The sequence below is a fragment of the Comamonas sp. CAH-2 genome (genome assembly GCF_009668305.1).
Taxonomy (GTDB): Bacteria; Pseudomonadota; Gammaproteobacteria; order Burkholderiales; family Burkholderiaceae_C; genus Comamonas; species Comamonas aquatica.
Genome location: NZ_VSWF01000001.1, coordinates 1 through 56162, shown reverse-complemented (window position 1 = coordinate 56162; position 56162 = coordinate 1). Strand labels below are relative to the sequence as shown.

Below are 56162 nucleotides of genomic sequence, written 5' to 3'. Positions count from 1 at the left end.
CGCCGATCAGCGAAGCTTCAGCCTCGTGGGAGTAGCTGGTTTGCTCGACAGGAAAGTCAGCCGGGTTCATGCCTCGCCACCTGCCTTGTCTTCTCGCGCAGCCTCGATGGCACGCTTGGCCTGCAGACCTTCGCTCGACCACTTGGCCTCTCCCTCTGCCTCCGTGAACCAGAGCCTGTACCAACGCGACTTGACCGAGTTGGCAAAGGTGGCCGGCCAGTCGATGTAGCGCTTGGCTTTGCGTGCGCCAATCGTGTGGTCGTCCTTGAAGCACAGCCACGCCACCTGGGCCATTTCGTCGGTGATCCCGCTGTCGACCATGAACTTGCGGATGAAATGGTCATCAGGAATCGGCTTCTCACCTCGAGCCTTGCAGTCATCCAGGTAGGTCTTCAGGGTGATGGTCCGGTCTTGTTTCTTTCCGCCCGAGACAGAGCGCGAGCCTTCGCGCGTTTCTTTCTCTTCTTTATCTTTATCTTTATCTTTATCTTTATCTTTCGTAGTTGCTACGATTTCTACGGTAGTTGTGTGATCTTCTACGGGTAGTGAAGAAACAAACGCAACCGCTTCATCCAAAGTCTGGATGGATCCATCTTTTGTCTTTGAAATCAATTGACTAAGTGCCGATGTGCACTTAAACCACTCGCCGCGCTGATGGCTCAGTGACAACGCGTCATGCAAGGCTTTTTCGCTTCTTGCGTCAGTTTTCAGTGCTCCAAGTAGCTCGTACTGACCTGCAGATCCTGTTTGCAAATCGCGCACTCGAGACCATGGATTTCTACTGGTACCTACTTTGATTGCGTAGTTACTACGGTCGTAAACGTAGTAAACGTAGTTGGAGCCTCTTGGGTTTGCAGATTCAGACCCACCCTCTTCCTTCAACGGCTGACGCCGCTCCCAGCCTGTCAAACGATTGCCATCAACTACGCGGCCTTGCATAGCCGAAATCACGGCTTCTACCACCTCTTCATCTTCATTGAGGGCGCTGGCGATGTCTTCAGCCAGGATTGAAAAAGTCCCCCTTGATTCGTTCTGAGAAGCTGATACAAGCAACTGAACCCAAACAGCTTGAACAACGCTGATGGATTGCTTTGAGTGACGCGCAATCGTTCGCCACTTGGGGTCTGTTGGCATGTCATGCCAAAGTCGTAACCACTGATTAGCCATGCCTTCCCCCTAATCCAGCAGAGACAAAGGCCTGCCAGCATCTGGCGGCAGCAAACCACACGCCTGCGCCTGCAGCCGGAAGTTCTCCACCAACTCTGGATCAGCACTCTGCATCATCTTGTCGACCAGGTGGGCGTACTCAAGCCAGGTCAGCGCCCCTGGGCCATACACGTCGATGACACGTTTTGCAGCCTGGCTGGCCTCGACGAAGTCCACCGTGCGCAACATGTTCCCCAGCTTTTTTGCATGCTCGGGCGGGGCGTACTTGGCCGCCGTGCGCACCAGCTCAGCATGCTCCGGCAAGAAGATTGCCTCAGAGCCTCGACCCAAGATGATGCGCACGATCTTCTCCTGAGCCTCGACGAATTCGGGGTGCCAAGGACTTGGGTGGCTTGGTGTCTTGATCTTGTTGCTCATGCTTCTGCCACCTCAAACTGCTTCATGCGTCCAAAGATTGCCTTGTGCATGTGCTCCGCGGTCACCTGCGTTTCCTTGTCGAGATAGGACATCACCTGTGAGTTCAACGTGGCAATACGCACGCCATAGCAGCGCAGCAACGCCTCTGCGGCCACGTCCCCATCTGCTGCGGCTTCGTCAGCCATGCGCGTGACGGCCTGGGCCAGCTCGCTAATGTCCCAAGTGCATTGCAGTGCAAGCATGTGGCGTTCGTCTGCGGGGCAGGCTTTTGGTTTCTTGCTCATGCTTGCACTCCCTCCAGCGCTGCCATCTCTGTCACGGCCTTGGTGGCCTCGGTCACAAGGTCGCTGATAGTCCAAAAAACACGGTCTTGGTAGTCGCCCCCCATAGAGCGAAAGGCTTCCCCAGGCTCTCCAAACGTCATGGCCAAAAGGGCTTGCGCCTTAAGAAGCGGGCACTGGATGTTGTCGATGGCATCAACCAGGGAAAGCTCCGCCTGAGCCACTGGCTGAGCGGCTTTGTTCTTCATGTTCACGATTTAGTTCTCCGCAGGGACCAGGATGTTGGATTGGCTGGCGTGGCGACCTTGGTGGTGCCACAGCTCTGGCGGCGTGGTGGCCAGCCAGCGGCGCACAATCTCGCGCCCTACGTGCTCGGCAAGGTCACAGGCCTGCGCATCACCAAATGGTGCTGGATTCGCTTGGGCGATGTGCCAAAGCTGGGCCAGGTAGGCGTCCGTGTAATGAGGCAGCTTGTCGGCCTCAATCTGGAATGTGATGGATGTTGTCGTCATCGCCACCCCTCACTGCTTGGCTTGGGCATCACGCCATGCCATCAGTTCTTGCACATCAAAAACGGTGCAACTGCTGGACAACTTGCGTGCTTTCGGGAAGTCCTCGCGCTCTTTGGCCCAGCGCCAGAATGTGGAGACCCCCACACCGAGAAGACTTGCTGCAGCCTTGGGGCGAGCAGACTGGAACGTATTGACTACAGGAGCACGGCTAGCCTGTTGCGAAACGCTGGTGCTTGCTACGGCGGGTGCTTTAGAATCAGTCATGTCGATTCCTTGTTTGGTTGCTTGGTTTTTGACACTCGAAGCCCTGCCGGTTGCACCCGCCAGGGCTTCACTTTTTTCAGGCCTGCTTTTCATCTTTGGCCTCTTCTGCTTTGCGGCTTTGTTCCAGTCGCATCGTGATCTCTTTTGATAGAGACCGAAACCCGACCTTCGCTTGATCTCTTAGGTACTCCTCCAAGTCATTCGGCAGCTTTACGCTAACTGGCGGTTTGGGCTTTTTCGCATCAATGCAGCTCAAGGTCATAGAATCCTCTTAGTTCAAACAGTACCAAACCGGTACAAGATCGATCTTAGTACTTTTGGTACTTTTTGCAAGTACCTTTTAGGAACCATATGAACGAATCAGCATCAACCATTGGGGATCGGATCACACAGGCACGCATGGCACGTGGCTGGTCGCAGACTGATCTTGGGCGTGCATGTGACATGGCGCCAACACAAGTCAGTCGCTACGAATCAGGTAGAGCAGCCCCAAGACGTCAAACCATTCTCAAAATAGCTCAAGCCCTCGCGGTTGAGTATCAATGGCTAACCTCTGGTGTTGGAGCTATGGATCAATATGGCCCAGGCGCGGGCCATCCAGGTATGAAGCTATGGATTGATGGGGATTTAGCTTTACGGATTCAGACCTATGCCGCACACGCTGGGCTGACGATAGAAGAAGCATTTATAAAAATGCTGGATTTCACGCTTTCTGGCTACGAACCTGCGGGAAATATTGCTGTTTCCCCCGAGCATCAGCATGGGTCTGCTGCAGACAAGATGCGCTACGCAACGCTGTCTAAAAAAGTCAAAGTCCTTTAGCCTTATTTACGACAGCCTTTTTTCTACCTTGGTTGCCCAGGTGCTACGGAAAAACTGACAACAGATGGCTTCTCTAGATGGTGTCCGTCTCCCGGAGTAGAGAGCCTCCCAAAAACCACCTCCATAGCTCCGTCTCCCGGAGCAGTAGAAGGGCCGCCTGCTCCGTCTCCCGGAGCTATCAGCGGCCTTCCTACTCCGTCAGGCGGAGTAAGGTCTCTAATTTTTCAGCCACCCTCTGAGCCCCCAGACTTCGCTTGAGTGGCCAAGCGTGCAAGGGCAGCAAACGGCCAGGAGCAGTCCTCCGAAGCATTGCCACAAGCGACGGCTTCAGGCTGAACGGAGTCATTCGCCGCAAGCAGTCACTGCGAATGTCGAGTTCGTTAACCGACATTCAACCTCGCGCGGCATTTGGACCCAGACCGCCTTGAACTGAAACGCATCCCGGTGGGCGGTCCGCTGATTCGCACGGCCTAGACTGCGAGAACTCAGAAGGCACCCGTGTTGAAGCGGTACTTGGCCTGGTCTTCCGTGATGCCTCGCGTTTCGGCGATATAGAGAATCGCCTGTCGCTTCGACCGGAACTCACGGCCATCGACCACTATCGGGTGTTGGGAGTGCTTGTAAGAAGTGGCGGCCAGGGGCGCGGCTATGGCTTGCTCAACAGACATGCCCTGCTGGTTGATACGGTTCTTCAGTGTGCTCACGCCGATGCCATGTGTTCTGGCTACAGCAGTCAACGAGGGGTAGCTGACCCCGTTAACTGTGATCTCCTTGCCATGCACCCTCTCGATCTTGGTTTGGGTGTTGACCCATTCGAAGTTGCCGGGACCCCAGGGCTCATTAGGTCGCTTCCGGATCAACTCCATGTCGGCCGGCACAGGTGATACATCGGCCTTGAAGCTGTCATAGTTGCCGACCCATTCGGCTACGACAGCGTTAGCGTGACGTTTTTGCATCGATTTCCAGCGTCGGAATAGGTCAGAACCGGCTTCTGGATGCCAGCTACGTTGCCGTACCTTGTCTGCCTCCGGGAGGGGCAGGCCTTTCTGGAGCCGGGTGCGAACGACATGCTTCGCCATACCGAGGCGCGCACTCAGCACATCGGCTGCTTCCTCGATGGACCGAAACGTCTCGTCTCCATACTGGACGATCTTGCCGCCCGGACTTCCTAGACCACCGGGCTTGGCTGTATTGAGACCCTGAGGCCCTAGCGCACCCAGACGCTCAACCCAGAAGGCTTCACGGGCTGGCAGCAAGAGGGGGTCCATGATGCCAGTTTCGAGGGCATCAATATCGAATCCCGCGGCTCCGTCCTCGCGGATCGCTATATGGAGCTTCGATGTCGACCCCTCAGTTGCTCTGCGCACATGAAAGGCCCAACGCTGTTCGACAGAAGTCACTGTAAGGCCGACATACACGGCGCCGGTTTTGCGGCGTATGACGCGATAGATCGAACCGGACCGGTGACTGGCGAAGGCCGTAGGAACTGAGAGCGCGTCGTCAAGGTTCCAGCCGGCCTTCAGCCGAGACCAAACCAGCGCGCGGTCTTCGTATCTGCTCAGCGTGTGCAGCAATGCCGCAACGCTGTGAAAGTGCTTACCTGACTGCTCGGGATACTCGTCGCCGTCATAGACGAAGCCCTTGCGACGACCACCGCCGTAAAAGCTCCGCCAGGTTGCCGCTGGCAGGGTCAAAGCATGCGAGAGGGTGTCGCCAGAGAGTTGGTTGCCTTTGGCCAGTGCACGCACACGCTGCCAGAAGTTTCGATAGTCCACCACCGCTTCTGTAAAATGAGTCGAGTAGTAGGCTTGTATGTTGGTCGACTGCCCATCAATTTCGACCAGAGTGCGGCGTGCTCCGTACTTACGCCTGAACTCATCTGCAGTGAGCCAGAGGGCTTCGTCTATGTTTTCCGAGGAAAGCGCGCCGGCCTTGACAAGGCGCAGAAATCGGGCGCTGAACGTAGCGAGTGACACTGCGGGCGCACGCTCTGTAGACCAATAGATGCTGGCCGGGCCCGCATGGTCCTTGCCCCCATACCTGACGACATCAGGTGCCTTCGAATTGCTTGATCGCCGCCCAGAAACCATCATCCCCCCAAGGTTGCGTTCTATAACGCTACGTCATGGTACAGAGAACGGGCAATGACTGCTTCCCGCCATGCAACGCGATCTAGGGGTTCAATCGCGAATGGCCGCAACCGCTGCGAACCAGACAGTAGTCTTGGAAACCTGACCGACTCTTCTGGGTCGCTAGCTGCCATCTGCCCCCCTGCGTCATGCAGCCACTCATGCCTGCTTGAACTGAATGATCTCTGCGCCATTCTTGATCTGGTCAAGGTAATTGGCCCAAATGCTCATCAGCTGCCTGCGCTGCTCCATATAGTCCGCTCGGTCGTAGGCCGCGCCCAGTGGGCCAGACTTGCCGTGCGCTAACTGCGCTTCGATCACATCTGCCTGAATGCCTGGCAGCCGCTCAATCAAAAGCGTTCTGGCCATGGCTCTGAACCCGTGCGCGGTCATTTCATCGCTGGTGTAGCCAAGCCTTCTAAGTGCCGCCCCCACCGTCGCGTCACTCATGGGCCTCTCACCGGTGCGTGCGCTGGGGAAAACGTACCGGCCATGGCCAGTGAGGGCGTGAATTTCTTTCAGGACTTCAATCGCCTGGGGAGCCAGCGGCACAAAGTGCGGCCGGCCGTTAATCTTCCCCTCAATCGTTCGCTTCATGCTGGCTGCAGGAATGGTCATCATTGCAGCCTCAAAGTCGATCCACGCCCACTCCATGGCCCTTATGTTGCCCGGCCGCTGAAACAGCAGAGCGGAGAGCAGCAAGGCAGCACGTGTCAAAGGCTGCCCTTGGTAACCGTCAATCGCGCGCATCAACGCGCCTGCAGCCTTGGGATCCAGCACTGCCGCCATGTGCTTTACAACGACTGGCGCCAAAGCTCCGGACAAGTCTGGAACCGGGTTTGAGCTACATCGGCCCGTCTGGATGCCATAGCGAAAGACTTGCCCGGACTGCTCCTTGAGCTTGCTGGCAGTCTCCCTGGCCCCTCGGGACTCCACCTTGCGGAGCACGGTCAGCATCAGGGGCGCGGTGACATCGGGCAGCAGCATTTTGCCCACCGTCGGAAACACATCCTTTTCCATGCTGCGCATCCAGCGCATGGAGTGCCCAGGGCTCCAGCTATCTGCCTTGGTCGCGTGGAACTCCCTGGCCACCGCCTCGAAGGTATTGGCCGCGGCTTGGGTTGACTGCATCTTTTGGACGCGCTTTTGCACACTGGGATCAGCACCCAGGGCCAGCTGCTCCCTGGCCTCATCGCGCTTGCGCCGCGCGTTCGCCAGGCTCACTGCTGGATAGACACCCAAGGCCAGCGTCTTTTGCTTGCCACCAAACCGGTAAGCCAAGCGCCAATACTTGCCCGCCTCTTTGACATGCAAGTACAGGCCCTGTGCATCGCTGTGCTTGTCACCGGCAGGCCGGCCTGAGTGCTTGATCTGCTTAACGAAAGTGTCTGTGAGAGGCATACCAACTCCGGGTTGTTGGTACCTACCTTTGTTGGTACGTCACCTACCAACAAAAATACCAACAAAATGATGGGATGGAATGGTATCCAGCAAGACAACGCAGGACAAGAAAAAACCCGCTTCCTCTAGGAGAGAGCGGGTTTTTGAGGTGATGCGAGAGCATCAAAGATGGGTATATGGTGGAGCTGGCGGGAATTGAACCCGCGTCCGCAAGCCTTCGTCAGGCAGATCTACATGTTTAGTGTTCTGATTTTGAATCTCACCCTGTACGCCGCGCAGACACACGCTTCAAACAGGGCCAGCACCCTTGAATCTTGCCCAATACCAAGGTGCCCGGTACCAAGCCAGCTGATGTGAATTCCCTTGCAGCCGAGAGGTATTGCTACCCCTTTGCCCAGCCCATCAGCGTGCTGTTGCAAGGCTCACCGGATTTAAGCGGCGAGTGCGAAACGTTCGTCGTTTGCAGTTAGTTTTTTGAATGGAGATTTACGAGCATCACTCAAGCTCGACATGCACCACACTGATCCCGAACCCACGTCGAAACCAGGACAGCCCCATGAGCATTATTCTAATTCAATCCTAGAAAGCGTGTCAGCTCCAAGGGCGAGTCAATCACAGCATCCGGTTCCCAGGCTGCAACGGAGTCCACACCACCCAGGTAACCATATGAGGCCGCTACAGCCTTCATCCCAGCGGCACGGGCCGCGACCATATCGCGTTCATCATCACCCACATAGATGCATCGATCAGGATCAACGCCCAAGCGTTGAGCAGCTTCCAGCAAAGGGGCAGGATGCGGCTTTGAATGGGCCGTGGTATCGCCACAGATCACCGCACCAGAACTTGTCAGAACCGAGATGGAACGCGCGATGGGCAAAGCAAAGCGCTCTGCTTTATTGGTCACAATCCCCCAAGGCAATGCATTCGCCGTCAAATCCTGTAGCAGAGATTCCACCCCAGAGAATAGTTGGGAATGATGCCCCATACAGCGTTCGTAAGCCCTAAAGAACTCTTCCTTCAGCACATTGAAATCATCGGCTTCCGGCGTGATGCCCAAGGCAATCCGCAACATCCCGCGCGCACCGGTCCCTACGAAAGGACGATAGTGCGAATGTTCCAAAGGATGCAGGCCACGATCAATGCGCAGCTGATTGGCTGCGAAGCCAAGATCAGGGGCACTATCGAGCAACGTACCGTCCAGATCAAACAGTACCGCATCGACTTGATGCAACTTCGGACTCATACGTGGGAGCGGCGCGTGGCCAGCATGTAGTTCACACTGCAATCCTCGTTAAGCCAGTAGCGCCCCGTCAACGGGTTGTGCTGCAGACCTCTGGAATGCGTCACAGCAAGCCCGGCCTGACGGCAGAAACCAGCCATTTCACTGGGCTTCAAGAATTTCTCAAATTCATGCGTGCCCTTGGGCAACATATTCAGTACATATTCCGCCGCCACAATCGCCAAGCCATAGGATTTGAGATTGCGATTGATGGTGGAGAAAAACACCCAGCCACCCGGCTTGACCAGTTGAGCGCAGGCCTGCACCACCGATGCAGGATCTGGCACATGCTCCAGCATTTCCATACAGGTCACCACGTCGAAGCTGGCGGGACGCTCTGCCGCCAGAGCTTCAACGGGCACCTCACGGTACTGGATATTGGGAGTTCCCGTCTCCAAGGCATGGAGCTGCGCGACACGCAAGGACTTGGTCGCCAGATCAATCCCCGTCACATGGGCGCCTTTGCGCGCCATGGAATCCGCCAGAATACCGCCACCGCAGCCCACATCCAGCACCTGTTTGCCCTGGAGTGAGGCCAACTCATCAATCCATCCCAGGCGTAATGGATTGATCATGTGCAGCGGCTTGAACTCGCTCTCCATGTCCCACCAGTGGTGGGCGAGGCTCGAGAATTTTTCCAGCTCTGCTGGATCCACATTGATCGAATCGGTCATGGAAGTGATTGTGCTACGAGTTCAAGACAGAAATAAAAAAGCCCCGTGACCGGGGCTTTTTGACGCAATCTGCGAAAGATTACTTGCGGGTACCGACCACTTCGATTTCCACGCGACGGTTCTTCGCGCGGCCATCCTTGGTCTTGTTGTCGGCCACGGGCTGCTTTTCGCCCTTGCCTTCGGTGTACACGCGGCTCTTGTCGATACCCTTGGACTCCAGGTACGCCTTCACAGCTTGAGCACGGCGCTCAGACAGCTTTTGGTTGTAAGCGTCGGAACCCACGGAGTCGGTGTGACCGACAGCCACGATCACTTCCAGGTTGATGCCTTGCACCTTGGACACCAGATCGTCCAGCTTGGCCTTGCCTTCGGGCTTCAGCACAGCCTTGTCGAAGTCAAAGAAAGCGTCAGCAGCAAAAGTCACCTTCGAAGCCACAGCAGGAGCTGGAGCAGCAGCTGCAGCTGGAGCAGCAGCGGCTGGAGCAGGAGCGGCAGCCTTCACCAGAGCACCGTCGCAGCCTTCAGCGGCTGTAGCAGGCGTCCAGTTGGCATCGCGCCAGCACAGTTCGTTGGTGCCGTTCTTCCACACCAGTTCGCCGGTGCCGTTTTGCCAGTTGTCGATGGCCTTGCCGCCGTCGGCAGGCTTCACTTGAGCGCCAGCTGCAGTTGCCAGAGCGGCGGAAGCAAAAAGGATCGCTACTTTGTTCAGTTTCTTCATGGTTCTCCTCTTGGGGATTAAGCCGCAGCCGAGCTGCGAAATTCATGCACGTCATCAGTGACTATCACCAAGAACGCTGGAAATCATTGTGCCATACGGAATATTCGATTGGCTCGCTAGCCCTGGTGCTTGAGGTAGGACAAAAGCCTAATGCCGGTGAGATGTTGCCCATCAGCAACAATACATTCCTTCTAAAATGGCCTACTTCGTCGTCATTGCACAACCCTGCACCACTACATGACCCAGTTTGCCAAAGAAACCTTGCCTATCAGCCTAGAAGAGGAGATGCGCCGCAGCTACCTTGATTACGCCATGAGCGTGATTGTGGGGCGCGCCCTCCCCGATGCGCGCGATGGCTTGAAGCCTGTGCATCGACGCGTGCTGTATGCAATGCACGAACTGAACAACGATTGGAACCGCCCGTACAAGAAGTCGGCGCGTATCGTCGGGGACGTGATCGGTAAGTACCACCCGCACGGCGACAGTGCGGTGTACGACACTATCGTGCGCATGGCGCAGGATTTCTCGCTGCGCCACATGCTGGTCGACGGCCAGGGCAACTTCGGCTCGGTCGACGGCGACAGTGCGGCGGCTATGCGTTACACGGAAATCCGCCTGTCCAAGATCGCCCACGAAATGCTGGGTGACATCGACAAGGAAACCGTCGACTTCGGCCCCAACTACGACGGCTCCGAAAGTGAGCCGCTGACGCTGCCCGCGCGCCTGCCCAATCTGCTGGTCAACGGCTCGGCCGGTATTGCCGTGGGCATGGCCACCAACATCCCGCCCCACAACCTGAATGAGGTGGTGGACGCCTGCCTGCACCTGCTGCGCAACCCCGACGCCAGCGTGGACGACCTGATGGAAATCGTGCCCGCGCCCGACTTCCCCACGGCCGGCATCATCTACGGCATCAACGGCGTCAAGGAAGGCTACCGCACGGGCCGTGGCCGCATCGTGATGCGCGCCAAGGTGCACTTCGAGGACATCGACCGCGGCCAGCGCCAGGCGATCATCGTCGACGAGCTGCCCTACCAGGTGAACAAAAAGACGCTGCAGGAACGCATGGCCGAGCTGGTGCACGAAAAGCGCATCGAAGGCATCAGCCACATCCAGGACGAGTCCGACAAATCCGGCATGCGCCTGGTGATCGAGCTCAAGCGCGGCGAAGTGCCCGAGGTGGTGCTGAACAACCTGTACAAGCAGACGCAGTTGCAGGACACCTTCGGCGTCAACATGGTCGCACTGGTTGACGGCCAGCCCAAGCTGTGCAACCTCAAGGACCTGATCCAGGTGTTCCTGCAGCACCGCCGCGAGGTGGTGACCCGCCGCACCGTGTTCGAGCTGCGCAAGGCGCGCGACCGCGGCCATGTATTGGAAGGCCTGGCCGTGGCGCTGGCCAACATCGACGACTTCATTGCCATCATCCGCAACGCCCCCACGCCCCCCGTGGCCAAGGCCGAGCTGATGACCCGCAGTTGGGACAGCAAGCTGGTGCGCGAGATGCTGACCCGCACCCGCGAAGACGGCGGCGTGGTGAATGCCGACGACTACCGCCCGGAATCGCTGGAGCGCGAATTCGGTCTGGGCCAGGATGGCCTGTACCGACTGTCGGACACGCAGACCCAGGAAATCCTGCAGATGCGCCTGCAGCGCCTGACTGGCCTGGAGCAGGACAAGATCGTCGCCGAGTACCGCGAGATCATGTCCACCATCGAAGACCTGCTGGACATCCTGGCCAAGCCCGAGCGCGTGTCCGTCATCATCGGTGACGAGCTGACCACCCTGAAGGCCGAATTCGGCCAGTCCAAGCTGGGCGCGCGCCGCTCCACCATCGAGTACAGCGCGCAGGACCTGTCCACCGAAGACCTGATCACGCCCACCGACATGGTGGTCACGCTCAGCCACACGGGCTACATCAAGAGCCAGCCGCTGTCCGAATACCGTGCGCAAAAGCGTGGCGGTCGCGGCAAGCAGGCCACAGCCACCAAGGAAGACGACTGGATCGACCAGCTGTTCATCGCCAACACGCACGACTACCTGCTGTGCTTCTCCAACCGCGGCCGCATGTACTGGCTCAAGGTCTGGGAAGTGCCCTCGGGCTCGCGCAACTCGCGCGGTCGCCCCATCGTCAACATGTTCCCGCTGCAGGACGGCGAGAAGATCAACGTGGTGCTGCCGCTGACCGGCGACAACCGCAGCTTCCCTGAAGACCACTACGTCTTCATGGCGACCAGCATGGGCACCGTCAAGAAGACGGCGCTGACCGAGTTCAGCAACCCGCGCAAGGCCGGCATCATCGCCGTGGGCCTGGATGAAGGCGACTACCTGATCGGTGCGGCGCTGACCGACGGCAAGCACGACGTGATGCTGTTCAGCGACGGCGGCAAGGCCGTGCGCTTTGACGAAAACGATGTGCGCCCCATGGGCCGCAATGCCCGCGGCGTGCGCGGCATGAACATCGACGACGGCCAGAGCGTGATCGCCATGCTGGTGGCCGAAGCCGACGACGGCTCGGGCAACGTCGAGCCCGGCGCGCAAAGCGTGCTGACCGCGACCGAAAACGGCTACGGCAAACGCACCCACATCAGCGAGTACACCCGCCACGGCCGCGGCACCAAGGGCATGATCGCAATCCAGCAGTCCGAGCGCAACGGCAAGGTCGTGGCCGCCACCCTGGTTGGTGCCGAGGACGAGATCATGCTGATCACCGACAAGGGCGTGCTGGTGCGCACCCGGGTCGCCGAGATCCGCGAGATGGGTCGCGCCACGCAGGGCGTGACGCTGATGGCCCTGGACGAAGGCGCCAAGCTGATTGGCCTGCAGCGCATCGCCGAGAACGATGCCACCGGCACCGACGGCGATGGCGACGGAGAGACGGACAACGGCGAGGCACCGCAGGCGCCCGCCGAGTCCTGAACCACGACACCCCACTGCGCAAGCTGTGGGGTGTTTTTTCGCCTAAGATCGTTTTTTTGATAGCTGCCAGCGCTCCCCTTTCGGCCGTTGGCGCGTGATTTGATTGCCCACCATGAAGCGCCCATTCAATTTCTCTGCCGGCCCCGCCGCCATCCCTGAAGAAGTCCTGCAGCAAGCTGCCGACGAGATGCTCAACTGGGGCGGCTCGGGCATGGGCGTGATGGAGATGAGCCACCGCGGCAAGGAATTCATCAGCATCTACGAGCGCGCCGAGGCCGACCTGCGCACGCTGCTGGCCGTGCCCGCCCACTTCCACATCCTGTTCATGCAGGGCGGCGGCCTGGCCGAGAACGCCATCGTCCCGCTGAACCTGTCCAAGGGCGGCACGGTGGACTTCGTGGTCACCGGCAGCTGGAGCCAGAAGTCCTTCAAGGAAGCCGGCAAGTACGCCCGCCAGCACCTGGCCGCCAGCGGTGAGGCCAGCGGCTTCACCAGCGTGCCCGACGCGGCCAGCTGGCAACTGTCCCAGGACGCTGCCTACGTGCACCTGTGCAGCAACGAGACCATCCATGGCGTGGAGTTCCAGCAACTGCCCGACCTGCAGGCCCTGGGCTGCGATGCACCGCTGGTGATCGATTTTTCGTCCAACGTCGCCTCGCGCCCGCTGGACTGGAGCCGCGTCGGCCTGGCCTTCGGCGGCGCGCAGAAGAACATCGGCCCCGCCGGCCTGACCATTGTCATCGTACGCGATGACCTGCTGGGCCAGGCGCTGGACATCTGCCCCTCGGCCTTCAACTACAAGACCGTGGCCGACAACCAGTCCATGTTCAACACGCCACCGACCTGGGGCATCTACATGGCGGGCCTCACCTTCCAGTGGCTGCTGCGCCAGACCGAGGGCGACCTGCACGGCGTGGCCGCCATGGAAGCGCGCAACCGCGCCAAGGCCGAGCTGTTCTACCAGTACCTGGACAAATCGCAGCTGTACCTGAACAAGGTGGATGTCGCCTACCGCTCGCGCATGAACATCCCCTTCTTCCTGCGCGACGAAAGCCGCAACGACGCCTTCCTGGCCGGCGCCAAGGCCGCCGGCTTGCTGCAGCTCAAGGGCCACAAGTCCGTGGGCGGCATGCGTGCCAGCCTGTACAACGCCATGCCCCTGGCTGGCGTGCAGGCCCTGGTGGCCTACATGCAGGAATTCGAGCGCACCAGCGCCTGAGCCTGCCCCGGTGCCCCTCGCACGGGACACACATAAAAATGAGCTGTCGGCGCTTGATGGTTCAAGGTTTCAGAGGCTTTTTCACCTGAACCTCTTGAAACACCTGCGCAGACAGCTCTGAATTTTGAGGATGCCATGAGCACAGAACCGCAAGCCAGCCCCGAGCTGCTGAAGCTGCGCAACGAAATCGACAGCCTGGACCGCCAGCTGCTGAGCCTGGTGAACCAGCGCGCCCATGTGGCCGAACAGGTCGGCGAGCTGAAGAAGCAGGAAGGCACGGCCTTCTTCCGCCCCGACCGCGTGGCCCAGGTCATTGAGAAGATCAAAAGCAACAACCCCGGCCCGCTCAAGGGTGCGCACGTGGCCGCCATCTGGCGCGAGATCATGTCCGCCTGCCTGGCGCTCGAATCGCCCCAGCGCGTGGCCGTGCTCGGCCCGGAAGGCACCTTCACCGAGGAGGCCGCCGTGCAGTACTTCGGCGGTGCCGCCGACTTCCTGTACTGCAACACCTTCGAGGAAGTCTTCCACGCCACGGCCGCTGGCAGCGCCCAGTACGGCGTGGTGGGCGTCGAGAACTCCACCGAGGGCGTGGTCAACCGCACGCTGGACATGTTCCGCAACACGCCCTGCCACATCGTGGGCGAGGTCAGCCTGCTGATCCGCCACCACCTGCTGCGCAGCACGAATACGCTGGAAGGCATTGAGGTGGTGGCTGCCCACCCCCAGGCCCTGGCCCAGTGCCACGCCTGGCTGTCCAAGCACCTGCCGCACGCCGAGCGCCGCCCGGTCGAGAGCAACGCCGAAGGCGCGCGCCTGGCGGCCCTGCACCCCACCTGGGCCGGCATCAGCAGCGAGCGTGCCGCCCAGCAGTTCGGCCTGCACATCGTCAGCCACGCCATCCAGGACGATGCCTACAACCGCACGCGCTTTGCCATCATCTGTCTGCCGCACACGCTGGCCACGCCCGCGCCCACGGGCAAGGACTGCACCAGCCTGGTCATCTCCGTGCCCAACCGCCCCGGTGCCGTGCACGACCTGCTAGTGCCGCTGAAGAAGCACGGCGTGTCCATGACGCGCTTTGAGTCGCGCCCGGCCCGCACCGGCCAGTGGGAGTATTACTTTTACATCGACCTGGAGGGCCACCCCGCCCAGCCCCACGTGGCCCAGGCCCTGCAAGAGCTGCAAGCGCTGTCCGCCTTCTACAAGGTACTGGGGACCTACCCCGTGCCGGCGTGAGGAGGCTGCATGTTTGAACAGTTAGGCCTGATCGGCTGCGGCCTGATGGGCGGCTCCTTCGCCCTGGCGCTGAAGAAAGCCGGCCTGGTCCAGCGCGTGGTGGGCTACAGCAAGTCCCCCACCACCACGGCCCGCGCCCTGCAGATGGGCGTGATCGATGTCGAGGCGCCCTCGGCCCTGCTGGCCGCCGCCGGCGCCGACCTGGTGCTGCTGGCCGTGCCCGTGGGGGCGACCGAGGCCACGCTCAAGTCCATCAAGCACCTGGTCACGCCCGAGACGCTGATCATGGACGTCGGCTCCACCAAAGCCGACGTGGTGCAGGCCGCGCGCAACGCGCTGGGCAGCCAGATTGCCAGCTTTGTGCCCGCCCACCCCAACACCGGCAAGGAAGTGGCCGGCGTGGAGCACGCCGACGCCGAGCTGTACCGCGGCGCCAAGGTCATCCTGACCCCCACCGAGCGCACACTGACCAGCCACCTGCACAAGGCCGAAGCCCTGTGGCAGGCCCTGGGCTGCGACGTGCGCAGCATGTCGCCCGAGACGCACGACGCCGCCTTCGCCACCGTCAGCCACCTGCCCCACATGCTGGCCTTTGCAATGATGCACAGCGTCATCGGCCAGCCCCAGGCCGATGCCTTCCTGAGCGTCGCCGGCCCCGGTTTTCGCGACTTCACGCGCATCGCCGCCGGCGATCCAGCCATGTGGCGCGACATCCTGCTGGCCAACAAAGACGAGGTGCTGGCCCAGGCCCAGCATTTCCAGCGCGCCCTGCAGGCCTTCGAGCAGGTGCTGCACACGGGCGACGCCCAGGCCCTGGAGGCCATGATCACCCTGGCCAGCACCGCGCGGGCGCAGTGCCGCTTCCTTCCGCCCGCAGCCACCACGCCCACGGCCTGAACCTTTGAATTTCACGCATGTACCAGACCGCCTTTCTTGACCTGCCCCACCTGGCCACCGCCAGCGGCAGCGTGCAACTACCCGGCTCCAAAAGCATTTCCAACCGCGTGCTGCTGCTGGCCGCCCTGAGCGCCGGCACCACCACCATCCACGACCTGCTGGACTCGGACGACACCCGCGTCATGCTGGCCGCACTGCGCGAGCTGGGCTGCCAGGTCACGCCCGCCCAGGTCACCCCGGGCCAGCCGGTGCAGATCACCGGCATCGACGGCGCCCTGCCCAACAATGCGCGCGCGCAACTGTTCCTGGGCAATGCTGGCACCGCCATGCGCCCGCTGACGGCGGCCCTGGCCGTGCTGGGTGGCCACTTCGAGATGACCGGCGTGCCGCGCATGTACGAGCGCCCCATCGGCGATCTGGTCGACGCCCTGCGCCAGCTGGGCTGCCACATCGACTACCTGGGCAACCCCGGCTATCCGCCCCTGCGCATCGGCCAACCCAACTTCAGCCAGCTGGGCAATGCCCCCATCACCGTGCGCGGCGATGTCTCCAGCCAGTTCCTGACCGCGCTGCTGATGGCCCTGCCCCTGCTGGCCAGCGACAGCGACATCTGCATCGAGGTGGTGGGCGAACTGATCTCCAAGCCCTACATCCACATCACGCTGGAGCTGCTGGCGCGCTTTGGCATCACCGTGCGCAACGAGGGCTGGCAGCGCTTCGTGATTCCGGCCGGCAGCCGCTACCAGTCGCCCGGCGACATCCATGTCGAGGCCGACGCCTCCTCCGCCAGCTATTTCATAGCACTCGGTGCTATTGCCACGGGCGCTGGCGGCCAAAACGGCATCCAAGTGCTGGGCGTAGGCCAGGACTCCATCCAGGGCGACATCCGCTTTGTCGAAGCCGCCCAGGCCATGGGCGCCCAGGTGACCAGCGGCCCCAACTGGCTGCACATCGCGCGCGGCGCCTGGCCCCTGAAGGCCATCGACCTGGACTGCAACCACATCCCCGACGCGGCCATGACCCTGGCCAGCATGGCCCTGTACGCCGACGGCACCACCACGCTGCGCAACATCGCCAGCTGGCGCGTGAAGGAGACCGACCGCATCGCCGCCATGGCCACCGAGCTGCGCAAGCTGGGCGCTACGGTGGAGGAAGGCGCGGACTTCCTCCGCATCACACCCCCTGCGACGGCGGCCGACTGGCGCGCTGCCAGCATCCACACCTACGACGACCACCGCGTGGCCATGTGCTTCTCGCTGGCGGCCTTCAACCCCGCCGGCCTGCCGGTGCGCATCGAAGACCCCAAGTGCGTGGCCAAGACCTTCCCGGACTATTTCGAGGCCTTCTTCGGCGTGGCCCAGGCCTCGCGCCCCACCCCCGTGATCTGCATCGACGGCCCCACGGCCTCGGGCAAGGGCACCATCGCCGGCCTGGTGGCCGAACGCCTGGGCTTTGCGCTGCTGGACTCGGGCGCCCTCTACCGCATCACCGGCCTGGCCGCCTCGCGCGCCGGCATCACGCTGACCGAGGACAACGCCCCGGCGATCGCCGACCTGATCCGCCGCTCCCGCATCGGCTTCACGCCCGATCAGCGCGTGCTGCTGGACGGCGAGGACATCTCCCTGGCCATCCGCACCGAGGACGCCAGCATGAACGCCTCGCGCGTGGCCGTCTTCCCCGCCGTGCGCGAGGCCCTGCTGCAGGTGCAGCGCGATTTCCGGCGGCTGCCTGGCCTGGTCGGCGATGGCCGCGACATGGGCACCGTGATCTTCCCGGACGCCCCGCTGAAGGTCTACCTGACGGCCACCGCCGAGTGCCGCGCCGAGCGCCGCTACAAGCAATTGATTTCCAAAGGGCTTTCTGCTAACATGGATGACCTTTTGGCGGACCTTCAAGCCCGCGATGCCCGCGACATGAATCGCGCTGCAGCGCCCTTGAAACCCGCAGAAGACGCCCTTCACCTGGACAACTCCGAAGGCACGATTGAACAAGCCGTGCAGCAGATCTTGACCTGGTGGGAGCAACGCCAGCCTTTTGCGCCCCGCGCTTGAGACTGGCACCCGGCCCGCACACCACATTCGCGCCGTTGACGCACTGGTGATGCGGTTTGCAACCCTTTAACCCTGCAGGTTTTGCCTGCACCTCCGCCTACAGCCTTAAAAACGCGCAGCAATGGTGCTGCCGGAAATCTGTAAGCGGGTAAGGATCTACATGTCTGAATCTTTTGCCGCCCTTTTCGAAGAATCGTTGCAACGCACTGAAATGCGTCCCGGCGAAGTCATTACCGCTGAAGTCGTGCGCGTTGAGCACAACTTCGTGGTGGTGAACGCTGGCCTGAAGTCGGAAGCCTATGTGCCAATCGACGAGTTCAAGAACGACCAGGGCGAAATCGAAGTCCAAGTGGGTGACTTCGTGTCCGTGGCCATCGGCTCGATCGAAAACGGCTACGGCGACACCATCCTGTCGCGCGACACCGCCAAGCGTCTGGCCTCCTGGCTGTCGCTGGAAAAGGCGCTGGAATCCGGCGAATTCGTGACCGGCACCACCTCCGGCAAGGTCAAGGGCGGCCTGACCGTTCTGGTCAACGGCATCCGCGCATTCCTGCCCGGTTCGCTGATCGACACACGTCCCGTCAAGGATCTGACTCCTTACGAGAACAAGACCATGGAATTCAAGGTCATCAAGCTGGACCGCAAGCGCAACAACGTTGTGCTGTCGCGTCGCGCTGTGGTGGAAGCCTCCATGGGCGAAGAGCGCGCCAAGCTGATGGAAACCCTGAAGGAAGGCGCCATCGTGCAAGGCGTGGTCAAGAACATCACCGAATACGGTGCGTTCGTGGACCTGGGCGGCATCGACGGCCTGCTGCACATCACCGACATGGCATGGCGCCGCGTGCGTCACCCTTCCGAAGTGGTGACCGCTGGCCAGGAAATCACTGCCAAGATCCTGAAGTTCGACACCGAAAAGAACCGCGTGTCCCTGGGTCTGAAGCAAATGGGCGACGACCCATGGATGGGTGTGGCTCGCCGCTATCCTTCCAACACCCGCCTGTTCGGCAAGGTCACGAACATTGCCGACTACGGCGCATTCGTGGAACTGGAACCCGGCATCGAAGGCCTGGTGCACGTTTCCGAAATGGACTGGACCAACAAGAACATCGCTCCTTCCAAGCTGGTTTCGCTGGGTGACGAAGTGGAAGTGATGGTTCTGGAAATCGACGAAGACAAGCGTCGCATCTCCCTGGGCATGAAGCAATGCAAGGCCAACCCTTGGCAAGAATTTGCTCAGAACACCAAGCGCGGCGACCGCGTGAAGGGCCCCATCAAGTCCATCACCGACTTCGGCGTGTTCGTGGGTCTGGCTGCCGGTATCGACGGCCTGGTGCACCTGTCTGACCTGTCTTGGAACGAAACCGGCGAAGCCGCCGTGCGTAACTACAAGAAGGGCCAAGAAGTCGAAGCCATCGTGTTGGGCGTGGACGTCGAGCGCGAGCGCATCTCCCTGGGCATCAAGCAGCTGGACAGCGACCCCTTCACCACGTTCGCTACCGTGAACGACAAGGGCCAGATCGTGACCGGCAAGGTCAAGACCGTGGACCAGCGTGGCGCTGAAATCGATCTGGGCGACGACATCGTGGGTTACCTGCGCGTGTCCGAACTGTCCCGCGATCGCGTGGAAGATGCCCGTTCCGTGCTGAAGGAAGGCGACGAAGTGACCGCCGTGGTGATCAACGTGGATCGCAAGACCCGCAACATCCAGCTGTCCATCAAGCAAAAGGACATGGCTGAGCAGCAAGAAGCCATGGCTTCCCTGTCGGCCCAGTCCTCCAAGGAAAATGCCGGCACCACCAGCCTGGGCGCCCTGCTGCGCGCCAAGCTGGACGCTGACAAGTAAAGTCTGCACCTGATTCACAGGTAGCAAGACCCCGGCGGGCGCTGTCACGGCGCCCGCCGTCTTTTCCAGGTACTGCTTGGGATAATTGCTTCATGACCCGATCTGACTTAGTTGAAGAGCTGGCCGCACGTTTTGCCCAACTCACACAGCGCGATGCCGAGCACGCCGTCAAAACCATCCAAGATGCCGTGAGCGATGCCCTGGTGCATGGCCAACGCATCGAGATCCGTGGCTTTGGCAGCTTCTCCGTGTCCCGCCGCCCTGCGCGCATTGGCCGCAATCCCCGCAGCGGTGAATCGGTCCACATCCCCGAAAAGCGGGTGCCGCATTTCAAACCCGGCAAGGCCTTGCGCGAAGCCGTGGACTTCCAGGGCACACCTGCGACCACCCCGACCGCAGACTGACGTCCTGCGCACGACATCCCCACCAATTGCCCGCCTGCCGCCCTGTGCGCCTAAAATCCAGGGCAACAAGGAAGGGCTCGCATGAAATACCTGCTGTGGCTGCTCAAGGCGGCCATTTTTTTCACCCTGTTCGCCTTCGCGCTCAACAACCAGCAAACCGCCACCGTGCACTTTTTCTTTGGCACGCAGTGGCAGGCACCGCTGGTACTGGTGGTGCTGGCGGCCTTTGTCGGCGGATTGATCGCCGGCGTGTTGGTGATGGTGCCGCGTTGGTGGAAACAGCGCAGCACGGCCGCCAAGCTCAGCCAGACCGCGACCGAACCCGAAACGCAGGCCGCAGCGCCCGCCCCCGCCGAACCACTCCCCCCGACGATCCATGGAATTTGACCTCAGCTGGATTCTGCTTGGCCTGCCGGTGGCCTTCGCCCTCGGCTGGCTGGCCTCGCGCATGGACTTGCGCCAGGTGCGCCAGGACAACCGCCAGGCGCCCAAGGCCTATTTCAAAGGCCTGAACTTCCTGCTCAACGAGCAGCAGGACAAGGCCATCGACGCCTTCATCGAAGCCGTGCAGAACGACCCCGAGACCGCGGACCTGCACTTCGCCCTGGGCAATCTGTTCCGTCGCCGCGGTGAATACCACCGCGCCGTGCGCGTGCACGAACACCTGCTGTCGCGCGCCGACCTGGGCAAGGACGACCGCGAACGCGCCCAGCACGGCCTGGCCCAGGACTTTCTGAAGGCGGGCCTGCTGGACCGCGCCGAAGAAGCGCTGCGCCGCCTGGAAGGCACGGCCTACGAGGCCGAAGCCCGCCTGGCCCTGCTGGCCATCTACGAACGCTCGCGCGACTGGGTGCAGGCGGCCGAGATCGCGCGCCGCATGCAGGCCGCCAACCAGGGCGACTTCAGCGGCCGCCTGGCGCACTACCTGTGCGAACAGGCGACCGAGCAGGCCAGCCACGCCCAGCTGGACACCGCAAGCCAGCTGCTGCACGAGGCCGTGCGCACGGCCCCGCAGACCCCACGCCCACGCATCGAGCTGGCACGCATCCAGCACCGCCTGAGTCAGTCGCACGACGCCTGGAAGACGCTGGAGGAACTGGCCCAGAGCACGCCCCAGGGCCTGCCACTGGCCGTGCCGCTGATGCTGGAGGTGGCGGCCGCCACGGGCCAGCAGGCAGCAGCAGCGCAACTGCTGCGCGCACGCTACGCCCAATCGCCCTCGCTGGATCTGCTGGATGCCCTGGTGGCGCTGAACACCACGCCCACCGAAGGCCAGGGCGATCGCCGCGACTGGTACGTGCACCACCTGGGCCTGGAGCCCTCGCTGGTCGCAGCCACCAAATGGCTGGCCGGTGAACCCCTGACGCACGAAGAGCACCACCCCGTCGTGCAAAAGGCGCTGGAGCACGCCAGCAAGCCCCTGAGCCGCTACCGCTGCGCCGCCTGCGGCTTCGAGGCCCGCCAGCATTTCTGGCACTGCCCGGGCTGCCAGAGCTGGGACAGCTACCCCGCACGCCGCGTCGAAGAGCTGTAATCCGCCCCATCACCCGACAAGAAAAAGAGAGCTGTTCGCGCTGGCATCACGTCCATTTCAGATACAAAAGCATCTGAAACCGTGAAGCAACCAGCGCAGGCAGCTCTCTTTTTTTCAGCGTTCACACGCAGTGATTGTGCGTATGCTGCTGCCATGGAACGCCCCCTCACCCTGCTCATCGTCTACCACACGCACACCGGCGGCACCCGCCAGATGGCCGAGGCCGTGCGCCAGGGCGCGCAGCAGGCACAGCCCGAAGTCGATGTGCGCCTGCTGCACGCCCGCGACGCCGGTCCGCAGGATGTGCTGCAGGCCGACGGCTATGTCTTCGCCACCCCGGAGAACCTGGCCGCCATCAGCGGCCTGCTGAAGGATTTCTTCGACCGCAGCTATTACGCAGTCCTGGACCGCATCAATGGCCGTCCCTACGCCACCCTGGTCTGTGCGGGCAGCGACGGCAGCAACGCCGCCCGCCAGATCGCCCGCATTGCCACGGGCTGGCGCCTCAAGCCCGTGGCCGAGCCCCTGATCGTCTGCACCCACGCCCAGACACCCGAGGCGATTGCTACCCCCAAGCAACTCAGCGCGGCCGCGCTGGAACCCTGCCAGGCCCTGGGCGCAGCCCTGGCCAGCGGCTTGTACCTGGGCATTTTCTAGCCCATCTCCACCCCATCCCCAGGCCATCGACCGCACGATGGCCCACAGCGCCAGCCACTGGGCGCCACGCCCGCCGCACTGGTGCATAGTCACACCCCATGCAATCGAACACCTTTTTTGCACCCCACCTGCGGCTGGTCGGCATGGCCGTGCTGTGGGGCGCTTCCTGGCCTGCGGGGCGCATCATCGCCCAATCCATGCCCCCCCTGGCGGGCGCCTGCCTGCGTTTCGCACTGGCTGCGCTGGTGCTGATTCCCTGGATGTACTGGGCCGGCGGCTTTGCCCAGCTGCGGCACTGGAGCCCCCAGCGCTGGCTGGGTATGCTGGCAGCCGGTGCTACCGGCGTCTTTGGCTACGCGGCGTTCTTTCTGTCGGGCCTTCAGCACCTGCAGGCCGGCAAGGCGGCCCTGGTGATCACCTTGAATCCGGTCATGACCTTGCTGATGGCCGCCTGGCTGTTCAAGGAACGCCTGAACCCCACGATTGCCATCGGCATGCTGCTGGCGGTGGTGGGTGCGGTGGTCGTGATCTCGCACGGGCAGCCGCTGGGCATCCTGCAAGGCAGCATCGGCCTGGGCGAGCTGCTGATTCTGGGCTGCGTGGTGTGCTGGGTGCTGTACACCCTCATCGGCCGCTGGATGCTGACCGGCGTGGACGCCCTGTCCACCACCGCCGTCACCAGCACCATCGGCGCCGCCATGCTGCTGGCGGCCAGCCTGATCGTCGAAGGCCCTGGCAGCCTGGGCCTGGTCTGGCACAGCGATGGCACCGCCTGGGGCGCCCTGCTGTTCCTGGCCTTTGGCGCCACCGCGCTGGCCTATGCCTGGTACTTCGACGGCGTCAAGACCCTGGGTGCGGGCGCGGCCTCGGGCTACATCACCCTGGTGCCACTGTTCGGCGTACTGATCTCGGCACTGCTGCTGGGCGAAACCATCGATACACCCATGCTGGTGGGCGGCGCCATGGCGATTGCCGGCACCGCGGTCATGACCTGGGGACGCCGCTAACCGCTGAGGCCTTGCACAGCGCCAGCCCGGGCGCTGCGCACGCACATCCAAGTCGTGCACACCAGACGCAAGGCAGCAAAAACGAAAGGGCTAGATCTTGCGATCTAGCCCTTCAATTTTGGTCGGAGCGGCGGGATTCGAACTCGCGACCCTCTGCTCCCAAAGCAGATGCGCTACCAGACTGCGCTACGCTCCGACAAGCTAAAAGTATAACTGATTTTTTCGGCACCAAAAAAACTGCGCCGCACTTTGGCACCCCTCATCGATGGGCGCACCGCGATGCCTTGCGGCTTGGCTGCATGCTGGTCTGTACCTGCCCGTGATTAAGGAGCGGCTCCACCGTCGCCCGGACATGCCCGCGCCTGCCGGGATCACCCAACCAAGGTGCCGCAGGCCTGTACTTCCGGCCCCACCCCATCGATTGCCCGCGCACCTGCCCAGTCACAGTGGTTAGGATGGCAGTTTTGCCTCTAGAAGGTCTGAGCCTGTGTCTGAAACTTACCTCGGGAGCTGCTTTTGCGCAAAGGTCCGCTACGCCTTGCACTCAGCCCCCCAAGCGGTCACCCACTGCCATTGCAGCCAGTGCCAGAAAAGCCATGGCGCAGCCTTTGCGACCTACGGCGCCGTTCCGCGCCACGACTTGCACATCACCGCCGGTGACACAGACCTGCGCGCCTATGCGTCGTCGGCCACGGTGTGGCGCCAGTTCTGCGGGCATTGCGGGTCCCCGCTGTTCTGGTCCCGCACCCATGGCGACTGGAGTGACTGGATCTGCATCGCCCTGGGCACGCTGGACTCAGCGTTCACACCCCAGCGGCAAAAGCACGCGCACTTGGCCTCCAAGCCCACCTGGTCCAACTTTGGCGCAGCGTGTGCGCACGGGGAGTGACGCCATGACCGGTTTCCCAACACCATCCCGCCGCCAGCTCCTGCAGTGCACCGCAATGTGGATGGCGGCGTGCAGCGGCTTCAGCGGCCAGGCCGTTAGGGCCCAAGACCTCGCCAGCCCTGTCGGTACCTACCAGCTCCAGGGGGTGAGAGAAATGGTTTCTGCCATCCAGCTGCGCGCCGATGGCTCCTACAAGTTTGTCCTCATCTATGGATCGGCGGACGAAACCGATATAGGAACCTGGGAAAAACGGGGCCAGCAGATTGTGCTGAACTCCACAGCGCCCTCCACGGATCCGCAGTTCGAACTCGTCCGCTCCAGCCAGGCCAGCCACCCCGGTGCACGCGTCGTATTCCAGGAGGAAGGCACGCCCGTGGCGTCCTACATCACCAGCGTTCACTTTGAGTCGGACGGGCAGGCGTTCACGGCCGACCACCTCACCCAGGATTCCCTGGAGGCCGGGGACGTTGCGCTCCCGATCGACAGCATCCACCTGAGCCTGCACGGAGTGTTCAGGCATTACCCAGAGACCATCTTGGTCCCGGCTCACCCCACCCACAACCACTTCACGGTGCGGGCCCGCCTCGGCAATTACGGCGCAGTGCGCTTTGACCAGGCGGCGCTTCAGCTGACGGGTCATGCGCTGACCTTGACGCTGCCCCACGCCACGCAAGAGTTCACCTACGTGCGACGACAGAAAGCCCCCTAGACAACCCGCAGATCCTGGCCAGGCCATGGTGGCCTAGCCAGGCGATGCCGTTCAGGCCACCTGTTTGGCGTTGCGGTCGGGCGCCACCACCACACAGTTGCGCCCCCGTCCCTTGGCGTCATACATGGCCAAATCGCTGCGCCGCATCAGGGAGGACAGGGTTTCATTGCCATCGGGCGCAATCGCGATGCCGATGCTGACGGTCGGCGCCACCACGTCATCGTCCAGCGGGCAGCGCACCTTGGCCACGGCCATGCGCAAGCGTTCCGCCGCCGCCATCGCCGCGTCCAGCGCTGTCTGCGGCATCAGCACGGCGAACTCCTCACCGCCCAGGCGCGCCAGACAATCGCTGGTGCGCACCATGTCCACAAACACGCTGGACACGGCCTTGAGCACCTCGTCACCGGCCAGATGGCCGTAGGTGTCGTTGATCTGCTTGAAATGGTCAATATCCACCATCAGCAGCGCAACCGGCTGCTGGTAGCGTGCATGGCGCTCCAGCTCATTGCGCGCCGTGGTGATGAAGTGGTCACGGTTCTTCAAGCCGGTCAGCCCGTCGGTCTTGAGCTGCTGCTCCAGTTCGCGGATCAGTTCGCTGTTGCGCTCGCGCAGCACCAGGGTTTCCGTCGAACTGGCATGAATTTTCAAACCGACCATGAGCATCAAGGCGATGTAGAAGATGCCCAGCAGCGCCAGGCCGGCGCTGAAGAGCGTGCCATCCAGCACAGGTGGCGCCACCAGGGCCACCGTCGGCGCCACCAGATCGGACATCAGCAGCCGGCGGTGCGGGTTGCTCATCACCACCGTCAAAGAGATCAGGCCCACATGCACCAGCATCACAAACATCAGGCTGGTCAGATTGCCGGGCACATAGGCCCACATCACGATGGACGACCACATGACCATGTGAACGCCGTGCGCCCAGGCGATGCGGCGCACCCACACGGTCTCATCGAGTGGCTTCGCAGTACGGCGAAACTGCAGGTAGACACAGGTGTACACCGCAATCGCCACCAGCTCCAGCCCCGCCCACAGCACCGCCTGCCAGACCGGCACCCACAGCGTCAGCAACGCCGCGACCACCAGCGTCAACGGTGGCGCCAGGTAGCGATCGTGCAAATGGTTATCGATGTAAAGGCTGAGCTGGTGCCATCGCACACGGGCCTGCTGGGCGTCTTTCATAGCTCTCCCGAAGGTGCCCGCACCACCGCCGGTGAGAGCTGTATACAAAAATCAACCCACGATGCTAGCGCATCGACGCTTTCCAGCCTGCACCGCCAATCGCATGGCCAGGTGTACGTGGAACCTCTATCACACAGTCCCCGTCACCGCCCACCGGCTACGCCTAGACCTGCGGTGTTGTCATGGCCCACCAGCGAATTTCTTTTTTGATAGCTGCTAGCGCAGACTAGATGAGCGCTAGATGCCAATTTCTCTCCAATCTTTGGACCTCCTCCTGGAATCCCGTTGCAATTCCAGTGCAGCACTTTGGACTATCCGCCGGGCCTTGGTGCACCAGCACGCTAAATTGCTCCGCATAAATTCCCGCCCTCCTTGGACGGCGTGCGCGACGCAGTGCTCGCCGAGCACACATAAGGCATCGTCTTGATGCCCGTCGCACACGCAGGGGCGCAGCATGCAGCACTGCGCCAGCAAGGACCGTGCCGGCACAGCGCCTCCCACGCATGGACTGGCGCTCGGCGTGGGGTGGAATGCGCCCTGCACCGACAGGCACAACGCAGGGGGGCTTGGAAGATGGGCCGAGGCTGAAGACCCGCTGCGGTATCCACCATGCACTTCACCGCAGCCACCGGGAGCAACGTCATGCTCGACGACAACGCAGATTTCAAGACCATCAACCACGCCCACCCGCACATCGGGAAGCAGCTGCTGGCTTTATGGGGGCAGCCGGGGTTCCTGCCCTACATGCAATCGCTCACACGTGATGACCGCCCGAGCGTGCGACAGGGCTTTGCCGACAATGTGTTCCTGGCCTTGCACAGGCTGTCGGAACAACACCGGCGCGCCTACCCCGACTACCGGCTGGAGAGCAAATACGACCCCTGGGCGACCTCGGTCGGCACACCCCACACACGCTGAACGCCCCGCACTCAGTGGCCCAGGCAAAAGCCTCCGGCACAAATGGAAATCATGGACGGCATCGGCGGCATGGGCCGGTCCTCTTCCAGCTGCGCGGTGGCGGGTGGTGGAGTGCTGGGCGGTGCGACCGCACTCTCCAGAGGGGGTGTCCTCGGACGGACATCGGCTGGCGGCTCAGCAGGATGCCCCTCGCTGGCGAGCAGGTCGTTGCCATCACTTGGTTGCGTCGGCGAAGCCTGCGCCGGCACAGCCCGCGAAGCGGGCGCCACGCGGCGCGGCGGCTGGGGCTGCGTCGGACGCACCCGCTCCTCCCAGGCCGAGTTTTTGTGCAGAACCGCGCCATCGTAGACGCAGGGTTTGTCGGTGAAGATCGGACCCTCAGGTCCTGGACATCGCCACACCTGGGCAGATGCAGCGCCATGCCACGCCAGTAACGCACAGCAGGCCAAGCGCGATAACCAGCGCATACCAATTCCTCCTGCGCAAATTGTAAGAAAAAACTTACAAAGTGACGCAGCAAAAGATGGGGACGACCTTGACGCAAGGCATGCACAGCCTGCTGCTACCAGGGCGAACGCCCCGGCATGGATGCCTGACCGGGCCACAGCGTCAATGCCGCCCCCAGCCATAAAGGCGGAAAACCTACGAGCACGGCCAAGACCACCGCCGTGCCGGAAGCCCCGTCAGCCCAGCGCAGCAGCAGCACCACTACCAGCGGCACCATCCCCACCACCACCAGCCCGCGGACGGCATTCTGCCGCGCGCGCCCACTCAGTTTCTGGGCCAACCAGCGCACCAGCCCCCGGCCCAGTACCGAAGCCAGAATAACCACCTGGGCCACACCGAAAAGAAAGACGAGTGCGAAAAAGGCTGGTCCGTCGCCACCACTGGGGTTGGCCTCCAGGTCCTGCAACGCCAGGACCACCCAGACGACCTGCAGCACCGCGACCACGGCCAGCGCAGCGCCAAATTGACGCTGCCCGGGAAGCAATGCAGGCAGCGAACACCCCAGCAGCAACAGCACAATGACAGCCGCTGGCATGGATTCAGGCACGACCCTGGTCAGCAGGGTCTGGCGTATCGCCGCGATCCGCAAGCCAGCGCATGAAGTCCACGCCACTCATGGCCTTGGCAAAAAACCAGCCCTGCGCCTCTTTGAAGCCCAAGTTGGCCAGCCACTGCCGCTGATCCTCCTCCTCCACCCCTTCTGCAATCAGCTCCAGACCCAGCGCATCCGCCATGGCCGCAATCGCACGAACAATCGCCTGGTCCGACGGCGTCGTCACCACATCGTGCACAAAGGCGCGATCCACCTTGAGCCGGTTCAGGGGCAGCAGCTTGAGCATGGACAGCGAGGAGTAACCCGTCCCAAAGTCGTCGAGGGCAATTTGAATGCCCAGGTCAGCAATGCGGGTCAGGCGCTGCTCCACCTGCGGCACACGCTGCAGGGCGGTCTCGGTGACTTCAATCTCCAGATCCTGGGGTTGGAGGCCAGCCTCCTTGAGTTCGCGGGCCAGCACATCGATGAACGTATCGTCCTGCAACTGCAAGGCCGACACGTTGATGGCCAGCCGCCCTTGCACCAGTCCCGCCCGGCACCATTCGGCCCAGGTGGCCAGCGATTGGCGCAATACCCAGGTTCCCAGGGGGCGGATGATCCCACTCTCTTCAGCCACGGGGATGAAGCGCTCTGGCCCCACCTGCCCCAGCTGCACCGAGGTCCAGCGCAGCAGGGCCTCCGCTCCCACCACACGCCGCCCGTCCAGCGACACCTGGGGCTGCCAATGCAGACTCAGTTCACCGTTGAGCATGGCCTGCAGCAAACCCTGCTCGATCGCCAGCCGTTCATTCGCCACTTCGGCCATGCGGGGGTGATAGCGCTCAAAGCGATTGCGCCCCGCGGTCTTGGCGGCATACATGGCGATATCGGCGCTGCGCAGCAAGGAGTCGGCCGTGTCCCCGTCTCGCATAAAGACAGCCACCCCGATGCTGGCAGACACCTGCACCGACGAGCCGGGCACCAGATCCAGGGGAATCTGCATGACCTGCAGCAGGCGGTCTGCCAGCCCTTCGATATCGCTGTCGTGCGCGCAATGCACCAAGAGCACAAATTCATCCCCGCCCAACCGGATCGCCTGATCCCCCTGCCGCAGCACCCCCCGGATGCGATCGGCCACCACCACCAGCAGCGAATCCCCGACTTCATGGCCCAGGCTGTCATTGATCACCTTGAAGCCATCCAGGTCGATGAACATCAAGACCCACTCGGCCTCGTCGTCGGGCTCGGCGGCCGGCAGATTGGCCAGGACCTCTCGCAGCTGGTTGCGGTTGCCCAGGCCTGTCAGGGGATCGTGGTACGCCAGGTGGCGCACCCGGCTCTCAGCCATGCGCAAGGCGGAAATGTCCGTGAAGGTCAACACCCGGTGCGTCACATTGCCGGAGTCATCGCGCACAGGGGCCACGTGCTCCCAGGCAGGGAAGCTGGTGCCATCGTGGCGCAGGCAAACGACTTCGGCGTGACCGAGAAAGTCAATCGGCGTTCCGTTCAGCAGCTCCCGGTCGCTGCCACGGCGGGCATGCAGGAACTCATTCGGGTGCCGCCCACGAATGTCCGCGTTGGGCCAACCCGTGAGCCGCGTGAATGCCGGATTGGCCGTGGTCACCCGCCCTTCGGGGTCGAGAATCAGGATGGCATCGGCCGCCGACTCGAACACCACGGCAGCCTGACGCAAGGCTTCTTCACGCTCCACCTCGCGCGTCACATCCCGGCAGACCCCCACCACAGCCTGCTCGCTGACCACATAGCCCGCGTGCACCTCCATCCATCCCAGCCGCTCTTCGCCATTCTTGCGCCGCCAGCGCGTCAGCAAGTGCAGATCTTCACCGTCTTCCAGCAACTTGTGCACCTTGCTCTGGGAATCATCGGTGAGGTGTTGCAGGAACTGCTCCACCCCCATCCGCAGCCCGCGCAGCGCCTTGTCGGCAATCGGCGGAAAGTGCCCATCGATCTCCACCAGGTCCGCGCCCTCTGTCAGTGTGACCACCCCCATGCGCGCGTTGTCGAGCGCCAAGCGCAATCGCCGCTCGGCCTGCAGTCGCTCGCGCGATGCGCGCACCCGCGCCAGCGCCATCTGCACCGTGGCGTTCAACTCTCGCTGCTGCACTGGTTTGACCAGATACCCATACGGCGCGACAGCGCTGGCACGGCGCAAGATTTCATTGTCCGCATACGCGGTCAGAAAGATCACCGGCACATCGGCAAAACGCGTCAGTTCGACGGCCGCATTGATGCCATCGCCCCCCGCTTCCAGGTTGATGTCCATCAGCACCAGATCCGGGCGGTATGACATCGCCATGCGGACCGCATCGGCCTCGGTGGCCACGGTGGACACCACTTCAAAGCCCAAGGCTTCAAGCGTCAGCTTGAGGTCCAGTGCAACGATCCGCTCATCCTCCACGATCAAAAGCCGGGCGGTAGGGCTCAGATCGGATGCGTTCGGGATGCTGTTCATCGTAGGGGAGCACGCAATGGCAGTTGAAGGGTGAAAGTGGCGCCCGGAGCGCCGGATGGGGGCCAGTGGATGGTGGCTTGCAACTGCTCGGTCAGCAGGCCAATCAGGCTGAAGCCCAGGCTGGAAATCGTGCCCTGGCTGGCGCCATCGGGCAGTCCAATGCCCGTATCAGAGACGGTAATCGTGATCTGGCCCGCATCCTCACGCGCACTCACCACCACCTCGCCGGCACGGCCAGCCGGAAAGCCGTGCTTGAGCGCATTGGTCAGCAGCTCATTGACGACCAGGGCCACAGGCACGGCCTGCTGCAGGTCAATGCTGATGCCCGAATCAGGGGCGTCCGCACGCATTTGCACGCGCCGCAGCAGATCCCCGTGCGCATCGCGCAGGCTGCCCACCAAACGCTTCAGGTACGGCCCGAGTTCCAGGGACGAGTAATCGTTGCGCTCGTACAAGAGTTGGTGCGTCAAGGACATCGCCATGACACGGTTCTGGCTGTCCTGCAAGGCTTGCTGCACTTCGGGTACCGCCGTGCGCGACTGCAGGCGCAACAGGCTCGCGATGATCTGCAGATTGTTCTTCACCCGGTGGTGCACTTCCTGCAGCAGCACCGTGCGCTCCCGCAAAGCGGCCTCGATGCGATGCTGATCGGCCAAGCGATCCGAGATGTCGATGGCGGAAGCGATCAGGTGGGTGATCACATCCTGGTCATCGCGCATCGGCACCAGCATGAAGTCCAGGGTCATGCGCGTATCACCGACCATGCGCACCGTCACATCTTCGCGGACCACCTGGCCCTGCGCGACCCGGTTGATCGCGTTGCGCAGCCAATCCTGTATGTCCGTCGAATAGTTCCACCAAAAAGTGTCCCAGAATGGCCGTCCCAGTACGTCCTGCGCCTGAATGCCGGCGGCATCCAACGGCGCACGGTTGGCCTCAATCAGCGTCCCATCCGGCTGCATCACCCCCACAAAGGCAAACAGGCTGTCAAGCACACGGCGCAGGTGCTTCTCGCTGTTGGACAGCGCGCGCTCGGCGCGTAGCTTGGCGGTCAGATTGACCGCTTGCACATACACCCCGCCGACACTGCCGTCGGGCAAATGAATGGGGGAATAGCTGGCTTCCCACTCACTCAATCCACCCGGGGAGTTAGGCGTCTCGACGCTCACATGCAGATTGCCTTGCACCACCCCTTGATCCAGCACGGAGCGCAGCAGGGGCTCCAGGGTGGGGAAGGCATCGGGGAGTACCTCCTGGACAGTGCGGCCTATGTGCGACTGTGTCGATCGCCCGTTGAAGTCGGCCAGAGTCTGGTTGATGAATACGTAGCGCAAATCCTTGTCAAGGACGGCCTTGCCCACGGGCGACTCGGCACTGAACATGGCGCACATGGACGCAAGCCAAAGCGGGTTCGACGCATCAAGTGGTAGCACATATTCACCTGAGTTTTCAACGCTGATGTGCCCAGTATGTGCCAAAAATCAAGCGCCCCCACGAGGTTGACGACCAACGGTCAGCGCGTTGAATCCAGGGTTTCCTCGGGATTCTCGTACCACACCCATCCTGCTTTAAGCACACCTGCAACCGCTCCGTTGGTGCGTCACTGGTCATGGCTTAGTGGGTGTAAAAAAGGCATGCCTGCATGCCTTCAAGACCGACTGTCTCGTGTCCGAAGAAACTGCAGACCCATGCATACCAAAGCTAGGTCCATACTTTGGACGAATGCGATGCAAGCCATGCGCTGCAAGCCGACTCACCCACATCCGAGCGGACAGCCGGATGATCGCGCTTCCAACCAACGCTTCGTGGCTTGGCCAATCACGTTTGTTTATCACTGATACGACGAAAAGCTTGTTGCAGACAGAGACCCAACCACACAGTCAACGCATGTCACGAAAGCACAAAGCCTCAAAGAGCAAACCATGCGCAACACGCTTCAACAAGGCAGAGCAAAACTCATAGCCACAGCGACGTTTGCGACGTCTACGCGAAGTGCTTGCGTGGCCACCACATCTAACGTAATACCACCCTTGGGATCAGTCGCACGCCAACGGCTTTTGCCACATCTATGTTCAACCTTCCAACAACGAATGCAGCACACCGTACCGGTATCCCACTCTGTCTCATTCCTCTGAAAAATTTGTGATGTGCCCCCTTGCTCACCATCAACCACCAAGGCATCCAATAGCAGACCGGCCACCACAGCGTCATCACACACTGCCCTTGTGGGCATACGCGCGACACCAGTAACACTTTGTCGTTGTCACGCGGTTTTCACACACGTAGTCAACCATTTGCGGACAGAAAACGTTGGATAGAGACGCAGCCCCACCCTAACGACTTGAAAGGAAAAGTCATGACTTTCTTCCACTCCGTTATCGAGCTCCAGTCCGCGCAGTACGAGGTCGCTCCTCAACCAGAGCCGCGCGCGCCCGAAGAGGTGATCCATCTGCTCACCCAGGAAGCGCCTCTGGGTGAATACAGCGTTGATGCGCTTTGATATCCATGCCTCCCACTGCCAACCGCCCGCTGAGGCGGTTTTTTATTGCCCGAACACTCCTCCCTCGCTTGTGACGGGTCACTTGGATTGCCTCTGGCCTTCATCGGCCGGACCAGGCCCAGCGCACGAGCGCCTTGACTGGATGGGCACACGGACAGGGTGCTGTTACAAATATTTGTTTCAGTTTGATACAAAATGGTCGACAAATGGTAAGTACCCGCCGAGATCAAGGAGACACCCATGAAGCGATGCATCATCAAAGTGGCAGGGGCCTACTACACAGCCCTATTCCCCAGTACGTTTGCAGCGCTGGAAGATGCCATGAAGCGCTTCCCCAAAGCCGTTGCCATCAGCGTGCGTGCTGCCAAGTCCTGCGCAGACGTCCGATAAGCGATTCAACAGCTGCGGTTGCTGCGGCACTTGTTGCTGGCCGCACCGCCTGACCAAGCCCGCCTTGTGCGGGCTTTTTCATCCACGACAACGGCAACCCGGCTGCTGAATACCAGTCTTCGCATCCAGCGAAGCTTGGTATCGGATTGGCCGGCAATCCCAGCACCAGAACGCGTAGCCAGCTGCCCCCCAGGCTGCTGACTCGTTCACACCGCATGCTTCGCTTCACGCCCTGCAAGCCCCCCCCTGCTCGCCAACAACCGTTTGAGAAAGCCCTGCGACTGGTTCATGGCCAAAGATGGCATCACGGATGCACTGTCGCCATTAACTATGAAAAAAATAGCAATCTGCGTTTGCTAACAAATGGAATCTAATCAAATTCACCTTAAAGCATTGCAAGATCAGCGTCTGATGCTCACAAAATCATCAAAATGCACAGAACAAACTCTGTGCTACTGATACAGCGATGATTGACCTCAGCAACAAGAATTCCACCAGTTATGCACACTGTGCTGAATGATCACAGACCGACGTAACGGAACAGTCCGCTGAACAACAAGCACTGCGAGAAGCCTTAGAGTGCCAGCGCCGCCAGGGTTGCATCAGGTGCAGCTCCTGCAGCCAGCCAACGATTTTTGCCGTCCATCAAAGCAGCACCGAACGCACTCCACAGCCCGCGAATGTCAGCCCAACAGGCGATGAAGCTGCCCAGGCACCCGCATCGTTGAACCCAAGCTGCACTCGGAACAACGCCATCACAAACATGACAGCCTTGGAGACAAGCAAGGTGGTCCGAAGCAACTGCGGCGGCCGCAGGACGGCAACTGCGCATGCTCAGGATTCGAGGTCCTCGGGTGCCGGAGGTTCTTGCTCAACCAGGCAATGCACAGGCCGCTGATGATTGAGATGACGATAGGGCCATCGTCGACCACCGTGTCAAGCGCCAACCCCCAGGAACGGGCAGTCCACAGGCAACTCAAGTACTCAAAAGGCAACAGGACAACGGAGCGACGCAGGTTCACACTGATGCTTGGGGACGCAAGCAGCGAATGGCTTTTCGCAATTGCAAGCATCACAGACAGGACACGGCTCCGGTCTTAGCTCACCTTCATAGGGCTATCGCCTTATGAGAGAAGCGCACAAGCAGCCCTGCACACACCCAGAAAAGTGCGTGACCAAGCTCAGACTGGCTGGTATTCAAGGCCTTGCGCATTTGCTGCAACTTGCGAAGCACGCAGGCTTTCCAGCAGGATCACAAACACCACACGTAAGGGTGTATGCCACATGCCGAGGGTTTCTGGGGGGGTACTGGCTTTGCACTGCACGCACATGCCATGTGCAGACAAAAGATGCAGGATGTGGCGAGCCTGCGATTAGTTGCCATCTAAGAAATGCTCGGTACTGCTGCTGTGCACGCAGACAGACAAAAGGGGTTAGCCCGTATGAGCTAACCCCTTGATCCAATGGTCGGAGCGGCGGGATTCGAACTCGCGACCCTCTGCTCCCAAAGCAGATGCGCTACCAGACTGCGCTACGCTCCGACAAGCTTCAGATTATAAGCCCTCTTTTTGATGACTTTGACAAAAAATCAGGCTTTGGCGAATCAACGCGATGTGGTCGGCGCAGGCCCGCGGTTGGGCAAGTGGCGGAAGGTGATGCGACCCTTGGTCAGATCGTAGGGCGACATTTCCAGCGAAACCTTGTCGCCCGCAAGAATGCGGATGTGGTGCTTGCGCATCTTGCCGCCGGTGTATGCAATCAACTGGTGACCGTTGTCCAGCGTCACGCGAAAACGCGAGTCTGGCAACACTTCGGTCACAGAGCCTTGCATCTCAATCAATTCTTCTTTTGCCATGTTCAATCACTGTGTATCAATAGGAGTCTGTTTGCCGCGCCTTTGTTTCAAACCTGCGTTGACTGGGGCACCCAATCAACGCTGCTGAATGAAAGCTTGCGCACGGCGCAAACTGAACAGAGGGCCAACGGAACCAAAAGCAGCAGGTACGCCGCAAAAAATAGCGCCCAATTGTAGCTGCTGCGGCCTATTTCCATTGCAAACCCTGGTTCTTGCGCATTGTGCAACGTTGCGCATCAGACTGGCCGCGCGGTGGGCACACTGATGGCGGCGCTCAATGCGCGAATCAAATCGGTTTGGGTCACGATGCCCACCAGCTTGCGCTGCGCACTCACTACCGGCAAATGGTGGCACCCCCCCGCAGAGAACATGGGGACCAAGTCCACCAGCAGACAATCCTCCTGCACCACGGGCGTATCCGCATCCATCAGCTCTTCCACCCGAGACTTGCTGAAGCTGCGCCCAGTCACCAAATGCCGCAATCGCTGCCCGATGCTCTCCGGCGCATCCAGGGTAGCCTGGCGCACGAAATCGCTCATGCTGACCATGCCGACCACCACACCGTCCGACTGGACCACGGGCAGGGCCTTGACGTGCTCCTGGCGCATCAGCGCCCAGGCCTCCTTCTGCGAGACACCGGGTTCCACGGCAAACACAGGGTGGGACATGATGTCCGCACAGCGCAGATTGCCAAAACTGCGGTTGAAAGCAGAGCGCCCAGCCACGTGCAACAAACCCTCCAAATCAGCACGACTGATATCCAACACTTGGTTGTAGTGCTGCAGCGCAGCATCCAGGTCCTCCGCCGCAAACAGCCCTTGCCCATCAGCGACAAAGCCACGCCGCAAACTGTGCTGGGGATGGGGGTAACGCCGCCCCGTGATGGCGTTGTAGATCACCGCACACACCAACAGCACCGCAACATTGAACAGGATGGGGAAAAGCACCAGGGTCACACCATTGATGTGCTCCAGCACCACATAGGCCGCAAACCCCGCGCCCGGGGGATGCATGCAGCGCAACGGCACCATCAACATCACCGACAAGCCCACAGCCACAGCACACGCCACTGCAACATCGGGAATCAGAGCTTGACATGCGGCCCCCACCAACGCTGACAACACCGTCCCCCCCACCACCGGCCAAGGCTGGGCCAATGGACTGGCAGGCATGCCAAACAGCAGGACCGCACTCGCTCCCAAGGACGAGACCATCCACATGCCTGCAGGAACCTCTGCCCACCAGCGCGACAAAACACCAGTGATCAAGATACCCAAGGCCACCCCCACCGACATGCGCAAGGCTTCGGCGTAGCCAATCCGGACTGAGGCCGGCAGAAAGTTGCGCAGCCACAAGCTCCAGCGGCTCAGCGGGGTGCGGTTGGCTTCCAGGGTGGTAAGAGGGGAGTTTTTCAGGGAATCAGGCATGGCACACTTTGGCATGGTCGGCAACAGCCGCCCACACAGAACGCCTCGCCATTGTGCCGGCAGCCTGCAGCACTTGGTGTCACTCCCCATCATTACCGCAGCACTGGCCGATAGAATCCCCCACTTTCCCCTCCTTATGGCTGCCTGTGTCTGATCGTCTCTCGGTTATCCCCCAATACCTTCTGCCCAAACAGGCACTCACGCAATTGATGGGGCGCCTCGCCAACCTGCAAGGCGGGGCGACCACCACATCGGTGATCCGCTGGTTCATCAAGCGCTACAACGTTGACATGTCCGAGGCGCTCGACCCCAATCCGGCCGCCTACCCCAGCTTCAACGCCTTCTTCACACGGGCGCTCAAGCCAGATGCCCGCCCCCTGGCGACTGCAGACTGGATCTGCCCGGTGGACGGCGCCATCAGCCAGCTGGGCCAGATTGCCGGTGACCAGATCTTTCAGGCCAAGGGCCACCACTATTCGACGCAGGCCCTGGTCGGCGGCGACGCACAGCTGGCAGCGCAATTCCAGGATGGCCATTTCGCCACCATCTACCTGAGCCCCAAAGACTACCACCGCATCCACATGCCGTGTGCCGGCCGGTTGCTGCGCATGATCCACGTCCCGGGCGATTTGTTTTCCGTGAACCCCACCACGGCGCGCGGGGTTCCGGGACTGTTTGCACGCAACGAACGCGTGGTCTGCGTGTTTGACGGAGCCTTCGGCCCCTTCGTCATGGTGCTGGTGGGGGCCACCATTGTCGGCAGCATGGCCACCACCTGGCATGGCGTGGTCAACCCCCCGCGCCCAGGAAAGATTCGTGAATGGCGCTATGAGGACCAGAACATCCAACTGGCGCAGGGCGCGGAGATGGGCCGCTTCCTGCTGGGGTCCACGATTGTGCTACTGACCCCGAAAAGCACGCTGGAGTTCAACCCTGCATGGCAGGCTGCGAGCCCCGTGCGCCTGGGACAGGTCATGGCCACGCAAGCGGCATAAAAAAAGCTCCCCTGAGGGAGCTTTTTTTATGCCTGCCGCTTACAGATACCAGCTGAGGGTTTCGGGGCGGCGCGTCGTGGTGAACCACGTCGGCGTCAGACTCAGGCGCTCGGGCTTCACGGGTTCTTCGTGCCCGATCAGGTAGACCATCATTTCACGGCGCCGCAGCACCACGTGACTCACGGTTTCCTCGCGCCCCGCCCGCAGCACGCGCGTTCCAGGCTTGAACACAGGCATCTGAAAGGTGCAGGAGCGGGCTTCGGGTTGCGCATGGGCAGAACCTGTAGAACTGGGGCTTACTAGCAACATAGACCATGCCTTTAAAAATACGAACAAGTTTCTCTTCGGCAGCCGCCGCAGAAAGTTGAGCATTTTTTTCCAAGCTCACACGCTTTTGTAGTTTTACCCCAGGAAAGCTCAATGGCCTCGGCGCCATGGCATGCTGTACCCGTTCGCGCCAGCCAGTCCATCACCCACCGATGCAGCACGCGGTGAATAAGGACCTGCTCACTTCCTGGAGGGGCGATCGTGAAGGCCACCACCACAGGCAGGTACCCTCCAAGCAACCCACCAATCTAACCGCCCCCCAAGACAGCCGCCCAACCTTTGATCCATCAGGCACCGATCAGCCAGAATTCCAGCCCTCCCCACTTCATCCAACCGCTGCAGTCTCTTAGCATGGGCATGCACTTTGTGCACATATTTCATCTCTAACTGTTGAGGGAGACACCCCATGCTTAAAAAGTTGCTCGCCTTCTTTCTGGCAGCCTATACAGCACTGGCGTTTGCAGCCGTTGATGCCAACAAGGCCACATCGGCCGAGCTGACGGAGGTCAAGGGCATAGGTCCCGCCACCGCCACCCGCATCATTGACGCCCGCAAGCAAGGGCCGTTCAAGAACTGGGACGACCTGATCGCGCGCGTCAAAGGGATAGCACCCACTTCGGCCGGCAAGCTTTCTGATGGTGGGCTCACCATCAACGGGCAGAGCTTCAAGCCCTCGGCCAACCAAAGCGCCACCAAACCTAAAGCCACCGCCCCGGATCCCTCCACAGCAAAGCCCGTACAAACTACAGGCAAAAAACCAGAAAAGATGTGAATTTCTCATTTATGCTTAAAAAACGCCCGCCAATGGCGGGCTTTTTTGTTGCTGTACGCTATCCGCCATTGGCCTTTTAAGCTCAGATTTCCATAGCACCCGAGACCATCGAACCCCACAACAAGAATTCATGCCCCTGATCTCGCTCATCCTTCTGCCCTTCATTGGAAGCCTGCTCGCCGCCGTGCTGCCTGCAAATGCGCGCAACACGGAGTCCACGCTGGCCGGCATCATTGCCTTGGCGTGCGCCATCCAGGCCGCCTTGTTCTTTCCGGAGATTGCAGATGGCGGCGTGATACGCCAAGAACTGACCTGGTTGCCTGCACTGGGCTTGAATTTCGTGGTGCGCATGGACGGGTTTGCCTGGATCTTCAGCATGCTGGTCCTGGGGATTGGCTCGCTGGTGGTGCTGTATGCGCGCTACTACATGTCGCCGGCGGACCCGGTGCCGCGCTTTTTCTCCTTCCTGCTGGCCTTCATGGGCGCCATGTCGGGCGTCGTGCTCTCGGGCAACATCATCCAGCTGGTCTTCTTCTGGGAGCTGACCAGCCTGTTTTCCTTCCTGCTGATCGGCTACTGGCACCACCGCCAAGATGCGCGCCGTGGCGCCCGCATGGCGCTGACGGTCACCGGCACCGGCGGTCTGTGCATGTTTGCAGGCATGCTGATCCTGGGGCACATCGTCGGCAGCTATGACCTGGAGAACATCCTGGCCGCGGGCGAGCAGGTGCGCGCCCACGATCTGTACACGCCCATGCTGCTACTGATCCTGCTGGGCACGCTGACCAAGAGCGCACAGTTCCCCTTCCATTTCTGGCTGCCGCATGCCATGGCTGCGCCCACGCCCGTGTCGTCCTACCTGCATTCGGCCACGATGGTGAAGGCTGGTGTCTTCCTGATGGCACGACTGTGGCCCGTGTTGTCCGGCACCGATCAGTGGTTCTGGCTGGTGGGGGGCGCCGGCGTCACCACCTTGCTGATTGGCGGCTTCCTGGCCATGTTCCAGCGCGACCTCAAGGGGCTGCTGGCCTATTCCACCATCTCGCACCTGGGCCTGATCACCTTGCTGCTGGGCCTGAACAGCCCGCTGGCGGCCGTGGCGGCCGTGTTTCACATCATGAACCACGCCACCTTCAAGGCCTCCCTGTTCATGGCGGCTGGCATCGTCGACCATGAAAGCGGCAGCCGGGACATGGACCGCCTGTCGGGCTTGCGCAAGATGATGCCCGTGACTGCCACCCTGGCCTGTGTGGCCAGCGCGGCGATGGCCGGTGTGCCGCTGCTCAACGGCTTCCTGTCCAAGGAGATGTTCTTTGCGGAGACCGTGTTCGTCGATGCGGACCACTGGGTCAGCATCGCCTTGCCGCTGGCCGCGACGATCGCCGGCATGTTCAGCGTGGCCTATTCCCTGTGCTTCACCGCCGATGTGTTCTTCGGCCCCAAGGCCCAGGACCTGCCGCGCAAACCGCACGAGCCGCCACACTGGATGCGCGTGCCCGTCGAGCTGCTGGTGCTGATCTGCCTGCTAGTGGGCATCTTCCCGGCCTGGATCGTCGGCGACTTCCTGAATGCCGCAGCGCTGCCGGTGGTCGGGGGCAACCTGCCGGCATTCAGCCTGGCGGTCTGGCACGGCATCAACACCCCGCTGGTGATGAGCATCGTGGCCCTGATCGGCGGCATCGCGCTGTACGCCAGCCTGCGCTGGCTGCGCCTGCAGGGGGCGCTCCAGTACGACGCACCGCTGCTGCAGCAACTCAATGGCAAGCGCATGTTCGAAAACGTCATCGCCCGCCTGACCCTGCTGGCGCGCAACACACGGCGCCTGCTCAGCACGCACCATCTGCAGTGGCAAATGCTGTGGCTGGTGCTGGTGGCTCTGGCCACCGGTGTGCTGCCGCTGTGGATCCGCGGTCTGGAGCTGGGCCACCGCGCCAACCTGCCACTGTCCCCCGCCTTTGTCGTGCTGTGGCTGATTGGCGGCCTGTGCGCCCTGGGCGCGGCCTGGAAGGCCAAGTACCACCGGATGGCCGCACTGATCATGCTGGGTGGTGCGGGACTGTGCACCTGCATCACCTTCCTGTGGTTCTCCGCCCCCGATTTGGCACTGACACAGCTGGTGGTCGAAGTGGTCACCACGGTGCTGATCCTGCTGGGCCTGCGCTGGCTGCCCAAGCGCGACAAGAACCTGCGCATTCCCGCGTTGTCGACCGAACTGCGCGCCCGCGCACGCCGCCTCCGCGATCTGCTGATTGCCCTGGCCGCCGGCGGTGGCGTGGGCTGGCTGGCCTTCACCATGATGAGCCGCCCCTTCCCCGAGAGCACCTCGACCTTCTTCCTGGAACGCGCGCTCACCGAGGGCGGTGGCACCAACGTGGTGAACGTGATGCTGGTCGACTTCCGGGGGTTTGACACTTTTGGCGAGATCGTGGTGCTAGGCATCGTCGCCCTGACGGTCTATGCCCTGCTGCGGCGCTTCCGTCCCGCCCGTGAAACCATGGACATCCCCGAGCAGCAGCGCTACCTGCCCGGCGACCTGCAGACCGACCTGATCAACCCGCGCCATGCGGGGGACACGGCCGTCGGCTACCTGATGGTGCCTGCGGTGCTGGTGCGCCTGCTGCTGCCGTTTGCCACCATGGTCTCGGTCTACCTGTTCATCCGGGGCCACAACGAGCCTGGCGGCGGTTTTGTCGCCGGTCTGGTGTTCTCGGTGGCCCTGCTGCTGCAGTACATCATCTCCGGCACACACTGGGTGGAGGCGCACATGCCGCTGTATCCACGCCGTTGGATCGGCTTCGGTCTGCTGTTCGCCATCCTGACCGGTCTGGGTTCGATCGCAGCAGGTTACCCCTTCATGACCAGCCACACCTTCCACTTCAGTCTGCCCTGGTTGGGTCAGATCCACCTGGCCAGCGCCACCTTCTTCGACATAGGAGTTTTCACCTTGGTTGTGGGTTCCACCCTGCTCATCTTGACGGCCATTGCCCACCAATCGGTACGCGGCCACCGCTACCACGCCCGCATGCAGGAAGAAGCGCAAGCTGCGCAGGAAGGAGGCCGCTGATGGAAACCGTCTTGGCCATTGCTATCGGCGTCCTCGCCGGCTCGGGCGTGTGGCTGCTGCTGCGCCCACGTACCTTCCAGGTCATCGTGGGCCTGTCCCTGCTGTCCTACGCCGTCAACCTGTTCATCTTCAGCATGGGCCGCGAAGGGCTGGCGATCGACAAGGAGCCCGTGCTGCGCCCTGGCATCCCTGAAACCCTGGCCCACTACGCCGACCCCATGCCCCAGGCCCTGGTGCTGACGGCCATCGTGATCGGCTTTGCCATGACCGCGCTATTCCTGGTGGTGCTGCTGGCCTCGCGCGGCATGACCGGCACCGACCATGTGGATGGTGTCCGCTCGCGCGATGTGCAGGAGATGCCATGAGTCCGGTTCTGGAATGGATGGCATCGCTGATGCCGCACCTCATGCTGGCCCCCATCATGCTGCCGATGTTGGTGGCTGCGCTCATGCTGCTCCTGAAGGAAGAGCACCAGAGCATCAAGGTGGTGCTCAACATCGGCGCCACGGCCCTGGGCCTGCTGGTGGCCATCGCCCTGCTGGTGTGGGCCGACCAGGCCGGCTCCAGCACCACCCTGGGGGTCTACCTGCCGGGCAACTGGCAGGCCCCGTTTGGCATCGTCCTGGCCCTGGACCGTCTGACCGCCCTGATGCTGGTGCTGACCAGCAGCATTGCCCTGGCGTCCAGCGTGTTTGCCGCCGCCCGCTGGCACAAGGCCGGCGTGCACTTCCACCCGCTGTTCCAGCTGCAGCTGATGGGCCTGTCGGGCGCTTTCCTGACGGCCGACCTGTTCAACCTGTTTGTGTTCTTCGAGATCATGCTGGCCGCCTCGTACGGCCTGCTGCTGCACGGTTCGGGGCGCCTGCGCGTGCAGGCCGGCCTGCACTACATCGCCATCAATCTGGCGGCGTCCTCGCTGTTCCTGATCGGCGTGTCCATGCTGTATGGCATCACCGGCACGCTGAACATGGCCGATCTGGCCCAGGCCATCCCGAATGTCTCCAGTGCCGACCGCGGACTGCTGCACACCGCCGCCGGCATCCTGGCCACGGCCTTCCTGATCAAGGCCGCGCTGTGGCCGCTGAACTTCTGGCTGGTGCCGGCCTACAGCGCCGCCACCGCCCCGGTCGGCGCACTGTTCGCACTGATGACCAAGGTGGGCATCTACACCATCCTGCGCCTGTGGACGCTGATGTTCTCCAGCGAGGCCGGTGAATCGGCCGCGTTTGGCTCGATGTGGCTGATTGCCGGTGGCATGCTCACCATGGCGTTTGGCGGCATTGGCACCCTGGCGGCCACGCGGCTCACGCACCTCGCTGGCTATGCCGCCATCCTGTCCTCGGGCACGCTGCTGGCGGCCATCGGCTTTGGCCAGAACATGCTGACCGCCGGCCTGCTGTACTACCTGCCCAGCTCCACCCTGGCCGTGGCCATCCTGTTCATGCTGGCCGACATCATGGACCGCTGGCGCAACGATGGCTCGCTGACTGACTTCGAAGACGAGGAAGCGCCCTTCCTCAGTGCCGAGCTGGTGCCGACCCAGGGCCTGAACCTGGACGAAAACGAACGGGTGCTGATCGGACGCGCCATCCCGGCCTCGGCTGCCTTCCTGGGCCTGGCCTTCATCATGTGCACCCTGGTGGTCACCGGCCTGCCGCCGCTGTCCGGCTTCATCGGCAAGTTCGCCATGCTGACCAACCTGATCAATCCCATGGGCCTGGGCCAGTCCGCCGGCTACCAGGCGGGCCAATGGGGCTGGGTGCTGCTGACGCTGATGATCAGCACCGGGCTGTTCGCCCTGATCGCGCTCACACGCGCCGGCATCCGCCACTTCTGGGCCACCCATGAACGCGGCACGCCCGAGCTGCGCGTGGCTGAAGGCCTGCCGATCGCCGCACTGATGGCCTTGTGCATCGTGCTGACCGTCAAGGCCGACCATGTGATGCAATACACCCAGAACGCTGCAAATGCGCTGCACGCCCCCGGCACCTACATCCAGGCCGTGATGGCCACCAAGCCGATTCCCAATCCCGGTCAGATCGTGCCCAACACCAGCCTGCGGGAGTCACAGCCATGATGAAGCTCCTGTTTCCTGCACCCCTGCTGTCGGTGGCCCTGTTCCTGCTGTGGCTGCTGCTGAACCACTCGGTCAGCGCCGGCCACCTGGTGCTCGGCGCCATCCTGGGCCTGCTGATCCCCGTGGTGACACGCGGCCTGCGCCCCCTGCCGGTGCGGGTGCGCAGCCCCTGGGCCATCCTCAAGCTGGCCGCCAATGCCGTGGTGGACACCTCGATCTCCAACTTCAACGTGGTGCGCTTTCTGGCCTTTCCCTCGATGCGCAAGCACCCGGCCGCCTTTGTGCACATTCCGCTGGAGTTGCGCGACCCGAATGGCCTGGCGGTGCTGGCCATGATCACCTGCATGACACCGGGCACCTCCTGGGCCGAGATCTCGCGCGACCGCTCGGTGATGCTGTTGCACGTGCTGGAGGTCGGTGATCCGCAAGAGATCATCGACCACGTCAAGACCAAGTACGAGCGCCCGTTGATGGAGATTTTCGAATGAGCCAATGGTTGGTATGGGTTCTGTCCCTGGCCCTGTTCCTGCTGGTGCTGGCCATGGCCTGCACGCTGGCGCGCCTGCTCAAGGGCCCGTCGGCACAAGACCGCGTGCTGGCACTGGACTGCATGTACCTCAACGGCATGCTGGCCATGCTGGTGCTGGGGATTCTGTACAGCTCGTCCATGTACTTCGAGGCGGCGCTGCTGATCGCCCTGTTCGGCTGCGTCAGCTCGACCGCCATGGCCAAGTTCCTGCTGCGCGGGGAGGTGATTGAATGAACGAAGTCCCGCTGCCCCTGTGGGCCGAGATGCTGATCGCCGCCCTGGTGCTGGGCGGTGCCACGATTGCCCTGCTGGGCTCGCTGGGCCTGCTGCGCCTGAAAAGCTACTTCGAGCGGGTCCACGCCCCCTCCATCATCGCCACCATGGGCTGCTGGCTCATCATGTGGGCCACCTTCGTCTTCTTCACCGCTACGGGCCAGGGCCTGGCCTTGCACGCCCTGCTGATTGCGGTGTTCATCGCCGTGACTGTGCCCATCACCACCATCTTCCTGATGCGGGCCGCCCTGTTCCGCGCCCGCCGCGCCGGCCGCGACGTGCCGCCCAGCGTCAGCCGCATCGTGCCCAACGAGCCCCAGCACGAAGAACCCGAAGAAACCCCTAAAAACTGAGCATTCTGCGCTTGCCCGACAAGGGCTGGATGCCGATTTCATACCCCACCACACCATGCTGCATGTGATTGCCATCTGCACCGGAGCCTGCCTCGGGGCTTTGCTGCGCTGGCGCCTGGGCCTGTGGCTCAGTGCCCCCGGCGGCCTGCCATGGGGCACCTTGCTGGCGAATGCCATCGGCGGCTACGGCATTGGGCTGGCCGTGGGCTGGCTGAACGCCCTGCCCCAGCTGGATCCGGTCTGGCGCCTGGCCATCGTCACCGGTTTCCTGGGCGCGCTCACCACCTTCTCCAGCTTCTCGGCCGAGGTCGTGGGCATGCTCCAGGCCCAGCGCTGGGGCCTGGCCCTGGCCTGGACGGTGTCGCACCTGACCGCCTCGCTGGCGCTGACCATCGCCGGCCTGGCCACGGTGCAGGCCCTGCGCTGACGCAGGACCACCCAGCCCTTCCCTCCGCCCAAGGCGTGGGCCCTGCTGCGCCCATGTCCAGGCGACCGGCTGGGCAACAGCAACACGGACAGGTCACGCCGAACCGGGGGCGGCCACTGTAAATCCACAAAGCCAGCATTCATCTTGGTCGCTGGGGGCCTGCAATCTGCGAAGATCAGGCCTTGTTCCCGTGACAGTGCAATTGGAGATTTATGGACGCGATGACTTCCCTGCATGAGCGCTCGCTGGCCGAAGAGCTGGCACCGCTGGATGCGCCCGCCGCCGTGCGCGACAGCGTGGTGGCAGACCCCATGTTGCCCGACGCCTACCGCCTGGCCTTTGCCGACCCCGAGTTCATGGCCCGCCGCGAAGCACGCGGCATCCGCTTCCAGCTGGAACTGCTCAAACCCGACCTGGGCCACCAGGCCCACGGCATTGAACACACGGTCGTCGTCTACGGCAGCGCCCGCTTTGTGGATGCGGCCACGGCGCAAGAACGCCTGGCCCTGGCACAGGCCAGCGGCGATGTCGCCCAGATCCGCACCGCCGAGCGCGACGTGCGCAATGCCCAGCGCTACGAAAGCGCACGTGCCTTCGCCCACCTGGTGGCCGAACACAGCCAGCGTCAGCCCAAGGACAAGCGCATCTACATCTGCACCGGCGGTGGCCCGGGCATCATGGAAGCCGCCAACCGCGGCGCCTACGAAGCCGGCGCAGCCAATGTGGGGCTGAACATCCTGCTGCCGCACGAGCAGCAGGGCAACCGCTACATCACGCCGGAGCTGTGCTTCAAGTTCCACTACTTCGCGCTGCGCAAGATGCATTTCATGATGCGCGCCAAGGCGCTGGTGGCCTTCCCCGGCGGCTTCGGCACCATGGATGAGCTGTTCGAGGTGCTGACCCTGGTGCAGACCACCAAGGTCAAGCCCGTGCCCATCATCCTGTTCGACCGCGCGTTCTGGCAGAAACTGTTCAACTTCGACCTGCTGATCGAGGAAGGCATGATCTCCCCGCAGGACGTGGACCTGTTCCACTTCGTGGACACGCCCGAAGCGGCCTGGGCCATCATCAAGGACTTCTACAGCCTGCCGGACTGAGTCCGCGCCGCCTACCTGGCGCTGGGCAGTCGCCCCTTACACCAGCAAAAAGCGACCCTGTGGGGTCGCTTTTTTGATGCCGGCGTCCGGTGTCAGTCGCAGTGGCGCTCGGGCTGCGGCGGCAGGTGCTCGGGCTTCAGGTCGTGCTGTCCCATCAGCCAGGGCAGGCGCGCGGCGCTGCCCACAATGGCCCCCACGGCCCAGAACAGGGCCGACACCCCGACCACGGTGCCAATCGAGCCAAACAGCACCGGCATCACCACGCTGGAGCCATTGATGGCCATCATGCGCAGGCCCAAGGCCTCGCCCTGGCGGTGCGCCGGGGTGATCTGGTGGATCATGCTCATCACCATGGGCTGTACCGAACCCAGCACCAGGCCCAGCACGACGGAGCAGCCCATCATGGACCAGGCCCCCGGCATGAAGGGGTAGGCGATGAAGAGCACGCAGGCACAGACCATGGCGCCCAGCACCACCTTCCATTCGCTCAGGTGCTCGGACAGCAGCGGGATCAGCACGCGGATGGCAGCCGCCGCAATCGCAAACGCGCCCAGGATGGTGCCGATCACCGAGGCCGACAGGCCGCGCTCATGCCCCAGGATGGGCACGACAAAGGTGTGCACGTCCCAACACGACGACAGGGCCCAGTTCATCAGCAGCAGGCGGCGAAAGCCCTGGTGCTGCAGCATGTCCCAGGCCGTGCCGGAGCGCGGCGAGGTGGGGGGCGGCTCGCTGGCGTGCTCCGGCACCGTGCGCACCCACAGCCAGGCACTCAGCGGCAGCAGCGCCATCAGCAGGAAGGCCGCACGAAAGCCCGTGGTGCTGGCCGCCTCGCCGCCCGCATAGTCGATCAGCAGGCCGGCCATGAACGGCCCCAGGAAGTTGGAGACCGCCGGGCCAATCGCCAACCAGCTGAAGACCTTGCGCAGCGTGACCTTGTCGTGCGCCTCGCGCCCCACATGGCGCTGCAGGGCGATGATGGCGGCCCCCGAGGCCCCGCCGCTGAGCAGCGCCGCCAGGCACAGCACCGGGTACACCGGGAAGATCACCGCCAGCCCGGCGCCCAGGCTGGCCGCCACCACGCTGATGGCCAGCGGGCGCTTGAGCCCATGGCGGTCCGCGTAGCGCCCCGCGGGCAGCGACAAAAACACCTGGGTCAGCGCAAACAGCGCCAGCAGCACGCCGACCGCCGCCGGGCTGTAGCCCTCGCGCAGGGCCAGCAGCGGGGTCGCCATGCGCATGCCCGTCATGCAGGCATGGATGGAGATTTGCGCCAGGATCAGGCGCAGCAAGGATCCATTCACAAGATTCATTCGTCCTCAGAATCCGCCACGCCCCCCAAGGACGGTGACGGTGCACGGCCTTGCGGCAGTGCGGCAGGCGATGCGGCCGCCAGCGCTGCCGCATCGGGCAGCTCCTGCACGTCGCGCAGCTTGCGCTGGATGGCGCGGGTGCGCACGTCGACCTGCTCGAACTTCTTGGCCGCCGCATCGATGGATTTGCGCGTCGCCTCGACCACCTCGCCAAACTTAGCGAACTCGGTCTTGACCTGGCCCAGCACCCCCCAGACTTCGGAGGAACGCTGCTCGATCGCCAGCGTCTTGAAGCCCATCTGCAGGCTGTTGAGCATGGCGGCCAGATTGGCCGGCCCGGTGATGACCACGCGGCACTCATTTTGCACCGCTTCCACCAGGCCGGGGCGGCGCATCACCTCGGCAAACAGGCCTTCAGTGGGCAGGTACATGATCGCGAAATCCGTGGTGTGCGGCGGCGCCACGTACTTGGCGGCAATCTTGCGCGCCTCGCCGCGGATGGAGCTTTCCAGTGCCTGGCCCGCCGCGGCCATGCCGGCCTTGTCGGCGTCGTCCATGGCGTTCTGCAGGCGCTGGTAGTGCTCCACCGGGTACTTGGCGTCGATGGGCAGCCACACCGGCTGCGCACCATCGCGCCCGGGCAGACGGATGGCGAATTCCACCAGCTCGTTGCTGTCCGGCACGGTCTTGACGTTCTTGGCGTACTGGTCGGGCGTCAGCACGTTGTCGATGATGGCGCCCAGCTGCACCTCGCCCCAGGTGCCGCGCGTCTTCACATTCGTCATCACGCGCTTGAGGTCGCCCACACTGCTGGCCAGGGACTGCATCTCGCCCAGGCCCTTGTGCACCTGCTCCAGCCGGTCGCTGACCAGCTTGAAGGATTCGCCCAGGCGCTGCTCCAGCGTGGCGTGCAGCTTCTCGTCCACAGTGCGCCGCATTTCCTCCAGCTTGGCCGCGTTGTCGGCCTGGATGGTCGCCAGCCGCTCGTTGAGCGTGCCGCGCAACTGCTCGGCCGACTGGTGGCTGTCCTGGTTCAGGCGCTGCAACTGCTGGCCCAGGGCCTGCTGCAGCTGCGTGAAGTGCTGCTGCAGCTCCTGCCGGCTGTGGCGCGCCTCCTGCAACTGGCGCTGCATGTGGGCGTCCACCAACTGGCGCAGGCTGTCGGCTGCCGTGGTCTGGTTCTGGCCCAGGCTGTGCACCAGGCCTTGCACCTGCTGGCCCAGGCCGGTCAGTGCGCCCTCGCTTTTGGCCACGGCCATCTGCGCCAGCTGCTGGGCGCGCTCCAGGTGTTCCAGGCGCTCCAGCAGGTCCAGGTCGGCCGGCTGGGGGCGCGGTTGGAACCAGTGCAGCAATTGCAGCAGCACCACCGCCAGCAGCAGCGCCAGCAACACCCAGGGCATCCAGTCCACGTGCATTCCTTTATAAAAACAGAGCTGGCAGCGCAAGCCAAAACTTGCATTCAGGCACTTTCATGCCTGAAAAGCAGGATGGGCAAGCGCCGCCAGCTCCTATTTTTTCACACTGCCCAGCGCGCAGCGCGCGCGGTGGCATCCGGCGCGTTCACCGGGGTCAGCGGCGCCTGCCCGCCCAGCACGGCCACCAGGTTGTCGGCCGCCAGCCGGCCCATGGCGCGGCGCGTGGCCACGGTGGCGCTGGCAATGTGCGGGGTCAGCACCACATTCGGCACCGTCAGCAGCGCGGGGTGGACCGAGGGCTCGCCCTCGAACACGTCCAGGCCGGCGGCGGCAATCTGGCCGGCCTTCAGGGCCTGTGCCAGGGCGGCGTCGTCCACAATCCCGCCGCGCGCGATGTTGATCAGCGTGGCCGTGGGCTGCATCTGCGCCAGCTCGGCTGCGCCGATGGTGTGGTGGTTCTCGGCCGTGTACGGCAGCACCAGCACCACATGGTCGGCCGTGCGCAGCAGTTCGTCCTTGCTCACATACCGCGCCTTGCATTCGGCCTCTAGCGCGGGCGACAGGCGCGAGCGGTTGTGGTAGATCACATTCATGCCAAAGCCGTGCGCGCCGCGCTTGGCAATGCCCTGGCCGATGCGCCCCATGCCGATGATGCCCAGCGTGCTGCCGTGCACCTCGGCCCCGGCAAACATGTCATAGCTCCATTTGGTCCACCGGCCGGCGCGCAGGTAGTGCTCGCTCTCCGTCACGCGCCGGGCCGTGGCCATCAGCAGCGCAAAGCCGAAGTCGGCCGTGGTCTCGGTCAGCACATCGGGCGCGTTCGTGCCTTGCACCCCGGCCTGGGCCATGGCGGCCACGTCGAAGTTATTGAAGCCCACGGCCATGTTGGCCACCACCTTGAGCTGCGGGCAGGCGGCCAGCAGGGCCGCATCAATGCGCTCGGAGCCGGTGGTCAGCACGCCGTCCTGGCCCTGCAGCTGGGCAGCCAGCTGCGCGGGCGACCAGACAGTGTCCGCCGCGTTGGTCGTGACGTCAAAGTGCTGCTGCAAGAAGGCCACGACCTGGGGGTCGATGGCGCGGGCGATGAGGATTTTGCGACGCGACATGGCTTAGAGGAACCAGATGTAAGTCATCACCACGAACAGCGGGATCAGGATGGCCGTGGACCACAGCATGTAGCCGAAGAAGCTGGGCATGCGCACGCCGCGGTCTTCGGCAATCGCCTTGACCATGAGGTTGGGCGCATTGCCGATGTAGGAGTTGGCACCCATGAACACCGCCCCTGCCGAGATGGCCACCAGCGTCGGCGCCAGGGCCGTCATCAGCACGGCCGGATCGCCGCCGGCGGTGTTGAAGAACACCAGGTAGGTCGGCGCGTTGTCCAGGAAGGACGACAGCGCCCCCGTGGCCCAGAAGTACATGGCGATGTTGGGTGTTCCGTCAGGGTTGGTCACCGCACGCACGACGGCACCGAACGGGCCGTCCACACCGGCCTTGAGCATGGCGATGACGGGGATGATGGTCAGGAAGATGCCGGCGAACAGCTTGGCGACCTCCTGCATCGGGCCCCAACCGAACTGGTTGTCGGCATGCACCTGCTTGGGCGTCAGCACCAGCGACAGCAGTGCCACCCCGATCAGGCCGATATCGCGCACCAGGCCGGGCAGGCCCACTTCGGTGCCCAGGATGTCGAAGGCCACTGCGCTTTTCCACATGCCGCTCAGCAGCACCAGGCCGACCACGGCACCCAGCAGGGCAAAGTTCAGCTTGCCGTCAAAGCCCAAGGGCTCGCGTGCAGCCTGCGCAGGCTGCGCCACGGCGACGTCGCCACGTGCCATCCAGCAGTCCAGCACAAAAAACAGCGCCAGTAACGCACCGATCAGGAACAAGGCCTGGGGCCAGATGTGCAGCAGGGTCCAGCTGAAGTCCACCCCCTTCAGAAAGCCCAGGAACAGCGGCGGATCGCCCAGGGGCGTCAGCGAGCCGCCCGCATTCGAGACGATGAAGATGAAGAACACCACGATGTGCACCACCTTGCTGCGGTGGGCATTGGCGCGGATCAGCGGGCGAATCAGCAGCATGGAAGCGCCGGTCGTGCCCATGAAGCTGGCGAGCACCGCGCCCAGCGCCAGGATGACCGTGTTCAGCACCGGCGTGCCCGTCAGGCTGCCGCGGATGTAGATGCCACCGGCCACCACGTAGAGCGCCGTCAGCAGGATGACGAAGGGCAGGTACTCCGCCAGCAGCGCATGCACAAAGCTGACCGCCGCCGCGCCCGCCCCGTGCATGAGCACCAGGGGCACCAGGAACGCCAAGGCCCACGCGGCGGTGATCTTGCCGAAATGGTGGTGCCAGATGCTGGGCAGCAGCAACGGCATCAGGGCAATCGACAGCAGCAGGCCGGCAAACGGCACGGCCCACCACAGGGCCAGGCTGGCACCGTCCAGTTCGGCCGCCTGGGCCAGGGCGGGCAAGGCCGCCATACAGCCTGCCACGAGGGCAGCGCGCGCATATTTCATTCTTTGGTCTCCTCGGGAATCTCGAACACCTGGCGCAGATAGGCCAGGTATTTCTTGTCTTCGCACATGCTCTTGCCCGGCGTGTCGGACAGCTTGGCCACCGGCTGGCCGTTGCAGCGCGTCATCTTGATGACCACCTGCAGCGGCGCGTAGCCCAGGTCGTTGGTCAGGTTGGTGCCGATGCCGAAGGCCAGCTGGCAGCGGCCATGGAAGCGCTGGTACAGCTCGATGGTGCGCGGCACGGTCAGCGCATCGCTGAAGATCAGCGTCTTGTTCAGCGGATCGACGCGGTGGTTGCGGTAGTGCTGCAGCAAACGCTCGCCCCAGGCGAACGGGTCGCCGCTGTCATGGCGCGCGCCATCGAACAGCTTGCAGAAATACAGGTCAAAGTCGCGCAGGAAGGCACTCATGCCATACACATCGGACAAGGCAATGCCCAGATCGCCCCGGTACTCCTTGGCCCAGGACTCGAAGCCGAAGACCTGGCTGTCGCGCAGGCGCGGGCCCAGGGCTTGGCAGGCCTGCAAGAACTCGTGCGCCATAGTGCCCAGCGGGGTGATGCCCAGGCGCATGGCATACAGCACGTTGCTGGTGCCCGCGAACTGCCCGGGGCCATGGCCCGGGGCCGGGCGCTGGGTGCCCGTGCCCAGCTTGCCGCACAGCACGCGCAGCACCTCTTCGTGCCAGGCGCGGCTGAAGCGCCGGCGCGTGCCGTAGTCGGCAATCTTCAAGCCCTCCAGGCCGTCACCCCGCAGCAGGCGGATCTTTTCATCGAGGCGGCGGCGCCCCTCCAGAAAGTCGGGTACGGGCTGGGTGTTGCGGAAGTACACCTCGTTGACGATGGCCAGCACCGGGATCTCGAACGGAATCACGTGCAGCCACGGGCCGCGGATGGCGATGTCGATCTCGCCATTGCTTTGCGGGGTGATGGTGATGTACTTCTCGTTCAGCTTGAACAGGCTGAGGAAGTCGACAAAGTCGCTCTTGATGAAGCGCAGCGAGCGCAGGTAGGCCAGCTCGGCATCCTGGAAGCGCAGCTGGCACAGGGCCCGGATTTCGTCCCGGATTTCCTGCACATAGGGCGCCAGCTGCACCCCGGGGTTGCGGCACTTGAACTTGTACTCCACCTGAGCCCCGGGAAACTGGTGCAGCACCGCCTGCATCATGGTGAACTTATACAGGTCGGTATCAAGCAGACTGGTAATGATCATGGCGTGCGGCGCAAGGGCGAAAGCCACAGTGTAGGCCAATCCCTGGCCTGGCTACGGCAGAACATCTGCACCCAAACCCACGTTTGCCCTTGATGCACAGGCGCAGACTGCTATCGAATTCAAGGATGCTGGCAGCGCGCCTAGGCGGCCAGCGGCTCCAGGGCGGCGCGCAAGGCGGCAGGCAAGGCGCAAGGCCGCCGCGAGGCCTTGTCCACGTACACGTGCACAAAATGCCCCACGGCCGCGGCCATCTCCTCCCCCTGGGCGAACAGACCGATTTCATAGCGCACGCTGCTGTTGCCCAGCTGGCTGACACGCAGCCCGGCTTGCACAGTCTGCGGAAAAGCCAGCGGGGCAAAGTAGTTGCACTGGGTCTCAATCACCAAGCCGATTGTGCTGCCGTGGTGGATGTCCAGCGCCCCCTGCTCGATGAGGTAGGCGTTCACGGCGGTATCGAACCAGCTGTAATACACCACGTTGTTGACATGGCCGTACACGTCGTTGTCCGACCACCGGGTGGGGATGTCGCGAAAGACCCGGAACGCCGTGCGGGGCAAGGGCGCGGGCCGAGGGAGTTGGGGCTTGCTGGTCATAGGCCATGATTGTGCAAACGCCAGGCCCCGGTGGCCGCCCTGGAGGCGACAACCTCGGGTAAACACCCAGAAAAACAGCCGGTTACAGGAAAGGTGGCCGTTCATACCTTTTTTTGCTGCATTGCACAAAAAAGTGCTTGCACCGATGTGAAGCTTGCTTAAAAATACATCCATGCTGCGCTGCAACATAGAGTTTGAAGTTTCAGGTGCAGCTGCACTCCCCCTTTTCATCAGTAAGGAGATCACCATGGCACTCACACCTGAACAACTCATCGCAACCCAAAAGGCCAACCTGGAAACCCTGTTCGGCCTGACCACCAAAGCCTTCGAAGGCGTGGAAAAGATTGTGGAACTGAACGTGGCCGCTTCGCGCGCCGCCCTGACCGAAGCCGCCAACCACACCCAGGCCCTGCTGAACGTCAAGGACGCACAAGAGCTGCTGGCGCTGCAAAGCAGCCTGTTCCAGCCTCTGGCCGAAAAGACCGCGGCCTACAACCGCCACCTGTACAACATCGCCACCAGCACCAGCACCGAGCTGAGCAAGACGCTGGAAGCCAAGGCCGGCGAGTTCCAGCAAGGCTTCAACAACCTGGTGGAATCGACCGCCAAGAACGCCCCTGCCGGTTCCGAAACCGCCGTGGCCGTGATGAAGAGCGCCGTGTCTGCCGCCAACAACGCCTTCGAAAGCGTGCAAAAAGCGGTCAAGCAAGCCTCCGATCTGGCCGAAGCCAACCTGAAGGCCGTGTCCGCCACCGCCGCTTCGGCCACGCAGGCCGCCGCGACCAGCAGCCGTAAAAGCTGATTTGCAAAGACTTTGATCAATCATCTAGACAAAGTCTAGGGTTTACCCTAGAATACATACATTGACCTGTTCTTCAGGTCCCCAGTTGTCTCCTTGGATCCTCTCGAAACCCCCGTTTCTTGGATCCCTTCAAGCCCGGTTTTTGACCGGGCTTTTTTTTACCCCTGCATTTGCGCATCGCGACCGATGTCCCTCCACGCACCTTGGGTGCTGGTATTTGGCTGCCACCGCTCTCATAATTGACGTTTACGTCAACGAAATATAAGGAGCATACATGGACATCCAAGGCAAGGTCTTCATCGTCACAGGGGGTGCGTCCGGCTTGGGCGAAGGCACGTCACGCATGCTGGCCGCCCATGGCGCCAAGGTGGTGGTGGCCGATATGCAGGCCGACAAGGGTCAGGCCGTCGCGGCAGAGATCAACGGCCACTTCGTGCGCTGCGACGTCAGCAGCGAGGCCGATGGCCTGGCGGTGGTGCAGCAAGCGACCGCACTGGGCAAGCTGATGGGTCTGGTGAACTGTGCAGGCATCGCTCCCGCTGAAAAGACCGTGGGCAAGCACGGCGCTCACAGCCTGGCGCTGTACCAGAAGGTGATCACGGTGAATCTGGTGGGTAGCTTCAACATGATCCGCCTGGCTGCGGAGGCCATGAGCCAGAATGAACCCGAAGCCACGGGCGAGCGCGGCGTGCTGATCTCGACCGCCAGCGTGGCCGCCTATGACGGACAGATCGGCCAAGCGGCGTACGCGGCTTCCAAAGGCGGTGTGGTCGGCATGACCCTGCCGATTGCACGCGATCTGGCACGCAGCGGCATCCGCAACATGACGATTGCCCCGGGCATTTTTGGCACCCCCATGCTGTTCGGCATGCCCCAGGAAGTCCAGGATGCCCTGGCTGCAGGCGTCCCCTTCCCCAGCCGCCTAGGCACCCCGCAAGACTACGCCAAGTTGGTGAAACACATCATTGAAAACGACATGCTCAATGGCGAAGTGATTCGCCTGGACGGCGCGATTCGCCTGGCTCCACGCTAATCGGCGCAAAGCGACAACCCCAAAGCCTCTTGAATGAGGTTTGGGTTGCACAAAAATCGGCATCTCAGCTACAAAGCAAAAAGCCGCATTTATCGAAATAAATGCGGCTTTGGTATTTATATGGCGGAGTGGACGGGACTCGAACCCGCGACCCCCGGCGTGACAGGCCGGTATTCTAACCAACTGAACTACCACTCCTGGCAGGAAGCTTTGCTATTTTTTAGATAGCTACCAGCGCTTCAAACTTGGCGACCCTACGGGGATTCGAACCCCGGTACTCACCGTGAAAGGGTGATGTCCTAGGCCTCTAGACGATAGGGTCAATTCCTAGAACTTCTGGCTTTGCAGCCAGCCGTCAAAATTTGGTGGAGGTAAACGGGATCGAACCGATGACCTCTTGCATGCCATGCAAGCGCTCTCCCAGCTGAGCTATACCCCCAAGGGAATCTGTGGCGGAGTGGACGGGACTCGAACCCGCGACCCCCGGCGTGACAGGCCGGTATTCTAACCAACTGAACTACCACTCCTGGCAGGAAGCTTTGCTATTTT

The 56162-nt window shown here is 62.5% G+C and carries 55 protein-coding genes, 6 tRNA genes and 1 other RNA gene (1 of these 62 running past the window's edge); 29 read left to right on the top strand and 33 right to left on the bottom strand.

Translation table 11 applies throughout. The features are described from left to right. From FYM52_RS00300 to FYM52_RS00265, 8 genes are all read right to left on the bottom strand, one after another. Window positions 1–70 carry the 5' portion of a DnaB-like helicase C-terminal domain-containing protein gene (locus tag FYM52_RS00300; RefSeq protein ID WP_154162624.1) on the bottom strand. 1298 nt of this gene lie to the left of the window's left edge, so the window shows 70 of its 1368 coding nt (coding positions 1–70); its start codon is at window positions 68–70; its stop codon lies off the left edge, out of view. Then, entirely contained in the window at window positions 67–1167 is a 1101-nt protein-coding gene (locus tag FYM52_RS00295) for a GIY-YIG nuclease family protein (RefSeq protein ID WP_154162623.1), read from the bottom strand. Before FYM52_RS00295 ends, FYM52_RS00300 begins: the two co-directional genes overlap by 4 nt. 9 nt (window positions 1168–1176) lie before the next feature. Further along, a complete protein-coding gene (locus FYM52_RS00290; protein WP_154162622.1) occupies window positions 1177–1584 on the bottom strand; it encodes a hypothetical protein in 408 nt (135 codons plus the stop codon). Then, window positions 1581–1868 carry a hypothetical protein gene (locus FYM52_RS00285; protein ID WP_154162621.1) on the bottom strand — a complete coding sequence of 96 codons (288 nt, stop codon included), beginning with the start codon at window positions 1866–1868 and terminating at the stop codon, window positions 1581–1583. The genes FYM52_RS00290 and FYM52_RS00285 overlap by 4 nt, the downstream gene beginning before the upstream one ends. Next, entirely contained in the window at window positions 1865–2113 is a 249-nt protein-coding gene (locus FYM52_RS00280; protein WP_154162620.1) for a hypothetical protein, read from the bottom strand. Before FYM52_RS00280 ends, FYM52_RS00285 begins: the two co-directional genes overlap by 4 nt. Window positions 2114–2122: 9 nt before the next feature. Continuing rightward, window positions 2123–2377 carry a hypothetical protein gene (locus FYM52_RS00275; protein ID WP_154162619.1) on the bottom strand — a complete coding sequence of 85 codons (255 nt, stop codon included), beginning with the start codon at window positions 2375–2377 and terminating at the stop codon, window positions 2123–2125. A 9-nt stretch (window positions 2378–2386) separates the two neighbouring features. Next, entirely contained in the window at window positions 2387–2641 is a 255-nt protein-coding gene (locus tag FYM52_RS00270; RefSeq protein WP_154162618.1) for an AlpA family transcriptional regulator, read from the bottom strand. 76 nt (window positions 2642–2717) lie between these two features. Continuing rightward, window positions 2718–2903: a hypothetical protein gene (locus tag FYM52_RS00265; protein WP_154162617.1), complete on the bottom strand. Its 186-nt coding sequence runs from the start codon at window positions 2901–2903 to the stop codon at window positions 2718–2720. Window positions 2904–2992: 89 nt separating this feature from the next. Here FYM52_RS00265 and FYM52_RS00260 point away from each other — a divergent pair, with 89 nt between their 5' ends. Continuing rightward, entirely contained in the window at window positions 2993–3463 is a 471-nt protein-coding gene (locus FYM52_RS00260) for a helix-turn-helix domain-containing protein (protein ID WP_154162616.1), read from the top strand. A gap of 485 nt (window positions 3464–3948) precedes the next feature. Here the strand turns inward: FYM52_RS00260 and FYM52_RS00255 are convergent, their stop codons facing one another. The 6 genes from FYM52_RS00255 to ompA form a co-directional block, all read right to left on the bottom strand. Next, entirely contained in the window at window positions 3949–5439 is a 1491-nt protein-coding gene (locus tag FYM52_RS00255) for a GIY-YIG nuclease family protein (protein WP_154162615.1), read from the bottom strand. A gap of 312 nt (window positions 5440–5751) precedes the next feature. Further along, window positions 5752–6993 carry an integrase arm-type DNA-binding domain-containing protein gene (locus tag FYM52_RS00250; RefSeq protein WP_154162614.1) on the bottom strand — a complete coding sequence of 414 codons (1242 nt, stop codon included), beginning with the start codon at window positions 6991–6993 and terminating at the stop codon, window positions 5752–5754. Between the two features lie 177 nt (window positions 6994–7170). Next, window positions 7171–7549: a transfer-messenger RNA gene (gene ssrA / locus FYM52_RS00245) on the bottom strand. Between the two features lie 12 nt (window positions 7550–7561). Continuing rightward, window positions 7562–8236 (bottom strand): phosphoglycolate phosphatase, encoded by a 675-nt coding sequence (gph, locus tag FYM52_RS00240; RefSeq protein WP_154162613.1) that lies wholly within the window; start codon window positions 8234–8236, stop codon window positions 7562–7564. Next, window positions 8233–8946 (bottom strand): bifunctional 2-polyprenyl-6-hydroxyphenol methylase/3-demethylubiquinol 3-O-methyltransferase UbiG, encoded by a 714-nt coding sequence (ubiG, locus tag FYM52_RS00235; protein ID WP_043386814.1) that lies wholly within the window; start codon window positions 8944–8946, stop codon window positions 8233–8235. The genes gph and ubiG overlap by 4 nt, the downstream gene beginning before the upstream one ends. 79 nt (window positions 8947–9025) lie before the next feature. Next, on the bottom strand, window positions 9026–9664 hold the full coding sequence (gene ompA, locus FYM52_RS00230) for an outer membrane protein OmpA (protein WP_154162612.1): 639 nt from the start codon (window positions 9662–9664) through the stop codon (window positions 9026–9028). 237 nt (window positions 9665–9901) lie between these two features. On the opposite strand from ompA, the gene gyrA reads away from it, so the two are divergent. From gyrA to FYM52_RS00175, 11 genes are all read left to right on the top strand, one after another. After that, the gene (gene gyrA, locus FYM52_RS00225) at window positions 9902–12583 is read left to right on the top strand and encodes a DNA gyrase subunit A (RefSeq protein WP_154162611.1); all 2682 of its coding nucleotides are present in this window, start codon (window positions 9902–9904) and stop codon (window positions 12581–12583) included. Window positions 12584–12695: 112 nt separating this feature from the next. Further along, the gene (serC, locus tag FYM52_RS00220) at window positions 12696–13802 is read left to right on the top strand and encodes a 3-phosphoserine/phosphohydroxythreonine transaminase (RefSeq protein ID WP_154162610.1); all 1107 of its coding nucleotides are present in this window, start codon (window positions 12696–12698) and stop codon (window positions 13800–13802) included. Window positions 13803–13937: 135 nt separating this feature from the next. Then, window positions 13938–15038, top strand: a complete 1101-nt coding sequence (pheA, locus tag FYM52_RS00215) for a prephenate dehydratase (RefSeq protein ID WP_154162609.1) — start codon at window positions 13938–13940, stop codon at window positions 15036–15038. 9 nt (window positions 15039–15047) lie between these two features. Then, a complete protein-coding gene (locus tag FYM52_RS00210) occupies window positions 15048–15935 on the top strand; it encodes a prephenate dehydrogenase/arogenate dehydrogenase family protein (protein WP_154162608.1) in 888 nt (295 codons plus the stop codon). 17 nt (window positions 15936–15952) lie between these two features. Continuing rightward, window positions 15953–17986 (top strand): bifunctional 3-phosphoshikimate 1-carboxyvinyltransferase/cytidylate kinase, encoded by a 2034-nt coding sequence (locus FYM52_RS00205; RefSeq protein WP_154162607.1) that lies wholly within the window; start codon window positions 15953–15955, stop codon window positions 17984–17986. A 160-nt stretch (window positions 17987–18146) separates the two neighbouring features. After that, window positions 18147–19829, top strand: a complete 1683-nt coding sequence (gene rpsA, locus FYM52_RS00200; RefSeq protein ID WP_042417105.1) for a 30S ribosomal protein S1 — start codon at window positions 18147–18149, stop codon at window positions 19827–19829. Window positions 19830–19921: 92 nt separating this feature from the next. Further along, window positions 19922–20233, top strand: a complete 312-nt coding sequence (locus FYM52_RS00195; RefSeq protein WP_042417108.1) for an integration host factor subunit beta — start codon at window positions 19922–19924, stop codon at window positions 20231–20233. Between the two features lie 81 nt (window positions 20234–20314). Beyond that, a complete protein-coding gene (locus FYM52_RS00190) occupies window positions 20315–20620 on the top strand; it encodes a lipopolysaccharide assembly LapA domain-containing protein (RefSeq protein WP_042417109.1) in 306 nt (101 codons plus the stop codon). Continuing rightward, the gene (lapB, locus tag FYM52_RS00185) at window positions 20610–21767 is read left to right on the top strand and encodes a lipopolysaccharide assembly protein LapB (RefSeq protein ID WP_154162606.1); all 1158 of its coding nucleotides are present in this window, start codon (window positions 20610–20612) and stop codon (window positions 21765–21767) included. Before FYM52_RS00190 ends, lapB begins: the two co-directional genes overlap by 11 nt. 153 nt (window positions 21768–21920) lie before the next feature. Next, complete coding sequence (locus FYM52_RS00180) at window positions 21921–22424, top strand: flavodoxin family protein (protein WP_154162605.1); 504 nt, start codon at window positions 21921–21923, stop codon at window positions 22422–22424. Window positions 22425–22522: 98 nt separating this feature from the next. After that, complete coding sequence (locus FYM52_RS00175) at window positions 22523–23431, top strand: DMT family transporter (protein ID WP_154162604.1); 909 nt, start codon at window positions 22523–22525, stop codon at window positions 23429–23431. A gap of 119 nt (window positions 23432–23550) precedes the next feature. Here the strand turns inward: FYM52_RS00175 and FYM52_RS00170 are convergent. Beyond that, window positions 23551–23627, bottom strand: a tRNA-Pro gene (locus tag FYM52_RS00170). Between the two features lie 291 nt (window positions 23628–23918). On the opposite strand from FYM52_RS00170, the gene FYM52_RS00165 reads away from it, so the two are divergent. Both FYM52_RS00165 and FYM52_RS00160 read left to right on the top strand, forming a co-directional pair. Then, window positions 23919–24320, top strand: a complete 402-nt coding sequence (locus FYM52_RS00165) for a GFA family protein (protein WP_042417119.1) — start codon at window positions 23919–23921, stop codon at window positions 24318–24320. Window positions 24321–24324: 4 nt separating this feature from the next. Next, a complete protein-coding gene (locus tag FYM52_RS00160) occupies window positions 24325–25029 on the top strand; it encodes a hypothetical protein (protein ID WP_154162602.1) in 705 nt (234 codons plus the stop codon). Window positions 25030–25080: 51 nt separating this feature from the next. On the opposite strand, the gene FYM52_RS00155 is transcribed toward FYM52_RS00160, so the two are convergent. Beyond that, window positions 25081–26211, bottom strand: a complete 1131-nt coding sequence (locus tag FYM52_RS00155; protein ID WP_154162601.1) for a GGDEF domain-containing protein — start codon at window positions 26209–26211, stop codon at window positions 25081–25083. A 609-nt stretch (window positions 26212–26820) separates the two neighbouring features. Between FYM52_RS00155 and FYM52_RS00150 the strand changes: the two genes are divergently transcribed. Beyond that, window positions 26821–27129, top strand: a complete 309-nt coding sequence (locus FYM52_RS00150; protein ID WP_154162600.1) for a hypothetical protein — start codon at window positions 26821–26823, stop codon at window positions 27127–27129. Window positions 27130–27691: 562 nt separating this feature from the next. On the opposite strand, the gene FYM52_RS00145 is transcribed toward FYM52_RS00150, so the two are convergent. The 3 genes from FYM52_RS00145 to FYM52_RS00135 are packed head-to-tail and all read right to left on the bottom strand — an operon-like array spanning window position 27692 to window position 32032. Then, on the bottom strand, window positions 27692–28183 hold the full coding sequence (locus tag FYM52_RS00145; protein ID WP_154162599.1) for a hypothetical protein: 492 nt from the start codon (window positions 28181–28183) through the stop codon (window positions 27692–27694). Beyond that, the gene (locus tag FYM52_RS00140; protein WP_370513783.1) at window positions 28176–30587 is read right to left on the bottom strand and encodes an EAL domain-containing protein; all 2412 of its coding nucleotides are present in this window, start codon (window positions 30585–30587) and stop codon (window positions 28176–28178) included. The genes FYM52_RS00145 and FYM52_RS00140 overlap by 8 nt, the downstream gene beginning before the upstream one ends. A gap of 50 nt (window positions 30588–30637) precedes the next feature. Next, window positions 30638–32032 carry a sensor histidine kinase gene (locus FYM52_RS00135; protein WP_154162597.1) on the bottom strand — a complete coding sequence of 465 codons (1395 nt, stop codon included), beginning with the start codon at window positions 32030–32032 and terminating at the stop codon, window positions 30638–30640. A 965-nt stretch (window positions 32033–32997) separates the two neighbouring features. On the opposite strand from FYM52_RS00135, the gene FYM52_RS18700 reads away from it, so the two are divergent. Beyond that, entirely contained in the window at window positions 32998–33141 is a 144-nt protein-coding gene (locus FYM52_RS18700; protein ID WP_162858914.1) for a hypothetical protein, read from the top strand. Between the two features lie 240 nt (window positions 33142–33381). Then, window positions 33382–33531 carry a hypothetical protein gene (locus tag FYM52_RS18695; protein WP_162858913.1) on the top strand — a complete coding sequence of 50 codons (150 nt, stop codon included), beginning with the start codon at window positions 33382–33384 and terminating at the stop codon, window positions 33529–33531. A gap of 1464 nt (window positions 33532–34995) precedes the next feature. On the opposite strand, the gene FYM52_RS00130 is transcribed toward FYM52_RS18695, so the two are convergent. The 3 genes from FYM52_RS00130 to FYM52_RS00120 form a co-directional block, all read right to left on the bottom strand. Next, window positions 34996–35072: transfer RNA gene (locus FYM52_RS00130), tRNA-Pro, on the bottom strand. Window positions 35073–35134: 62 nt separating this feature from the next. Beyond that, a complete protein-coding gene (gene infA / locus FYM52_RS00125; protein WP_042417215.1) occupies window positions 35135–35386 on the bottom strand; it encodes a translation initiation factor IF-1 in 252 nt (83 codons plus the stop codon). Between the two features lie 236 nt (window positions 35387–35622). Beyond that, the gene (locus tag FYM52_RS00120) at window positions 35623–36813 is read right to left on the bottom strand and encodes an HPP family protein (RefSeq protein ID WP_154162596.1); all 1191 of its coding nucleotides are present in this window, start codon (window positions 36811–36813) and stop codon (window positions 35623–35625) included. A gap of 146 nt (window positions 36814–36959) precedes the next feature. Here FYM52_RS00120 and asd point away from each other — a divergent pair, with 146 nt between their 5' ends. After that, complete coding sequence (gene asd, locus FYM52_RS00115) at window positions 36960–37808, top strand: archaetidylserine decarboxylase (protein WP_162524604.1); 849 nt, start codon at window positions 36960–36962, stop codon at window positions 37806–37808. Between the two features lie 39 nt (window positions 37809–37847). Here the strand turns inward: asd and FYM52_RS00110 are convergent, their stop codons facing one another. Beyond that, window positions 37848–38117, bottom strand: a complete 270-nt coding sequence (locus FYM52_RS00110; RefSeq protein WP_043386780.1) for a hypothetical protein — start codon at window positions 38115–38117, stop codon at window positions 37848–37850. A 424-nt stretch (window positions 38118–38541) separates the two neighbouring features. On the opposite strand from FYM52_RS00110, the gene FYM52_RS00105 reads away from it, so the two are divergent. The 9 genes from FYM52_RS00105 to FYM52_RS00065 all read left to right on the top strand — a co-directional run bounded on the left by FYM52_RS00105 (window position 38542) and on the right by FYM52_RS00065 (window position 46727). Next, entirely contained in the window at window positions 38542–38907 is a 366-nt protein-coding gene (locus tag FYM52_RS00105; protein ID WP_154162594.1) for a helix-hairpin-helix domain-containing protein, read from the top strand. 130 nt (window positions 38908–39037) lie between these two features. Further along, window positions 39038–41971 (top strand): monovalent cation/H+ antiporter subunit A, encoded by a 2934-nt coding sequence (locus FYM52_RS00100; protein WP_154162593.1) that lies wholly within the window; start codon window positions 39038–39040, stop codon window positions 41969–41971. After that, complete coding sequence (locus tag FYM52_RS00095; RefSeq protein WP_043386774.1) at window positions 41971–42336, top strand: Na+/H+ antiporter subunit C; 366 nt, start codon at window positions 41971–41973, stop codon at window positions 42334–42336. The genes FYM52_RS00100 and FYM52_RS00095 overlap by 1 nt, the downstream gene beginning before the upstream one ends. Continuing rightward, entirely contained in the window at window positions 42333–44048 is a 1716-nt protein-coding gene (locus tag FYM52_RS00090) for a monovalent cation/H+ antiporter subunit D (RefSeq protein WP_154162592.1), read from the top strand. The genes FYM52_RS00095 and FYM52_RS00090 overlap by 4 nt, the downstream gene beginning before the upstream one ends. Further along, window positions 44045–44536 (top strand): Na+/H+ antiporter subunit E, encoded by a 492-nt coding sequence (locus FYM52_RS00085; protein WP_042417152.1) that lies wholly within the window; start codon window positions 44045–44047, stop codon window positions 44534–44536. Before FYM52_RS00090 ends, FYM52_RS00085 begins: the two co-directional genes overlap by 4 nt. Beyond that, entirely contained in the window at window positions 44533–44811 is a 279-nt protein-coding gene (locus tag FYM52_RS00080) for a K+/H+ antiporter subunit F (RefSeq protein WP_042417154.1), read from the top strand. The genes FYM52_RS00085 and FYM52_RS00080 overlap by 4 nt, the downstream gene beginning before the upstream one ends. Beyond that, on the top strand, window positions 44808–45203 hold the full coding sequence (gene mnhG, locus FYM52_RS00075) for a monovalent cation/H(+) antiporter subunit G (RefSeq protein ID WP_154162591.1): 396 nt from the start codon (window positions 44808–44810) through the stop codon (window positions 45201–45203). Before FYM52_RS00080 ends, mnhG begins: the two co-directional genes overlap by 4 nt. A 55-nt stretch (window positions 45204–45258) precedes the next feature. Continuing rightward, on the top strand, window positions 45259–45630 hold the full coding sequence (crcB, locus tag FYM52_RS00070) for a fluoride efflux transporter CrcB (protein WP_154162590.1): 372 nt from the start codon (window positions 45259–45261) through the stop codon (window positions 45628–45630). Window positions 45631–45842: 212 nt separating this feature from the next. Next, window positions 45843–46727: a TIGR00730 family Rossman fold protein gene (locus FYM52_RS00065; protein WP_154162589.1), complete on the top strand. Its 885-nt coding sequence runs from the start codon at window positions 45843–45845 to the stop codon at window positions 46725–46727. A gap of 92 nt (window positions 46728–46819) precedes the next feature. Here FYM52_RS00065 and FYM52_RS00060 read toward each other — a convergent pair whose 3' ends face one another. From FYM52_RS00060 to FYM52_RS00035, 6 genes are all read right to left on the bottom strand, one after another. After that, the gene (locus FYM52_RS00060) at window positions 46820–48031 is read right to left on the bottom strand and encodes an MFS transporter (RefSeq protein ID WP_162524603.1); all 1212 of its coding nucleotides are present in this window, start codon (window positions 48029–48031) and stop codon (window positions 46820–46822) included. A 5-nt stretch (window positions 48032–48036) separates the two neighbouring features. Further along, window positions 48037–49455, bottom strand: coding sequence for a DNA recombination protein RmuC (gene rmuC / locus FYM52_RS00055; protein ID WP_154162587.1), 1419 nt, complete (start codon window positions 49453–49455; stop codon window positions 48037–48039). A gap of 101 nt (window positions 49456–49556) precedes the next feature. Then, window positions 49557–50561, bottom strand: a complete 1005-nt coding sequence (locus FYM52_RS00050; protein WP_154162586.1) for a D-glycerate dehydrogenase — start codon at window positions 50559–50561, stop codon at window positions 49557–49559. Between the two features lie 3 nt (window positions 50562–50564). After that, window positions 50565–51974, bottom strand: coding sequence for a sodium:proton antiporter (locus tag FYM52_RS00045; protein WP_154162585.1), 1410 nt, complete (start codon window positions 51972–51974; stop codon window positions 50565–50567). Next, a complete protein-coding gene (gene pncB, locus FYM52_RS00040) occupies window positions 51971–53185 on the bottom strand; it encodes a nicotinate phosphoribosyltransferase (RefSeq protein WP_154162584.1) in 1215 nt (404 codons plus the stop codon). Before pncB ends, FYM52_RS00045 begins: the two co-directional genes overlap by 4 nt. A gap of 140 nt (window positions 53186–53325) precedes the next feature. Continuing rightward, on the bottom strand, window positions 53326–53778 hold the full coding sequence (locus tag FYM52_RS00035; RefSeq protein ID WP_154162583.1) for a thioesterase family protein: 453 nt from the start codon (window positions 53776–53778) through the stop codon (window positions 53326–53328). Between the two features lie 247 nt (window positions 53779–54025). Here FYM52_RS00035 and FYM52_RS00030 point away from each other — a divergent pair, with 247 nt between their 5' ends. Next, window positions 54026–54580, top strand: coding sequence for a phasin family protein (locus tag FYM52_RS00030; protein ID WP_154162582.1), 555 nt, complete (start codon window positions 54026–54028; stop codon window positions 54578–54580). 274 nt (window positions 54581–54854) lie between these two features. Then, on the top strand, window positions 54855–55613 hold the full coding sequence (locus FYM52_RS00025) for a 3-hydroxyacyl-CoA dehydrogenase (RefSeq protein ID WP_154162581.1): 759 nt from the start codon (window positions 54855–54857) through the stop codon (window positions 55611–55613). Between the two features lie 121 nt (window positions 55614–55734). Here the strand turns inward: FYM52_RS00025 and FYM52_RS00020 are convergent. The 4 genes from FYM52_RS00020 to FYM52_RS00005 form a co-directional block, all read right to left on the bottom strand. Beyond that, window positions 55735–55811 (bottom strand) — tRNA-Asp (locus FYM52_RS00020). A 48-nt stretch (window positions 55812–55859) separates the two neighbouring features. Next, window positions 55860–55935: transfer RNA gene (locus tag FYM52_RS00015), tRNA-Glu, on the bottom strand. Between the two features lie 41 nt (window positions 55936–55976). Beyond that, window positions 55977–56052, bottom strand: a tRNA-Ala gene (locus FYM52_RS00010). An 11-nt stretch (window positions 56053–56063) separates the two neighbouring features. Continuing rightward, window positions 56064–56140: transfer RNA gene (locus tag FYM52_RS00005), tRNA-Asp, on the bottom strand. Window positions 56141–56162 lie beyond the last annotated feature (22 nt).

Bases quoted from the DNA above. Each gene is read 5' to 3' on its own strand.
- FYM52_RS00295 (WP_154162623.1), bottom strand. From the start codon at position 1,167: ATGGCTAATCAGTGGTTACGACTTTGGCATGACATGCCAACAGACCCC.
- FYM52_RS00290 (WP_154162622.1), bottom strand. From the start codon at position 1,584: ATGAGCAACAAGATCAAGACACCAAGCCACCCAAGTCCTTGGCACCCC.
- FYM52_RS00285 (WP_154162621.1), bottom strand. From the start codon at position 1,868: ATGAGCAAGAAACCAAAAGCCTGCCCCGCAGACGAACGCCACATGCTT.
- FYM52_RS00280 (WP_154162620.1), bottom strand. From the start codon at position 2,113: ATGAAGAACAAAGCCGCTCAGCCAGTGGCTCAGGCGGAGCTTTCCCTG.
- FYM52_RS00275 (WP_154162619.1), bottom strand. From the start codon at position 2,377: ATGACGACAACATCCATCACATTCCAGATTGAGGCCGACAAGCTGCCT.
- FYM52_RS00270 (WP_154162618.1), bottom strand. From the start codon at position 2,641: ATGACTGATTCTAAAGCACCCGCCGTAGCAAGCACCAGCGTTTCGCAA.
- FYM52_RS00265 (WP_154162617.1), bottom strand. From the start codon at position 2,903: ATGACCTTGAGCTGCATTGATGCGAAAAAGCCCAAACCGCCAGTTAGC.
- FYM52_RS00260 (WP_154162616.1), top strand. From the start codon at position 2,993: ATGAACGAATCAGCATCAACCATTGGGGATCGGATCACACAGGCACGC.
- FYM52_RS00250 (WP_154162614.1), bottom strand. From the start codon at position 6,993: ATGCCTCTCACAGACACTTTCGTTAAGCAGATCAAGCACTCAGGCCGG.
- gph (WP_154162613.1), bottom strand. From the start codon at position 8,236: ATGAGTCCGAAGTTGCATCAAGTCGATGCGGTACTGTTTGATCTGGAC.
- ubiG (WP_043386814.1), bottom strand. From the start codon at position 8,946: ATGACCGATTCGATCAATGTGGATCCAGCAGAGCTGGAAAAATTCTCG.
- ompA (WP_154162612.1), bottom strand. From the start codon at position 9,664: ATGAAGAAACTGAACAAAGTAGCGATCCTTTTTGCTTCCGCCGCTCTG.
- gyrA (WP_154162611.1), top strand. From the start codon at position 9,902: ATGACCCAGTTTGCCAAAGAAACCTTGCCTATCAGCCTAGAAGAGGAG.
- serC (WP_154162610.1), top strand. From the start codon at position 12,696: ATGAAGCGCCCATTCAATTTCTCTGCCGGCCCCGCCGCCATCCCTGAA.
- pheA (WP_154162609.1), top strand. From the start codon at position 13,938: ATGAGCACAGAACCGCAAGCCAGCCCCGAGCTGCTGAAGCTGCGCAAC.
- FYM52_RS00210 (WP_154162608.1), top strand. From the start codon at position 15,048: ATGTTTGAACAGTTAGGCCTGATCGGCTGCGGCCTGATGGGCGGCTCC.
- FYM52_RS00205 (WP_154162607.1), top strand. From the start codon at position 15,953: ATGTACCAGACCGCCTTTCTTGACCTGCCCCACCTGGCCACCGCCAGC.
- rpsA (WP_042417105.1), top strand. From the start codon at position 18,147: ATGTCTGAATCTTTTGCCGCCCTTTTCGAAGAATCGTTGCAACGCACT.
- FYM52_RS00195 (WP_042417108.1), top strand. From the start codon at position 19,922: ATGACCCGATCTGACTTAGTTGAAGAGCTGGCCGCACGTTTTGCCCAA.
- FYM52_RS00190 (WP_042417109.1), top strand. From the start codon at position 20,315: ATGAAATACCTGCTGTGGCTGCTCAAGGCGGCCATTTTTTTCACCCTG.
- lapB (WP_154162606.1), top strand. From the start codon at position 20,610: ATGGAATTTGACCTCAGCTGGATTCTGCTTGGCCTGCCGGTGGCCTTC.
- FYM52_RS00180 (WP_154162605.1), top strand. From the start codon at position 21,921: ATGGAACGCCCCCTCACCCTGCTCATCGTCTACCACACGCACACCGGC.
- FYM52_RS00175 (WP_154162604.1), top strand. From the start codon at position 22,523: ATGCAATCGAACACCTTTTTTGCACCCCACCTGCGGCTGGTCGGCATG.
- FYM52_RS00160 (WP_154162602.1), top strand. From the start codon at position 24,325: ATGACCGGTTTCCCAACACCATCCCGCCGCCAGCTCCTGCAGTGCACC.
- FYM52_RS00155 (WP_154162601.1), bottom strand. From the start codon at position 26,211: ATGAAAGACGCCCAGCAGGCCCGTGTGCGATGGCACCAGCTCAGCCTT.
- FYM52_RS00150 (WP_154162600.1), top strand. From the start codon at position 26,821: ATGCACTTCACCGCAGCCACCGGGAGCAACGTCATGCTCGACGACAAC.
- FYM52_RS00135 (WP_154162597.1), bottom strand. From the start codon at position 32,032: ATGTGCGCCATGTTCAGTGCCGAGTCGCCCGTGGGCAAGGCCGTCCTT.
- FYM52_RS18700 (WP_162858914.1), top strand. From the start codon at position 32,998: ATGACTTTCTTCCACTCCGTTATCGAGCTCCAGTCCGCGCAGTACGAG.
- FYM52_RS18695 (WP_162858913.1), top strand. From the start codon at position 33,382: ATGAAGCGATGCATCATCAAAGTGGCAGGGGCCTACTACACAGCCCTA.
- infA (WP_042417215.1), bottom strand. From the start codon at position 35,386: ATGGCAAAAGAAGAATTGATTGAGATGCAAGGCTCTGTGACCGAAGTG.
- FYM52_RS00120 (WP_154162596.1), bottom strand. From the start codon at position 36,813: ATGCCTGATTCCCTGAAAAACTCCCCTCTTACCACCCTGGAAGCCAAC.
- FYM52_RS00110 (WP_043386780.1), bottom strand. From the start codon at position 38,117: ATGTTGCTAGTAAGCCCCAGTTCTACAGGTTCTGCCCATGCGCAACCC.
- FYM52_RS00105 (WP_154162594.1), top strand. From the start codon at position 38,542: ATGCTTAAAAAGTTGCTCGCCTTCTTTCTGGCAGCCTATACAGCACTG.
- FYM52_RS00100 (WP_154162593.1), top strand. From the start codon at position 39,038: ATGCCCCTGATCTCGCTCATCCTTCTGCCCTTCATTGGAAGCCTGCTC.
- FYM52_RS00095 (WP_043386774.1), top strand. From the start codon at position 41,971: ATGGAAACCGTCTTGGCCATTGCTATCGGCGTCCTCGCCGGCTCGGGC.
- FYM52_RS00090 (WP_154162592.1), top strand. From the start codon at position 42,333: ATGAGTCCGGTTCTGGAATGGATGGCATCGCTGATGCCGCACCTCATG.
- FYM52_RS00085 (WP_042417152.1), top strand. From the start codon at position 44,045: ATGATGAAGCTCCTGTTTCCTGCACCCCTGCTGTCGGTGGCCCTGTTC.
- FYM52_RS00080 (WP_042417154.1), top strand. From the start codon at position 44,533: ATGAGCCAATGGTTGGTATGGGTTCTGTCCCTGGCCCTGTTCCTGCTG.
- mnhG (WP_154162591.1), top strand. From the start codon at position 44,808: ATGAACGAAGTCCCGCTGCCCCTGTGGGCCGAGATGCTGATCGCCGCC.
- crcB (WP_154162590.1), top strand. From the start codon at position 45,259: ATGCTGCATGTGATTGCCATCTGCACCGGAGCCTGCCTCGGGGCTTTG.
- FYM52_RS00065 (WP_154162589.1), top strand. From the start codon at position 45,843: ATGGACGCGATGACTTCCCTGCATGAGCGCTCGCTGGCCGAAGAGCTG.
- rmuC (WP_154162587.1), bottom strand. From the start codon at position 49,455: ATGCACGTGGACTGGATGCCCTGGGTGTTGCTGGCGCTGCTGCTGGCG.
- FYM52_RS00050 (WP_154162586.1), bottom strand. From the start codon at position 50,561: ATGTCGCGTCGCAAAATCCTCATCGCCCGCGCCATCGACCCCCAGGTC.
- FYM52_RS00045 (WP_154162585.1), bottom strand. From the start codon at position 51,974: ATGAAATATGCGCGCGCTGCCCTCGTGGCAGGCTGTATGGCGGCCTTG.
- pncB (WP_154162584.1), bottom strand. From the start codon at position 53,185: ATGATCATTACCAGTCTGCTTGATACCGACCTGTATAAGTTCACCATG.
- FYM52_RS00035 (WP_154162583.1), bottom strand. From the start codon at position 53,778: ATGACCAGCAAGCCCCAACTCCCTCGGCCCGCGCCCTTGCCCCGCACG.
- FYM52_RS00030 (WP_154162582.1), top strand. From the start codon at position 54,026: ATGGCACTCACACCTGAACAACTCATCGCAACCCAAAAGGCCAACCTG.
- FYM52_RS00025 (WP_154162581.1), top strand. From the start codon at position 54,855: ATGGACATCCAAGGCAAGGTCTTCATCGTCACAGGGGGTGCGTCCGGC.